Source organism: Xanthomonas axonopodis pv. maculifoliigardeniae, from assembly GCF_041519315.1.
Taxonomy (GTDB): Bacteria; Pseudomonadota; Gammaproteobacteria; order Xanthomonadales; family Xanthomonadaceae; genus Xanthomonas; species Xanthomonas euvesicatoria.
In genome coordinates this window covers 978135-1033809 of record NZ_CP167998.1, presented here as the reverse complement: position 1 = coordinate 1033809, position 55675 = coordinate 978135, and the positions used below count along the sequence as shown (strand labels likewise).

55 protein-coding genes, 1 other RNA gene and 2 pseudogenes (2 of these 58 only partly in view) are annotated in these 55675 nt (G+C 65.9%); 36 read left to right on the top strand and 22 right to left on the bottom strand.

Translation table 11 applies throughout. The annotated features are described in order from the left end of the window. Both wrbA and ACDH77_RS04490 read left to right on the top strand, forming a co-directional pair. A protein-coding gene (wrbA, locus tag ACDH77_RS04495; protein WP_014089477.1) for an NAD(P)H:quinone oxidoreductase crosses the window boundary here: on the top strand, positions 1-69 show its 3' portion. 528 nt of this gene lie to the left of the window's left edge; only the last 69 of its 597 coding nucleotides appear in the window; the start codon falls outside the window, past its left edge; its stop codon occupies positions 67-69. Continuing rightward, a complete protein-coding gene (locus tag ACDH77_RS04490) occupies positions 66-410 on the top strand; it encodes a DUF2069 domain-containing protein (protein ID WP_008578146.1) in 345 nt (114 codons plus the stop codon). Before wrbA ends, ACDH77_RS04490 begins: the two co-directional genes overlap by 4 nt. Before the next feature lie 222 nt (positions 411-632). Here ACDH77_RS04490 and ACDH77_RS04485 read toward each other — a convergent pair whose 3' ends face one another. Continuing rightward, entirely contained in the window at positions 633-1853 is a 1221-nt protein-coding gene (locus ACDH77_RS04485) for a glycoside hydrolase family 30 beta sandwich domain-containing protein (protein ID WP_029818754.1), read from the bottom strand. A 510-nt stretch (positions 1854-2363) separates the two neighbouring features. Between ACDH77_RS04485 and ACDH77_RS04480 the strand changes: the two genes are divergently transcribed. Both ACDH77_RS04480 and ybaK read left to right on the top strand, forming a co-directional pair. After that, positions 2364-2849, top strand: coding sequence for an asparaginase domain-containing protein (locus ACDH77_RS04480; RefSeq protein ID WP_008578144.1), 486 nt, complete (start codon positions 2364-2366; stop codon positions 2847-2849). Positions 2850-2853: 4 nt separating this feature from the next. After that, the gene (gene ybaK, locus ACDH77_RS04475) at positions 2854-3327 is read left to right on the top strand and encodes a Cys-tRNA(Pro) deacylase (protein ID WP_014089474.1); all 474 of its coding nucleotides are present in this window, start codon (positions 2854-2856) and stop codon (positions 3325-3327) included. Between the two features lie 198 nt (positions 3328-3525). On the opposite strand, the gene ACDH77_RS04470 is transcribed toward ybaK, so the two are convergent. The 5 genes from ACDH77_RS04470 to sufT form a co-directional block, all read right to left on the bottom strand. After that, a complete protein-coding gene (locus ACDH77_RS04470) occupies positions 3526-5223 on the bottom strand; it encodes a S8 family peptidase (RefSeq protein ID WP_031421240.1) in 1698 nt (565 codons plus the stop codon). 342 nt (positions 5224-5565) lie between these two features. After that, on the bottom strand, positions 5566-6975 hold the full coding sequence (locus ACDH77_RS04465) for a S8 family peptidase (protein ID WP_008578141.1): 1410 nt from the start codon (positions 6973-6975) through the stop codon (positions 5566-5568). Between the two features lie 258 nt (positions 6976-7233). Continuing rightward, the gene (locus ACDH77_RS04460; protein ID WP_055026671.1) at positions 7234-8967 is read right to left on the bottom strand and encodes a S8 family peptidase; all 1734 of its coding nucleotides are present in this window, start codon (positions 8965-8967) and stop codon (positions 7234-7236) included. A gap of 306 nt (positions 8968-9273) precedes the next feature. Further along, the gene (locus ACDH77_RS04455; RefSeq protein ID WP_008578139.1) at positions 9274-10359 is read right to left on the bottom strand and encodes a branched-chain amino acid aminotransferase; all 1086 of its coding nucleotides are present in this window, start codon (positions 10357-10359) and stop codon (positions 9274-9276) included. 64 nt (positions 10360-10423) lie between these two features. Continuing rightward, positions 10424-10978: a putative Fe-S cluster assembly protein SufT gene (gene sufT / locus ACDH77_RS04450; protein ID WP_003488784.1), complete on the bottom strand. Its 555-nt coding sequence runs from the start codon at positions 10976-10978 to the stop codon at positions 10424-10426. 186 nt (positions 10979-11164) lie between these two features. Between sufT and ACDH77_RS04445 the strand changes: the two genes are divergently transcribed. Next, positions 11165-11584 carry a hypothetical protein gene (locus ACDH77_RS04445; protein ID WP_014089469.1) on the top strand — a complete coding sequence of 140 codons (420 nt, stop codon included), beginning with the start codon at positions 11165-11167 and terminating at the stop codon, positions 11582-11584. Between the two features lie 568 nt (positions 11585-12152). Here ACDH77_RS04445 and ACDH77_RS04440 read toward each other — a convergent pair. Together ACDH77_RS04440 and ACDH77_RS04435 are read right to left on the bottom strand one after the other, a co-directional pair. Further along, entirely contained in the window at positions 12153-13610 is a 1458-nt protein-coding gene (locus ACDH77_RS04440) for an NAD(P)(+) transhydrogenase (Re/Si-specific) subunit beta (protein WP_218488781.1), read from the bottom strand. After that, the gene (locus ACDH77_RS04435; protein WP_372353748.1) at positions 13607-13912 is read right to left on the bottom strand and encodes an NAD(P) transhydrogenase subunit alpha; all 306 of its coding nucleotides are present in this window, start codon (positions 13910-13912) and stop codon (positions 13607-13609) included. Before ACDH77_RS04435 ends, ACDH77_RS04440 begins: the two co-directional genes overlap by 4 nt. A 123-nt stretch (positions 13913-14035) precedes the next feature. Between ACDH77_RS04435 and ACDH77_RS04430 the strand changes: the two genes are divergently transcribed. Genes ACDH77_RS04430 through ACDH77_RS04420 form a run of 3 tightly spaced genes read left to right on the top strand, consistent with a single transcriptional unit; the run spans position 14036 to position 15443 of the window. Next, positions 14036-14599: an RNA polymerase sigma factor gene (locus ACDH77_RS04430; protein ID WP_008578133.1), complete on the top strand. Its 564-nt coding sequence runs from the start codon at positions 14036-14038 to the stop codon at positions 14597-14599. Continuing rightward, a complete protein-coding gene (locus ACDH77_RS04425) occupies positions 14596-14946 on the top strand; it encodes a hypothetical protein (RefSeq protein WP_008578132.1) in 351 nt (116 codons plus the stop codon). Before ACDH77_RS04430 ends, ACDH77_RS04425 begins: the two co-directional genes overlap by 4 nt. Before the next feature lie 5 nt (positions 14947-14951). Next, the gene (locus ACDH77_RS04420; RefSeq protein WP_011346513.1) at positions 14952-15443 is read left to right on the top strand and encodes a DUF3106 domain-containing protein; all 492 of its coding nucleotides are present in this window, start codon (positions 14952-14954) and stop codon (positions 15441-15443) included. A 402-nt stretch (positions 15444-15845) separates the two neighbouring features. On the opposite strand, the gene ACDH77_RS04415 is transcribed toward ACDH77_RS04420, so the two are convergent. The 3 genes and pseudogenes from ACDH77_RS04415 to ACDH77_RS04405 all read right to left on the bottom strand — a co-directional run. Beyond that, a complete protein-coding gene (locus ACDH77_RS04415; protein ID WP_031421230.1) occupies positions 15846-16943 on the bottom strand; it encodes an NAD(P) transhydrogenase subunit alpha in 1098 nt (365 codons plus the stop codon). 145 nt (positions 16944-17088) lie between these two features. Next, positions 17089-19446: a DUF1631 domain-containing protein gene (locus tag ACDH77_RS04410; protein ID WP_011346511.1), complete on the bottom strand. Its 2358-nt coding sequence runs from the start codon at positions 19444-19446 to the stop codon at positions 17089-17091. A gap of 222 nt (positions 19447-19668) precedes the next feature. Further along, a pseudogene (locus tag ACDH77_RS04405) lies at positions 19669-19924 on the bottom strand (DUF1631 domain-containing protein); the annotation flags it as partial. A 108-nt stretch (positions 19925-20032) separates the two neighbouring features. Between ACDH77_RS04405 and ACDH77_RS04400 the strand changes: the two are divergent. From ACDH77_RS04400 to ACDH77_RS04385, 4 genes are read left to right on the top strand one after another with little or no spacing between them, the layout of a single operon-like run. Then, on the top strand, positions 20033-20608 hold the full coding sequence (locus ACDH77_RS04400) for a nitroreductase (RefSeq protein ID WP_008578127.1): 576 nt from the start codon (positions 20033-20035) through the stop codon (positions 20606-20608). After that, a complete protein-coding gene (locus tag ACDH77_RS04395) occupies positions 20605-21591 on the top strand; it encodes a 5'-3' exonuclease H3TH domain-containing protein (RefSeq protein ID WP_008578126.1) in 987 nt (328 codons plus the stop codon). The genes ACDH77_RS04400 and ACDH77_RS04395 overlap by 4 nt, the downstream gene beginning before the upstream one ends. After that, positions 21588-22139 (top strand): NUDIX hydrolase, encoded by a 552-nt coding sequence (locus ACDH77_RS04390; protein WP_029818743.1) that lies wholly within the window; start codon positions 21588-21590, stop codon positions 22137-22139. Before ACDH77_RS04395 ends, ACDH77_RS04390 begins: the two co-directional genes overlap by 4 nt. Beyond that, complete coding sequence (locus ACDH77_RS04385) at positions 22132-22917, top strand: N-formylglutamate amidohydrolase (protein WP_011346508.1); 786 nt, start codon at positions 22132-22134, stop codon at positions 22915-22917. Before ACDH77_RS04390 ends, ACDH77_RS04385 begins: the two co-directional genes overlap by 8 nt. A gap of 208 nt (positions 22918-23125) precedes the next feature. Here ACDH77_RS04385 and pip read toward each other — a convergent pair whose 3' ends face one another. After that, positions 23126-24067, bottom strand: a complete 942-nt coding sequence (pip, locus tag ACDH77_RS04380) for a prolyl aminopeptidase (RefSeq protein ID WP_014089460.1) — start codon at positions 24065-24067, stop codon at positions 23126-23128. 234 nt (positions 24068-24301) lie between these two features. Beyond that, the gene (gene prmC / locus ACDH77_RS04375) at positions 24302-25162 is read right to left on the bottom strand and encodes a peptide chain release factor N(5)-glutamine methyltransferase (protein ID WP_109291194.1); all 861 of its coding nucleotides are present in this window, start codon (positions 25160-25162) and stop codon (positions 24302-24304) included. Between the two features lie 201 nt (positions 25163-25363). Here prmC and ahpC point away from each other — a divergent pair, with 201 nt between their 5' ends. From ahpC to ACDH77_RS04345, 6 genes are all read left to right on the top strand, one after another. Next, positions 25364-25927: an alkyl hydroperoxide reductase subunit C gene (ahpC, locus tag ACDH77_RS04370; RefSeq protein ID WP_003488826.1), complete on the top strand. Its 564-nt coding sequence runs from the start codon at positions 25364-25366 to the stop codon at positions 25925-25927. A gap of 186 nt (positions 25928-26113) precedes the next feature. Beyond that, positions 26114-27706 carry an alkyl hydroperoxide reductase subunit F gene (gene ahpF / locus ACDH77_RS04365; protein WP_031421221.1) on the top strand — a complete coding sequence of 531 codons (1593 nt, stop codon included), beginning with the start codon at positions 26114-26116 and terminating at the stop codon, positions 27704-27706. A 91-nt stretch (positions 27707-27797) separates the two neighbouring features. Then, on the top strand, positions 27798-28739 hold the full coding sequence (locus ACDH77_RS04360) for a LysR substrate-binding domain-containing protein (RefSeq protein ID WP_029818740.1): 942 nt from the start codon (positions 27798-27800) through the stop codon (positions 28737-28739). 459 nt (positions 28740-29198) lie between these two features. After that, positions 29199-29639: a nucleoside diphosphate kinase regulator gene (gene rnk / locus ACDH77_RS04355; protein ID WP_011346504.1), complete on the top strand. Its 441-nt coding sequence runs from the start codon at positions 29199-29201 to the stop codon at positions 29637-29639. A gap of 51 nt (positions 29640-29690) precedes the next feature. Then, complete coding sequence (gene tal, locus ACDH77_RS04350) at positions 29691-30659, top strand: transaldolase (RefSeq protein ID WP_031421219.1); 969 nt, start codon at positions 29691-29693, stop codon at positions 30657-30659. Between the two features lie 355 nt (positions 30660-31014). Continuing rightward, positions 31015-31584, top strand: a complete 570-nt coding sequence (locus ACDH77_RS04345; protein ID WP_008576347.1) for a type 1 glutamine amidotransferase family protein — start codon at positions 31015-31017, stop codon at positions 31582-31584. A gap of 417 nt (positions 31585-32001) precedes the next feature. Here ACDH77_RS04345 and msrA read toward each other — a convergent pair whose 3' ends face one another. Continuing rightward, on the bottom strand, positions 32002-32652 hold the full coding sequence (gene msrA / locus ACDH77_RS04340) for a peptide-methionine (S)-S-oxide reductase MsrA (RefSeq protein WP_011346502.1): 651 nt from the start codon (positions 32650-32652) through the stop codon (positions 32002-32004). Between the two features lie 95 nt (positions 32653-32747). Beyond that, positions 32748-33263, bottom strand: a complete 516-nt coding sequence (locus ACDH77_RS04335; RefSeq protein ID WP_372353747.1) for an SgcJ/EcaC family oxidoreductase — start codon at positions 33261-33263, stop codon at positions 32748-32750. 124 nt (positions 33264-33387) lie between these two features. Here ACDH77_RS04335 and ACDH77_RS04330 point away from each other — a divergent pair, with 124 nt between their 5' ends. From ACDH77_RS04330 to ACDH77_RS04320, 3 genes are read left to right on the top strand one after another with little or no spacing between them, the layout of a single operon-like run. After that, on the top strand, positions 33388-34095 hold the full coding sequence (locus tag ACDH77_RS04330; RefSeq protein WP_218488784.1) for a response regulator transcription factor: 708 nt from the start codon (positions 33388-33390) through the stop codon (positions 34093-34095). After that, the gene (locus ACDH77_RS04325) at positions 34092-36002 is read left to right on the top strand and encodes an ATP-binding protein (protein ID WP_057681886.1); all 1911 of its coding nucleotides are present in this window, start codon (positions 34092-34094) and stop codon (positions 36000-36002) included. The genes ACDH77_RS04330 and ACDH77_RS04325 overlap by 4 nt, the downstream gene beginning before the upstream one ends. Further along, positions 35999-36463 (top strand): response regulator, encoded by a 465-nt coding sequence (locus ACDH77_RS04320; protein ID WP_008572608.1) that lies wholly within the window; start codon positions 35999-36001, stop codon positions 36461-36463. The genes ACDH77_RS04325 and ACDH77_RS04320 overlap by 4 nt, the downstream gene beginning before the upstream one ends. Positions 36464-36556: 93 nt before the next feature. Here the strand turns inward: ACDH77_RS04320 and ACDH77_RS04315 are convergent, their stop codons facing one another. Together ACDH77_RS04315 and ACDH77_RS04310 are read right to left on the bottom strand one after the other, a co-directional pair. Continuing rightward, positions 36557-36787 (bottom strand): DUF2007 domain-containing protein, encoded by a 231-nt coding sequence (locus ACDH77_RS04315; RefSeq protein ID WP_014089453.1) that lies wholly within the window; start codon positions 36785-36787, stop codon positions 36557-36559. A 1-nt stretch (position 36788) separates the two neighbouring features. After that, positions 36789-37430: a glutathione S-transferase family protein gene (locus tag ACDH77_RS04310; RefSeq protein ID WP_031421206.1), complete on the bottom strand. Its 642-nt coding sequence runs from the start codon at positions 37428-37430 to the stop codon at positions 36789-36791. A 416-nt stretch (positions 37431-37846) separates the two neighbouring features. Between ACDH77_RS04310 and ACDH77_RS04305 the strand changes: the two genes are divergently transcribed. The 4 genes and pseudogenes from ACDH77_RS04305 (at position 37847) to ACDH77_RS04290 (ending at position 41212) form a co-directional block, all read left to right on the top strand. Then, a complete protein-coding gene (locus tag ACDH77_RS04305; RefSeq protein WP_109291190.1) occupies positions 37847-39586 on the top strand; it encodes a glutamine--tRNA ligase/YqeY domain fusion protein in 1740 nt (579 codons plus the stop codon). Positions 39587-39709: 123 nt separating this feature from the next. Next, positions 39710-39958, top strand: a pseudogene (locus ACDH77_RS04300) (hypothetical protein). 11 nt (positions 39959-39969) lie between these two features. Continuing rightward, positions 39970-40899 (top strand): DMT family transporter, encoded by a 930-nt coding sequence (locus tag ACDH77_RS04295; RefSeq protein ID WP_065628068.1) that lies wholly within the window; start codon positions 39970-39972, stop codon positions 40897-40899. 103 nt (positions 40900-41002) lie between these two features. After that, a complete protein-coding gene (locus ACDH77_RS04290; protein ID WP_162012997.1) occupies positions 41003-41212 on the top strand; it encodes a hypothetical protein in 210 nt (69 codons plus the stop codon). A gap of 13 nt (positions 41213-41225) precedes the next feature. On the opposite strand, the gene ACDH77_RS04285 is transcribed toward ACDH77_RS04290, so the two are convergent. After that, a non-coding RNA gene (locus ACDH77_RS04285) (sX9 sRNA) lies at positions 41226-41300 on the bottom strand. Between the two features lie 265 nt (positions 41301-41565). Between ACDH77_RS04285 and ACDH77_RS04280 the strand changes: the two genes are divergently transcribed. The 3 genes from ACDH77_RS04280 to rlmM are packed head-to-tail and all read left to right on the top strand — an operon-like array spanning position 41566 to position 43589. After that, the gene (locus ACDH77_RS04280; RefSeq protein ID WP_046932418.1) at positions 41566-41946 is read left to right on the top strand and encodes a hypothetical protein; all 381 of its coding nucleotides are present in this window, start codon (positions 41566-41568) and stop codon (positions 41944-41946) included. After that, positions 41946-42506 (top strand): nucleoside deaminase, encoded by a 561-nt coding sequence (locus ACDH77_RS04275; protein WP_008572602.1) that lies wholly within the window; start codon positions 41946-41948, stop codon positions 42504-42506. Before ACDH77_RS04280 ends, ACDH77_RS04275 begins: the two co-directional genes overlap by 1 nt. A gap of 39 nt (positions 42507-42545) precedes the next feature. Then, positions 42546-43589 (top strand): 23S rRNA (cytidine(2498)-2'-O)-methyltransferase RlmM, encoded by a 1044-nt coding sequence (rlmM, locus tag ACDH77_RS04270; RefSeq protein WP_008572601.1) that lies wholly within the window; start codon positions 42546-42548, stop codon positions 43587-43589. 533 nt (positions 43590-44122) lie between these two features. Here the strand turns inward: rlmM and ACDH77_RS04265 are convergent. Beyond that, positions 44123-45232, bottom strand: a complete 1110-nt coding sequence (locus ACDH77_RS04265) for a Gfo/Idh/MocA family protein (RefSeq protein ID WP_011346492.1) — start codon at positions 45230-45232, stop codon at positions 44123-44125. 123 nt (positions 45233-45355) lie between these two features. Between ACDH77_RS04265 and ACDH77_RS04260 the strand changes: the two genes are divergently transcribed. The 7 genes from ACDH77_RS04260 to ACDH77_RS04230 all read left to right on the top strand — a co-directional run bounded on the left by ACDH77_RS04260 (position 45356) and on the right by ACDH77_RS04230 (position 52389). Then, complete coding sequence (locus ACDH77_RS04260) at positions 45356-46261, top strand: SMP-30/gluconolactonase/LRE family protein (protein WP_031421201.1); 906 nt, start codon at positions 45356-45358, stop codon at positions 46259-46261. 81 nt (positions 46262-46342) lie between these two features. Continuing rightward, the gene (locus tag ACDH77_RS04255) at positions 46343-47065 is read left to right on the top strand and encodes a hypothetical protein (RefSeq protein WP_014089445.1); all 723 of its coding nucleotides are present in this window, start codon (positions 46343-46345) and stop codon (positions 47063-47065) included. A 200-nt stretch (positions 47066-47265) separates the two neighbouring features. Next, positions 47266-47667: a hypothetical protein gene (locus tag ACDH77_RS04250; RefSeq protein ID WP_031421198.1), complete on the top strand. Its 402-nt coding sequence runs from the start codon at positions 47266-47268 to the stop codon at positions 47665-47667. 137 nt (positions 47668-47804) lie between these two features. Further along, entirely contained in the window at positions 47805-48278 is a 474-nt protein-coding gene (locus ACDH77_RS04245) for a MarR family winged helix-turn-helix transcriptional regulator (RefSeq protein ID WP_008572595.1), read from the top strand. Positions 48279-48323: 45 nt separating this feature from the next. Beyond that, positions 48324-49151 carry a p-hydroxycinnamoyl CoA hydratase/lyase gene (locus tag ACDH77_RS04240; protein WP_008572593.1) on the top strand — a complete coding sequence of 276 codons (828 nt, stop codon included), beginning with the start codon at positions 48324-48326 and terminating at the stop codon, positions 49149-49151. An 83-nt stretch (positions 49152-49234) separates the two neighbouring features. Next, the gene (locus ACDH77_RS04235; protein ID WP_008572592.1) at positions 49235-50704 is read left to right on the top strand and encodes an aldehyde dehydrogenase; all 1470 of its coding nucleotides are present in this window, start codon (positions 49235-49237) and stop codon (positions 50702-50704) included. A gap of 206 nt (positions 50705-50910) precedes the next feature. After that, positions 50911-52389, top strand: coding sequence for an AMP-binding protein (locus tag ACDH77_RS04230; protein ID WP_218489147.1), 1479 nt, complete (start codon positions 50911-50913; stop codon positions 52387-52389). A gap of 176 nt (positions 52390-52565) precedes the next feature. Here the strand turns inward: ACDH77_RS04230 and ACDH77_RS04225 are convergent, their stop codons facing one another. The 3 genes from ACDH77_RS04225 to ACDH77_RS04215 form a co-directional block, all read right to left on the bottom strand. Then, positions 52566-53567, bottom strand: coding sequence for a LysR substrate-binding domain-containing protein (locus ACDH77_RS04225; RefSeq protein ID WP_008572588.1), 1002 nt, complete (start codon positions 53565-53567; stop codon positions 52566-52568). 66 nt (positions 53568-53633) lie between these two features. Then, complete coding sequence (locus ACDH77_RS04220) at positions 53634-53993, bottom strand: protocatechuate 3,4-dioxygenase subunit alpha (protein WP_011346487.1); 360 nt, start codon at positions 53991-53993, stop codon at positions 53634-53636. Positions 53994-54003: 10 nt separating this feature from the next. After that, positions 54004-54900 (bottom strand): gallate dioxygenase, encoded by an 897-nt coding sequence (locus tag ACDH77_RS04215; RefSeq protein WP_011346486.1) that lies wholly within the window; start codon positions 54898-54900, stop codon positions 54004-54006. A 233-nt stretch (positions 54901-55133) separates the two neighbouring features. On the opposite strand from ACDH77_RS04215, the gene ACDH77_RS04210 reads away from it, so the two are divergent. After that, on the top strand, positions 55134-55675 hold the 5' portion of the coding sequence (locus ACDH77_RS04210) for a GntR family transcriptional regulator (RefSeq protein ID WP_005917283.1). It continues 133 nt past the right edge of the window; the window shows 542 of its 675 coding nt (coding positions 1-542); the start codon lies at positions 55134-55136; its stop codon lies beyond the right edge, outside the window.

Below are 55675 nucleotides of genomic sequence, written 5' to 3'. Positions count from 1 at the left end.
GAAGCGCTGCTGGCGCGTGCGCTGGGCCGCCGGGTGGCCGATGTCGCACAGCGGCTGGCAACCCCGTGAGCGTGCGCGCCACGCACTGGCTGCTGAGCGCTGCGCTGCTGGCGCTGGCGGCGTTGTTTGCGGTGTGGTTCCACGACGACCCGCGCCCACTGGCCGCGCTCATCGTGTTCGTGCTGCCGGCCGCGCTGACCGGTGTACTGGCAGTGCGCAGCGCGCGTGCGCGCTTCTGGGCCGGTGTGTTTGCGCTGGGCTGGTTCAGCCACGGCGTCATGGCCGCCTGGAGCCAGCCGCAGGCACGTGGAATGGCGTGGATGGAACTACTGCTCGCCCTGGCCGTGGTGGGCCTGGTAGGTGGTCCCGGCATGGCGGCGCGCTTGGGCAGGAAGCGCCCGCCACGATGATCGGCGAGCCGATCAAACCGTAGGCGCAGCTGCGCGATGCAGCTGCGCATGCAGCTAGCCGAGGTGGTCAGCCGCGACTACCCCAAGGCAACCACGACACCAACTTCGATCATCGTCAGGCGAACGCGGCCGGCGATCAGGTGGCATGCACAGCCTGCACTCTGGCCCGAGCGCGCCGTCCACGCCACCTGACGAGGACGTGCGGCGTTTCGGCGGCCGCTGTCAGTTTCCGACCAGCGTGGCCACGCTCTGCGGGTCGACATACAGCGAGGTCTTGCCGTTGACCACGCTGTAGTTGCCGCCGAACCCGACATTGAGCGTGCTCGAGGTGCTGTATTTGGCGAACTGCGTGGCAGTGCCGGAGGGCAGCGTCAGGTCCAGCCGCTGGTGGCCGGTGCCGGTGTTGACCGCCACCACCACCAGCTTGTTGTCCGGCGTGCGGTAGGCGGTCACCGAGACATCGCTATACGGGTGTTCGGTGGCGCCCACGCGCACCGACCCTGGCCGCACGAAGCGTGCGAACTGCGACATCGCATAGCCGCGTTTGCTCACTGCGCCGTTTTCGCTGATGAGCCCGTAGCTGCGCCGGATGTACCACCAGATGTAGGCGTTGAAATTGGCCGCCATGCTGGCGTGCAGTTCGCTGGCCACTCCCAGTGCCGACGGCCATGCGTTGCCATCGGTGTTGTCGGTGTAATGCTCGGTCATCCACACCTGCTTGCCCTTGCTACGCGCCAAGGCATAGTCGCGCGGCTTTGCGCCATACAGATGGCCGGCCACGATGGAGGTGGCCTGATTGGCAGTGGCGTTGTTGAGGACCGGGTCGGTGATGGAGAAGTTGAACCCCACCGACTCGCCGACGATGACCTTCAGGCTGCCGAACCTGCTGCCTTGGCTCACGAGATAATTGACGAAGTCGCTGCTGCTCCAGTCGGCCGATTCGTAATCCGGGTGCCAATCCGGCTCGTTTTGCAGGGAAATCGCATACAGCGGCGCACCCTTGCCCGACATGTAATTGGCGAAATCCAGCAGGTGCTGGGTGTAGGCACCGTAATAGTTCGTCAGCAGCTTGCCGCCATTGGTCAGGCTGTTGTTGGACTTCATGTAGGCCGGTGGCGTCCAGGGGGTTGCGAACACCAGCCCGCCCAGCGCATGCACGCGCGTTGCCGTCGGCACCTGGGTGGCCCAGCCTGAGCTGGAGGGGTCGATGCGCATGCGCAGGATCGACAACCCGATCTGCCCGGTGCCGCTGCCATAAGCCAGATCCACCTGCGCCGGTGTCAGGTCGTTGATCCAGCCGGCGCCATTCATGCCGCCGAACCCGCGCACCGTCTGGTAGGTCTGCGTGGGCGTGATCGTCACCGTCTGCGCAGCGGCATGACCCGCCAGCAGCACAGCCATCGCGCAGGTAAGTGCGCGTAACATCGACAAGGACTTGTTCATGAGGCTCTCCGGGAAGGGAATGCCGACGACATGCGTACCGACGGCTCGCCGACTATCGACCGCACAAATGTCAAGTCAATTTCCGTAATGTCTCTTTATTGAGTTCGTGACGTAGCACACGCACCCGGCGCAGCGGAGCGGTGCGTGGATCACACTGCGTTTTGCGCTGCGGCATGTGGAGGCTGGGCACGGGCAACGCTGAAGCAACGCGTTCAGTGGCAACTCCAGTTGCACGCTGACTTGGCGCAAGCACGCCAGGGGCAGGGCTACGCCAGCCTGCACGACACCCGCTGCGCCTCGAACATGCAGGCACCCTTGGGCATGTCGGCGTGCGCCTGCGCCAGGCCATCTCAATCGGATGCAGCGCCGCCACATAGTCGGCAGCCAGGCGCCGGTCTCGCCCCCGCTGGTCTATCGCGATGGCTACCGTACTGCCAGCCCCCTGGCCGGGCGGTATCATGGCGGCCCGCGCGCGGCCTGCGCCGCGTTAGCCCTACAGGATCCGCAGCAATGGAAGACCTCCTGATCGTCACCACCGGTGGCACGATCGACAAGATCTACTTCGACGACAAATCGGACTACCAGATCGGCGACCCGCAGATCGGACAGATTCTGAAAGAACTGGGCGTGACGTTTCGTTTTTCGGTGATTCCGATCATCCGCAAGGATTCGCTGCACATCACCGATGCCGACCGCGAACTGATCCGCGCCACCATCGCCGCCCAGCCCACCCGCCACGTGTTGATCACCCACGGCACCGATTCGATGGTGGAAACCGGCAAGGTGCTGCAGACGATCGCCGACAAGACCATCGTGATGACCGGCGCCTTGAATCCGGCGCGCTTTCGCGGCTCGGATGCCGAATTCAATATCGGTTGCGCCGTGGGCGCAGTGCAATCGCTGCCGTCGGGTGTTTATATCGCCATGAACGGCCGCATCTGGAATCCGCAAAAAGTGCGCAAGAACGTGGCCGCCAACCGCTTCGAATCGGTCTGAGTGCATGAGCAAGGCCACCCGCGCCACCAAGGCACTGGACGCGGCCGGCGTGGGTTATGTGCTGCATCCTTACGACTACCAGGCCGATGCCGATGCGAAGGGATTGCAGGCCGCACATGCGTTGGGCCTGCCGCCGCATACCGTGTTGAAGACATTGATGGCATGGGTCGACGACAAGGCGGTGTGCGTGGTGATTCCATGCGACCGCCGGGTGTCGTTGAAAAAACTGGCCAGCGCCTACGGTGGCAAGTCGGCACGCATGATGGACGTGGCCGATGCCGAACGGCGCACCGGCTACAAGGTCGGCGGTATCAGCCCGCTCGGCCAGCAACGGCAGGCGCCGGTGCTGGTCGAAATCACCGCGCTGGACGCACCGGCGTTGTGGATCAACGCCGGCCAGCGCGGACTGCTGCTGGAATTGCCCGGCACCCAACTGGTGCATGCACTCGCCGCACGCGCTTGCGCGCTGTGCGAGTGAACGCGTAGACGCAATGCGCGCATGCCGCTTGGCATGCGCGTGACGCGTTTGGGACTTAACTCACGCGATGCCTCTCGACGGACCGCTTGCGTATTTCGATCTTCCGCCAGTGTCTTCGCACTTCAACCATGCACCACTGCCGCACCACAACACCATGTCGCGTGTTTCGGCACGGCAACGACGCCGCGCCGGCACCACTCAATACGCTGCCGTGACACTGACGCCGGAAAAGCCCAGCGTTGCCTTCAAGCGCACGTAATAGACGCCCGCGGCCGGCGCGGCCAGCGTGCAGCTGTCGCCATTGCCCGGCAACATGCTGCGGCAGTTGTACGCCGCGTCGGTCGGTAACGCACCGGCCCGTACCGAAAGGTCGGCATTGCCGCTGCCACCGGCAAGCGCGACCTTGAGCGAACGAGCGCCGGCCGGCACATTGACCTGGTAATACAGCGAGTCGGAAAGCGCTGCGCTCAGCCCGGTGCGTGCCACATTCCTGGCCAAGGTGGTCGACTCGATCACCGCCGCCACCGCGCCATCGGCATTCACCAGCCCTGCCCCGCAGCCCTGCGTGCAGGCGACCGGCATGGGCCGCGCGCTGGACTTGAGCAGGGCTTTCACCGTTGCCGGCGGCAGCGGATTCAGGGCCACCGACTGCATCAACGCCACCACGCCAGCCACATGCGGCGCCGCCATCGAGGTGCCGCTGTACACCGCATATGCCGCATTGCCCGGTGCCGTGGTGCCGGTATTGAGCGTGGACACGATGGATTGCCCGGGCGCGGCGATATCCACGCCCTTGCCGAAGTTGGAGAAGCCGGCCTTGGCGCCGGCCGAGGTGGTGGCCGCCACGGCGATCACGTTGGCGCAATTGGCCGGCACGCTGGTGGAGACGTCCATATTGCTGTTGCCGGCGGCCACGACCACCGCGCTGCCGCGCGTGACCGCTGCGGCGATGGCGTTATTCAACGTCGCCGAGCAGGTCCCCGTACCGCCCAAGGACAGATTGATCACCGTGGCCGGATTGGGGTTGGTCGGCACGCCGGAGACCTTGCCGCCGGACGCCCACACGATCGCATCGGCGATATCGGACATGTAGCCGCCGCAGCGGCCCAGCACCCGCAACGGCAGGATCCTGGCGTTGAACGCGGTACCGACCACGCCCACCGCGTTGTTGCCCACCGCCGCCACGATGCCGGCCACATGCGTGCCATGCCAACTGGAATTGGACGCCGACGCTCCGGGCCCGCATTCGTTGGCCGCGGCCCAGTCGCCCTGGTCGGCCGCGTTCGCATCGCGCGCCGTGCCATCGCGCGCCGTGGCCGGATCAACGATGAAGTCATAGCCGGGCAGCACATTGGCTGCCAGGTCCGGATGATTGGTGATGCCGGTGTCGATCACCGCCACCACGATGCCCTTGCCGGTGGAACGGTCCCAGGCCGGACGGATGTTGAGGCTGGCGGCGGTCGCGCCCATCGCCCACTGCTGCGGCACGCCGGGGTCGTTGGGAACCAGCAGTGGCCGCATCAGGATGTCCACTTCCACGCGTTTGACCGCCGGGTCGGCGGCCAGGCGCCGCATCAGGCTTTCCGAATCCACGCGGTCCAGCTTGCGGTCGGCCACCAGCAACATCGGCCCGCCACTGAGCCGGCGCGTAGCCGACAGGCCCAGCGCCTTCCCGCGCGCTTGCGGCACGGCACGCGCGATGTCGCCCCATGGCGCAGACAACCCGGTCGCCCGGCCGCTGCCGACGCTGTTCTTGTAGCTGACGATGAAGCGCTGATGGGTGCTGCTGGAATTCAATCCTTGCAGACTGACCTCGCCAGCGGCGGCATGAAACGTGCATGACAACGCACAGACGAATGCAACGCGGCGCAGTGCGCCCACTGAGTGATACGGCATGACTTCATCCCTCCCCAAGGATCTTGCAACCCGGTTGGCAACGCATTGAAGCCACTGCGCTGCGCCGTTCCCGTTGCGCGTGCATGCAGATGTTGCATGCCTCACGTGGGCTGGCTATCGGCGTGCTACCGGGCGCACTGAAGGCAGCCATGCCGTGCTGGCACGCGCTTCATTCAGCCAGCGCTGGCGGCCCTGGCCGGCGGTGCGGCCATTACCGCTTCCCGAACGCACACTGCCCCGCGTAGAGCGGGGCAGTGCAGGTTTCAAAGCACCGACACCGGCGTCGGAAAAGACCCGACGCATTGCCGGCATCGCGCCGGCATCGCGGTCGTCGGCGCAGGTTTACGGGGTCTGGCTGACCGCGCCGGCCGCGTTGACGATGCCCGCGCCGCAGCCGCCCGAGCAGGCGCCCGGCAGCGGACGTGCAGTGTTCTTCAGCAGCGTTTCCACCGCCGCAGGCGTCAGCGGACGGCTGGCGACCGACTGCACCAGCGCCACCACGCCGGCCACGTGCGGGGCCGCCATCGAGGTGCCGTTGTAGCTGGCGTAGCTGGCCGAACCCGGCGTGGTGGTGCCGCTGTTCAAGGTCGACAGGATCGCCGAACCCGGCGCGGAGATATCGATGCCGGTGCCGTAGTTGGAGAAGCTCGAACGCGCGCCGGCCGAGGTGATCGATGCCACCGAAATCACGTTGGCGCAGCTGGCCGGGGTGAAGTTGGCCACGTTGGCATTGCTGTTGCCGGCCGCCACCACCACGGTGGTGCCGCGCGACACCGCGCTGTTGATGGCGTTCTGGTAACTGCTCGAGCAGCTGCCGCTGCCGCCCAGCGACATGTTGATCACTTCGGCCGGGTTGGCATTGGCCGGCACGCCGGACACGGTGCCACCCGAGGCCCACACGATCGCATCGACGATATCGGAGGTCGCGCCGCCGCAGGCGCCCAGCGCACGAATCGGCACGATGCGCGCGTTGAACGCGGTACCGGCCACGCCGGTGCTGTTGTTGGTGACCGCCGCGATGGTACCGGCCACATGGGTGCCGTGCCAGCTGGAATTGGCGGCCGACGTACCGCTGCCGCACTGGCCGGCCGTGGTCCAGTCACCCTGGTCGGCCGGATTGCTGTCACGCCCGTTGTTGTCGCGTGCACGCGTGGCATCGCTGATGAAGTCGTAACCCGGCAGCACGTTGGCGTTGAGGTCCGGATGGCTGGTGATGCCGGTGTCGATCACGGCCACCACCACGCCGGTGCCGGTGGCGGTATCCCAGGCCGGGCGCACGTTGATGCTGGAGGAAGAGGTACCGAAGCCCCACTGCTCGGACAGGCGCGTGTCGTTCGGAGTCAGCACCGGGTACATGATCTGGTCCACTTCCACGTAGTCCACGCTGGGGTCGGCGGCGATGCGGCGCATCAGGGTTTCGGCGTCGGCGCGGTCCAGGCCACGATCGGTCTTGAGCACTTCCGAACCCAGCGCCGTGCGGCGCACGTGGTTCAGGCCCAGCGCACGGCCGGCGCGTGCCGGCATCGCACCGGCAACCGAATTGAGCGATGCGCGCATCGAGGTCGGGCTGACCGCCGCACTGGAACCGTCTTTGTATTTGACGATGAAGCGGTCCAGGGTGGGCTGCGAGTCCAACCCGGACAGATTGACCTGACCGGCAAACGCCGGCACGGCCAGCAGCGAGGTCAGCGCGGAAACACCCAGGACTACCAGCGCGCGCGTGGGCGCACGACGTTGCGACACATTGGACATCGATCGTTCCTTATTGGAGAGGTACCGCAGCTGCGGCGAGAGGGCCGGCTCGTTGCCGCACGCTGCGGTTCGGAGCCGGAACTGCACGGGCGCCAGGCCCGTCGGGGCGACTGGCCGGTGTCCATTCCGGCCAAGCGGCAACACGTCGCCTGCGCCTGCCGAAACGGCAGACCTGGGCGAGGTATCGCAGATGGGGTTGAAGCGAGGAAGGCGCGTTCCCTGGCGGTCATGCCAGGGAACGCGTGCAGCGATCCAGCGTCAGTAGCTGGCGGTCAGGGTCACGCCGGAGAACGTGCTGTAAGCCTTGATCCGCACGTAATAGGTTCCCGACGGCGAGGTGATGTTGCAGGTTTCGGCATTGCCATCGAGATACGGACGGCAGGCATAGACGGTGTCGGTGGGCGCGCTACCGGCCCGCACGTACAGGTCTGCATCGCCGCTGCCGCCGCTGGTGGTCACCGTCAGCGTGCCGCTGCCGGCCGGCACCGTGATGGTGTAGTTCAACTCCGCGCCCGTGGCTGCACCCAGGCCGGTCACCGGCGTGCCGTTGGTCAAGGTGTTGCCGGTTCCGCCACCACCACCGCCACTGCTGCCGGCGATGGCCGCCGTCACCGCCGCATCGGCATCGACGATGCCCGCACCGCAACCGCCCGAACAGGCGCCCGGCAAGGCGCGTGCGGTGTTCTTCAGCAGTGTTTCCACTGCGGCAGGCGTCAACGTGGTGGGCGCCACCGACTGCACCAGCGCAACAACGCCGGCCACATGCGGCGCCGCCATCGAGGTGCCGTTGTACGAAGCGTAGCTGGCGTTGCCCGGCGTGGTGGTACCGCTGTTGAGCGTGGACAGGATCCCCGACCCTGGCGCGGAGACGTCGATCCCGCTGCCGTAGTTGGAATAGCTGGCCTTGGCACCGGCCGAGGTCGTGGCCGCCACTGCGATCACGTTGGCGCAGTTGGCCGGCAACGAACCGGACACGTTGGCGGCACTGTTGCCGGCTGCCACCACCACCGTGGTACCGCGCGAGACGGCGCCGTTGATTGCGCTCTGCATCGTGGACGAACAGGTGCCACCGCCGCCCAGCGACATGTTGATGACTTCGGCCGCGTTGGGATTGGCCGGCACACCGCTGACGGTGCCGCCGGAAGCCCAAATGATGGCATCGGCGATGTCCGACAGCGAACCGCCGCAACGGCCCAGCACGCGGACCGGCACCACCTTGGCGTTGAACGCGGTACCGGCCACGCCGGTGGTGTTGTTGGTCACCGCCGCCACCGTGCCGGCGACATGGGTGCCGTGCCAGCTGGAATTGGACGTGGCGCACCCGCTGGTCGAGTTCCAGTCGCCTTCGTCGGCAGGATTGTTGTCGCGCCCATTGCCGTCGCGCGCGGCGGTGGCATCGCTGATGAAGTCATAGCCGGGCAGGATGTTGGCGTCCAGGTCGGGGTGGCTGACGATGCCGGTGTCGATCACCGCAACCACGACGTTGGCACCGGTGGCCTTGTCCCAGGCCGGGCGGATGTTGAGCCCGGCGTTGGTGGTGCCGAAGGCCCATTGCTCGGACAGGCGGCTGTCGTTGGGGGTCAGCGTGGGGTACAGCATCTGGTCCACTTCCACGCTTTGCACGTTGGGGTCGGCGGCCAGCTGGCGCATCAGGGTTTCGGCTTCGGCGCGATCCAGCGCGCGGTCGGCCTGAATCAGCTCCGGTCCCACGGCCAGACGACGCACGCTGTTCAGGCCCAGCGGCTTGCCGGCCTTGGCCGGCAACGCACGTGCAGCGGTGCGCAACGAGGTGGTCAACACACTGGGGCTGCTCAGGGCGCTACTGCCGTCCTTGTAGGTCACGATGAACTTCTGGTGGGTCTGCGCGGTGGCCAGGCCACCCAGGTAGACATCGCCGGCAAATGCCGGCGTTGCCAGCGACAGCGAGGTGAGTGCCGAAGCACCCAGGATGCAGAGCGCACGGTGGCGCGGACGAAACGACGCGTTAGACATCGAATTCCCTTCCAGTCAAGAGAACCGCCGAAGCGGTAGTTCCGAAACCGTCGCGATGGCGACTGGCCCAGTGCCCCGGACCGCCCCTGTTATCGATCCGTTCAGCGAACCTATCCCAAAGAAACCGAACTGGACAATACGGAGTTGGTAATTTTCGAAATCAAAATGTCATTGCGTGACTTCAATCACACTTGACTCATGCTGAATTCGACCGGTTCCCAGGCGAAAAAGGGTCTTTTTGCTGTTACGCAAACAAAAGGCCCCCGTGCTGACACACGGAGGCCCTTGTTTGACGAATATGTCTGCTTACGACAAACGCACCAACCACCCGTGGCGGTCCGGCACGCGGCCGTACTGGATATCGGTCAGTTCCTGGCGCAGCGACATGGTCACCTCGCCCGCCGGCGCGGACAGATCGCCCACCGCGAACCCCTCGCCCTTCAGCTCGCCGATGGGGGTCACCACCGCCGCGGTACCGCAGGCAAACACCTCGGTGATCTCGCCCGAGGCCACGCCCTGCTTCCATTCGTCGATGGCGACCTTGCGCTCGATCACCTGCATGCCACGGTCGCGGGCCAGTTGCAGGATGCTGTCGCGGGTGATGCCTTCCAGGATGCTGCCGGACAGTTCCGGGGTCACCAACGTGCCGTCCTTGTAGACCAGGAACACGTTCATGCCACCGAGTTCTTCGATGTACTTGCCTTCCACCGGGTCCAGGAACAACACCTGCGAGCAGCCCTGGGCATAGGCCTTCTGCTGCGGCAACAGCGAGGCGGCGTAGTTGCCGCCGCACTTGGCCGCACCGGTGCCGCCCTTGGCCGCACGTGCGTACTCGGTGGACAACCAGATCGATACCGGTGCCACGCCCTTGGCGAAATACGGGCCGGCGGGGCTGGCGATCACGTAATACGACGCCTTGTGCGCCGCACGCACGCCCAGAAAGGCCTCATCGGCAATCATGAACGGGCGGAAATACAGGCTGGTCTCCGGCGCCGACGGCACCCAACCGCTATCCACGGCGACCAGCTGGCGCAACGATTCGACGAACAGGTCCACCGGCAATTCCGGCAGCGCCAGACGGCGCGCCGACCGCTGCAGGCGCTCGCCATTGGCCTGCGGACGGAAGGTCCAGATCGAGCCGTCGGCGTGCCGGTAGGCCTTGATGCCTTCGAAGATCTCCTGGCCGTAATGCAGCACCGACGCTGCCGGATCCAGCTGCAGCGGGCCGTACGCGCGCACTTGCGCGTCGTGCCAGCCCTGCTCGTTGTTCCAGGAGATGGCGACCATGTGGTCGGTGAAATGCAGCCCGAAACCGGGTGCGGCCAGGATCACGGACAATTCGTCGGCGCTGCGCGGCGACGGAGAACGGGTGGAAGCGAAGGACACGGACACCGGGAGATTCCTGTATGGCGGGCGAAAGGACGCAGCGCCACATCGTGGACATGGCGCGTGACGATCAGAGCATGCCGGTCTCGAGACGGGCCGCTTCGGACATCATATGCCGGCCCCACGGCGGGTCGAACACCAGCTCGACGTCGGCCTCGGCGATGGTCGGGATCATCTCGACCTTGCTGCGCACATCGTCGACCAGGATTTCGCCCATCCCGCAACCGGGCGCGGTCAGGGTCATCTTGACGTCGACCCGGCGCTGGTCGTCTTCCTCGCGATGGCTGACCACCGCCTCGTAGACCAGGCCCAGATCGACGATATTGAAGGGAATTTCCGGGTCGAAACAGGTGCGCAGCTGCTGCCACACCAGCGCTTCCACCTCTTCGTCGCTGGCATTGGCGGGCAGTTCCAGCCCCGGCGGCGGCTCCTTGCCGATCGCATCGCCGTCCTTGCCGGCAATGCGGAACAGATTGCCTTCGACAAAGACGGTATAGCTGCCACCCAGCGCCTGGGTGATATAGCCGTAACTGCCTGCGGGCAGGGTCACCGAATCGCCCTGCGGCACCATGACGGCATCGCAATCGCGTTCGAACTGGACGGGTTCGCTGCTACGGGAATACATGGGCTGGATATGGGGCCGCGCAGGTCGCGCGCAAGTCGGCCATTCTAGCCGACCACGACGCCACCGCCGCCGGCCACCGCGCCAGCCGGGAACGACGCTGCATTCCATCAGCCGCACTGTCGTGGCGTGGCGTGCGTCGCAAAGGCCGGCGCGCGCTCTATCATGTGCGCACTGTCAGGAGCTCCAATGCCGCCCACCACCGCGTCCGCCAGAACGGCCCACTGGCTCTGGCCCCCGCTCCTGTTGCTGGGATGCGTCACCGCCCTCATCGCCTGGCTGCTCATCGCCCTGGCCCTGGGCAACCAGGCCGGCTGGATGGCCGTGGTCGCAGCACTGGAGATCGTCTGGATGCTGCGCCTGGGCACCCTACATGCAGGCCGCCTGCGCATCGGCGTGGCCATGGTGGCGACGGCGCTGATCATCGCGGGCGCCAACTGGGGCATCGCCTCGGCGCAACTGGGCGGACCGCTGGGCCTGGACCCGTGGACCTCGGCACAGAAGATGGGCACCGGCCTGGCCTGGACGCTGCTGCAACTGGCCAACAACGGCTTCGACTTGCTGTGCTACGCCGCCGCACTGTTGGTGGCGTGGTGGGCGGCGCGTTGAGCCAGGCGCGATTGTTTCAGTAGCCAACGTCGCACGTCGTCGAAGCTGATGCGTCAGCTGCACAGATTCGAGCGCCGGTGCTCGTCAAGCGCCATCGCTCCCATCAGAGATGCATGGGAAGCGCTGCGCGTTTGCCGCAGGACCCGTGCCCGCCCGCCATCGCGAGACACGCTGCAAGTACGTCCTTGTAAGCTCCTTGGCGGCATCCATGCCGCCAAGGGTCCCGCGACGGTGGGCGGGCAAGGACCAGTCACGTTGGTCGGGGTGCGTAGCGTTCAAAAGAGCAGCTCGCAAACTGTCCAACCCGGTGCCTTTGTTCTTGAACGAGGCAATCAGCAAACTGTCTGGCGCGGTGCCCTGGCCGATTGCGGGACCGTTGGCGGCATCGATGCCGCCATCGAGCCTCCAGGCACGGATTGACGGTGTGTCCCGCAAGCGGTGAGGGCGCCGCGCCTTCGACTAACCCTGGCGTTGATCCGCGCGTGTAAGCGTCACCTGTAACGCAACAAGACACGACCGACCGTGCGTTGCCTCAAGCATCCGAGCGCGCCTGACGACACACCAGCACTCAATGCCCGCCGCCATCCAGCGCTTTCAATTCACTCACCAGCGCACCAGCGGCTTCTGCTCCATCGCCGTACAACATGCGCGTGTTGTCGGCGTAGAACAGCGCATTCTCGATGCCTGCAAAGCCCGTCCCCTTGCCGCGCTTGATCACCACCGTGTTGCGCGAATTGACCACGTCCAGAATCGGCATGCCGTAGATCGGGCTGGCCGGATCGGTTTTGGCAACCGGATTGACCACGTCGTTGGCACCGATCACCAACGACACGTCGGTGCTGGCAAATTCCGGATTGATGTCGTCCATGTCGGCGATCAGATCGTAGGACACACCTGCCTCGGCCAGCAGCACGTTCATGTGCCCGGGCATGCGCCCGGCGACCGGATGGATCGCAAACTTCACCTTGACCCCGCGCGCCATCAAGCGCTGCGCCAGCTCCCAGATCTTGTGCTGTGCCTGCGCCACTGCCATGCCATAGCCGGGCACGATCACCACCCGCTCGGCAAAGGCCATCATCGCCGCCACATCGCCGGCCTCGATCGGCTTCTGCACACCGCTGATTTCCTGCGCCTGCCCGCCACCGCCGAAGTTGGAAAACAGCACGCCGCCGATCGGCCGATTCATCGCCTTGGCCATCAACCGCGTCAGCAAGATGCCGGCGGCGCCGACCATCATGCCGGCGATGATCAATGCCTCATTGCCGAGCACATAGCCCTCGAACGCCACCGCCAGCCCGGTAAACGCGTTGTAGAGCGAAATCACCACCGGCATGTCGGCACCGCCGATCGGTAGCGTCATCAGCACGCCCAAGGCCAACGCCACCACGAAGAACGCAATGATCGCCAACGGCTGCAGACTGCTCGCCGCCCAGACGGCCAGGGCCAGCACCGCCACGGCCACCACCAGATTGAACACCTGTTGACCGGGGAAGGTCACCCGCCGGTCCAGCCGGCCGTCGAGCTTGGCCCACGCGATGACCGACCCCGACAGCGACACCGCCCCGATCGCCGAACCGATCACCGCCAGCACCACCGTGGTGGTGTCCGGCTGCCGCGCCGCCAGCTGCGCAATCGCCTGCGCGCTCCAGTGCGCCGTGTCGCGATTGGCGAAGAACGAAAACCGCAGCAGCTCCACTGCACCGATCGCCGCCGCCGAGCCGCCGCCCATGCCGTTGTACAGCGCCACCATCTGCGGCATGTCGGTGATGGCGACCTTCCTGGCCGACCCCCACGCCACGCCGGTGCCGATCGCCAATGCCGCCAGGATCAGCGGCACGTTGTGCAGCTCGGGCAGGAAGAACGTGGCCACGGTGGCGATCAACATGCCCAGCCCGGCCCAGCGGATGCCGCTGCGCGCGCTCAATGGAGACGCCATGCGCTGCAGGCCGAGCAGGAACAAGGTCGCTGCCACCAGATAGCTCGACTTCACCAGCCACGACAGCAATTGGGCAATAGACACGTTCATGGCGCATCCCCGCCCGACGGCTTCTTGCTGGACTTGAACATCTCCAGCATTCGCTCGGTCACCACATAACCGCCCGCTGCGTTGCCCGCGCCCAGCGCCACCGCGACAAATCCCAGCGCTTTTTCCAGTGTGGTGTCGGCATGCCCCAGCACCACCATCGCCCCGATCAACACGATGCCGTGGATGAAGTTGGAACCGGACATCAGCGGCGTATGCAGGATCACCGGCACCCGCGAGATGATCACATGGCCGGCGATGGCCGCCAGCATGAAGATGTACAGCGCTACGAATCCGTCGCTCATCGTCTCTGGCTCCACTGGCCGGTGCGGCCCGCCGATCATACCCACGCCACGCCCGTGCGGGCGCCTGTCAACCGAATCCGCGCTCGCCCGTTGACGTCGTATCGTCTCCGCGGAAGCTACGCTGTGCTGGTGGGAACTCCTTTCGATCCGCAAGCTACCGCACCGGCCGCCACCACACCGGTGTCGCTGGATGCATTTCTGGCCGGCATCGGGCCGCGTGCCTTCCGTTTTGCCGAGGCCGGCTTGCGGCACCGCGAAGATGCGCTGGACGCCGTGCAGGACGCCATGGTGAAGCTGCTGGGCTATCGAGAGCGGCCAGCGGAGGAATGGACGCCGCTGTTCTGGAGCATCCTGCGCAGCCGCATCATCGACCTGCAGCGGCGACGCAGCTTTCGCCTGAAGTTCTGGGCACCGGCCGAGCGCGCCGACGACGAAGGTCCGATCGACTGGGCCGACCCCGGCACCGGACCGGTCGACGAACAACAGCATCAACAGGCCTACCAACGGCTGGTCGATGCATTGCGCACACTGCCGGCGCGCCAGCGCGAAGCCTTCACGCTGCGCGTGCTCGAAGACCTGGACGTGGCCACCACTGCCAAGGCGATGGGCTGCTCCGAAGGCTCGGTCAAAACCCACCTGTCGCGCGCGCGCGACGCGTTGCAAAAACAGTTCGAGGATTTCCTGTGAACCGCTCCCACGACCCCGCCCGGCTGGATGCGCAGCTGCGCCAGCTGCACGCCACCGCGCTGACCAGCCTACCGCCGCAAACCCTGGCGCGCCTGCGCCAGGCCCGCCACGCCGCGGCCCCGACGCGCAGCCGACGTGGCTACTGGTTGCTGGCCACCGCGTGCTCGGGCCTGCTGGCGATCGGCATCGGCCTGCAGCTGCATCCGAGCCAAAGCGTCTCCTCTGGCACCGCGCCGACCTCGCCGGTTGCCAGCACCAGCGCCACCACCGAGACAGACGACCTGCTGGCCCAGAACCCGGACCTGTATGTCTGGCTCGGCTCCGACACCGCCCTGGCCATGGAATAAGCACGATGACCCACACCACCCGCCTGCTGTTGACCCTGTTGCTGTGCACCGGGCCATGCGCCTCCACGCTGGCTCAGGACGGCCCACCCGGACCTCCTCCCCCGGGTCCGCCCATGGACGCGCCTGGCCCACGCGGCCAAGGTCCGCGTGACGAGACGCCCATGCCCGAGTGGGACCAACTGACCAAGCAGCAGCGCCAGGTCATGATCGATGCGCTGCGCGAGCGCTGGAACGACGTGCCCGAAGAACGTCCCAGGATGTACCGGCACGCCCGCCGCTGGCTGGACATGACGCCCGAGCAGCGCAAGCAGGCCAAGGCCGGCATGGACCGCTTCCGCAACATGAGTCCGGAGCAACGCCGCGAGGCCAAGGCCTTGTTCGACCGCATGCGCACGCTCAACCCGCAACAGCGCAACGAACTGCAGCAACGCTGGCAGAAGATGAGCCCGGCCGAGCGCAGCGCTTGGTTGCGCGAGCATCCGCCGGTCGAGGACTGACGTTTCCCAGCACTGCGCAGCGGTCGCAGCAGCGGATTGCGTTTGCTCAGGCGCCGCGCAGGGTTGCGATGGGCGCTGGATATGATCCAGCCGTCGCGCTTGGCATCTTGCAGCATGCCAGGGCCAGTCGCTGCAGCGACGCGCACCCTGCGCACCCCGCGCGCGCGGCCGCGTAAGTGTGTGTAGCGCACGCAGCTGCATGACGTCGCGGCAACCAGATGCATGCCAGCACCCGTGCTGGCATCGGTGGCGTCGCTGGTCGCAAGGACAACCACGAAATCCCTGACCGCGCCAAACCTCAACCTGCCCCAAAGAGCGCTCTTCAGCGCCGGACCGACGACGGCTCGCGATGCGCAGCGTGCTGCCCTTGCCGCATTGCACGCACCGAACTTTCTGCGATGCCTACGCGTTGGTCGGCGCCGGCGCCGACCAACGCGTCTTCGCCAGCAACTCATCGTCCCAGTCGAGCGTCAACGCACCGTCCTTGATCAACAAGGCGGCGAAGGCGTACACGTTGCGCGCGAACATCTCGCTGGCTTGCACTGCGCCCTGGCTGGCCAGATTGAGCGGGCCAGCGATGACCACGCCGTCGAGGTCATACGTTTCGCCCGGGCGGGTGGCCGCGCAATTGCCGCCGGTTTCCGCCGCCAGATCTACGATCACGCTGCCGGCGCGCATGCCACGCGCCATCTCGGTGGTCACGATCTTCGGCGCCGGCCGGCCCGGAACCGCTGCGGTGCACACCACCACATCCACACCTGTGAGATGTTCGGCCAAACGGCGCTGCTGTTCGGCGCGTTCGTCGTCGCTGAGCTGGCGCGCGTAGCCGCCTTCGCCGGCAGCGCTCACGCCCAGGTCCAGAAATCGCGCACCCAGCGAGGCGATCTGCTCACGCGTTTCCGGCCGCACATCGAAGCCTTCCACCTGCGCGCCCAGCCGTTTGGCCGTTGCGATCGCCTGCAGGCCGGCCACGCCCGCACCGATCACCAACACCTTGCACGGGCGCATGGTGCCGGCCGCGGTGGTCAGCATCGGAAAAAAGCGCGGCGCCAGTTGCGCGGCAATCAGCACCGCCTTGTAGCCGGCCATGCCGGCCTGCGAGCTCAACACATCCATCGATTGCGCGCGCGTGGTGCGCGGCAGGCGCTCCAGGGCAAACGCGATCAATTGCCGCGCGGCAAATGCCTGCGCGCGCGCCGGATCCGTGTCCGGCGCCAGCATGCCGATCACCACCGTGTGCGGTTTGCAGCCGAGCAAGGTCCCGGTAGAGGGCGCCTGCACGCACAGCACCATCTCGGCCTGTGCCACGGCGTCGGCGCCGGCAAGCTGCGCACCGGCCTGCAGATACGCGGCATCGTCCATGCTACTGGCCCGGCCGGCCCCCGGCTCGATCCACACGCCGGCACCGAGCGCGACCAGTTTCTTGACCGTTTCCGGCGTCGCGGCCACGCGGCGTTCGCCAGCGGCCCGTTCTTTCAGCACCAGCACCTGCACAGCCATGCGTTGCTCCGGTCTTGCGCCCAGTCGCGGCGATGCTAGCAGAGCGCGGCGCCACTGCCGGCGGTACCGGCAACGACGCCAGTGCAGCGCGCGCGTGCCACATGTCTACGGGAAGCCGCAGCGGCTACCCATGCGCGTGGACCGCTCAGTGCACCGTGCTGTTGTTCTGCAACGGATCCAGACGATCGATCACACCCTGCATGGCGCTGTCGAAAGCGCCATCGTTGATGTGCTCGCGCAGGCGGCCCAGGCGCACCATTACCGCCAGTTCTTCCGGCGAGGCGACGCAGAAACGCACGCCACGTCGATTGACGAACAGCAGGCGCTGCGAAATCGGGCTCACCCACGACAGCTTGCCGGCCTGCACCTTGCCGTCCTTGTCGACAAAATCCAGCCACGTGCCGATATCCATCGCGCGGAAACGTTCGGCGTCGGCACTGTCGATGCTCTGCGCGACCGCTTCGGCACCCAGCACCACGCTGACGCTTTCGGCAGCCGGTGGCGGCAGATTGACCTGCGGCAGTTCCGGCAGGGCTTTTTCCAGTTCCGGGCGCGCTTCGGCGATCGCCTGCAGGGTGTCGTGCAAGGCGGTGATCGCCACCACCACCGCATCCCCGTGCAGGCCTACGCTGGCGAACACGCGGTGCAGCGCCGGCTGCCACACCTGCAGCCATGGCTTGCCGACGATATGGCGGCGCGCTTCGGCCAGTTCTTCCAGCACGCCGTCGGCCAGCGCCAGGGCCTCGATGGTGCCGGGACCTTCCTCGCCGTCGCGCAGGATCGCCATGGTCAGGTGATGCAGCCATGGCTGGCGCAGGAAGTCGTCCACTGCCTTGGGCAGGCCCGCGTCTTCGGGGGCACGCTGCTCCAGTTCCGACAGCGCGCGGCTGCGTGCCAGTTCGAGCTTTTCCTGCCCGCGCTGGGTCTCGGTAGCACGACGCTCGGCAATTTCCACCCGGCGCCGGTGCTGCGACAGGAAGTCGCGGAATTCTTCCTCCAGGGTGAGAAAGATCGCCAGGTTCTCGTTGAATTCGGCCACCAGGCGGTCGACGATCTCTTCGACCTTGCCCATCAGCACGCGCTCGGCAGCGCTGTCGCCGTTGTTGCCTTCGCAGGCCTCGGCCAGCGAGTTGAGCAGGCGCCGCGCGGGGTGGGTCTTCTGCACGAACATCTTGCGGTCCAGCAGCGCGACCTTGACGAACGGCACCACCAGGCGGCCGATCATTTCGCGCGAGCGATTTTCCAGATCGCGCTCGTCCAGCATCACGTCGAACAGCATGCCGACCAGGTCGATGGCGTCTTCGTCCATCGGGTCGAGCTTTGCAGTGGCCGGGTCCACGCCCAGCCGCGTGGCGCTGGAAAGCACCTCGTTCTTCAATCGCTGCGCAAGCGATTCGGTGTCGTCGCCGATGGCCGCCTGCAGCGTCGCGCTGGGTGTGGCCTGCAACAGCGACAGCACCGACATCATTTCGCGCTGGCTCAACGGGCGTTGCTGCCCCACCGCGACGGTGGCGGCAGAAGCGGCGGTGTCGCGCACGCTGCGGGTCTGTTGCAGCAACTCGTGCAGCGCCTCGAGCAGCATGCCCTGGCTACCGCCGGGATGGTCGGCCTCACCGTCCATGCCGCCAGCCCCGCCACCATCGGCATGCCCGCGCTGCGTCGCAGCCTGCATGCGGCCGCGGCTATGCGCCCAACGGTCAAGGAAACGGTTGGCCCAGGCCGGTGCGTACTGATCACCCTGATCGTCGCCACCTACCTCGGCGTGACCGCCCTGCGCCTCGACCTGGGCGCGCTCTTCCGGCGTTTCGCCACGCGGCTGCATGCGCGGCGGCGCGCGCTTGGCCTGTGAAATTTCCGGCATCACCCCGGCCTTGGCCAGGGTTTCGTCCAGGCGTGCGTACAACTTGCCGATCGGCTCGGCCAGATCGCGCTCGCACAGCTTGATCAGCACCAGTCGCACTTCCGGCGCCAGATCGCAAGTGGCGAAGGCTTCGTGGATCGCCACACCCAGATGTTCGGGGCCAATCGGGTTGGTGTCGGCCATCAGCTCCAGCCCGCCGGCGATCCAGCCCAGGCGGCGGTCCACCCGTGCCAGCACCTGTTTGAAATCGCGCAACAGCACCGTGGCCAGATTGCGCACAGCCAGCCGCGATTCGAGCACGTGCTCGGGCACCAGGCTCAGCGGGCCGCTGCCCATGTCGCCGGCCAGCACCACTTCGGCCGACAACGGCGTGCCGAGCACCAACGCCTGCCAGCCGTCTTCCAGCTGCTGGCGGAACTGGCGGGCGACCTCTTCGCGCTTGCGGCGCAATTCGCGCATGCCATCGAGAAACAGCAACTGCGACGCGCCAGCGGATTCGGCACGGTCGAACAGCACATCGTCGAAATGCGCAACTGCAGCAGCAAAAACCTGCGCGAGCGCCGGCACGAACACGTCGTGGGCCTGCTCGAGCAAGCGTTGGTCACGGCCCGGGTGTCCCGACGGACTGGGCTGAAAAGTCATGCGCAAAGGCTCCCCGCCTCTGCAGGCGTGAAAATTTTCGAACGAGAAAAAACAGACGCGGCCCCAAATTCCGCCCGTGCATGGTAGGCGGTTCGCGCATCCGTTAAGTGTGACATGTTACTCACTTTACTCGTGACCGCCCAGGGTTTGCGTGTCAAGCGGCCATCCTAGCTCGCCACGTCGCGGTGGAGCTTGCCGGCAGTCATTCTGCGCCTGCGGGTGTTAAGCCTTCAGCTTCGCGGGCGCTTCCGGACCATCAGCCACGCCTTGCATCGCGCCGCAGCGGCAGCGGCAGCGGCATCGCAGTGCAGGCGCAGGCCGTCCAGCAACGCCGTCATCGCCAGCTCCTCCGGTGAAGCGAGGCACAGCTGCCACCACGCCGGTTGGCGAACATCAGGCGCCCGGAGATCGGGCTGATCCACGACAGCGTGCCTACTTGTCCGAGAACGTCGCGGCCAATGAAATCCAGGTGGGTGCCATTACATGAGGTCGATCGCGGCGGCCACGGCCCCCACCGGCCATGCTGCGGCGAGCGTTGGGAAGCGGCCGTCTATAATTCAATGCCTCGTTGCCCCGACCCGGATTTATGCACGCACCGTATTCGCTCCAGGCGCTGGACGCGCGCCGTTCGGTTCCCTCCAAACAACTCGGCGCGCCCGGGCCGGATGAAGACACCTTGCTGCGCATGCTCACCTCGGCGGTGCGCGTGCCCGACCACGGCAAGCTGGTGCCGTTCCGTTTTCTGCGCATCAGCGGCGCCGCGCGCGCTGCGCTGGGGGATTTCCTCGCCGAGCGCACCCTGGCCGCCGACCCGCTGGCATCGCCGGCCACCCTTGCCAAGGAACGTGGACGCTTCAGCGACGCACCGGTGGTGATCGTGGTGATCGCCTCGCTGCGCCCCGAGCACAAGGTGCCCGTGCAGGAGCAACTGCTCACCGCCGGCTGCGTCTGTTTCGCGCTGCTGCAGGCCGCGCAGGCGCACGGCTTCGGCGCGCAGTGGTTGAGCGCGTGGATGGCCTACGACCCGGCGGTGACGGGCTACCTGGGCCTGGAAGACAACGAACGCATCGCCGGCTTCATCCACATCGGCACGCCGCGCATGCAGGTGCCCGAACGCGAGCGCCCGGACCCGCGTGCCTTGCTGCGCGACTGGACCCCGTGACCACACCGACCGACCCGCTCGACGCTGCGCCGCTGGCCATCCGGCGCCCGACCCCGCTGTATCTGGTGGATGCCAGCCTGTACGTGTTCCGCGCCTGGCATTCCATCCCGGACGAATTTCAGGATGCGCAGGGCTGGCCGACCAATGCGGTGCACGGGTTTGCGCGGTTTCTGCTGGACCTGCTCGAACGCGAGGATCCGCAGCACATCACCATTGCCTTTGACGAAGCCCTGGACAGCTGCTTCCGGCATGCGATCTATCCGGCCTACAAAGGCAACCGCACGCCTGCGCCGGATGCGTTGCGCCGCCAGTTCGCGCATTGCAAGGCGCTGTGCGCAGCGCTCGGGCTGAGCGTGCTGGCCCACCGCGATTACGAGGCCGACGACCTGATCGGCAGCGCGCTGCACAGCGCGCGGGCGCACGGCTTGCGCGGAGTGATCGTGTCGGCCGACAAGGACCTGTCGCAGTTATTGCTCGAGCATGACGAGCAGTGGGACTACGCGCGCAACCAGCGCTGGGGCATCGACGGGGTGAAGGCGCGCCATGGCGTGCATGCGCACCAGATCGCCGACTACCTGGCGTTGTGCGGCGATGCCATCGACAACATCCCCGGCGTGACCGGCATCGGCGCCAAATCGGCAGCGGTGCTGCTGGCGCACTTCGGCAGCCTGGATGCGCTGCTGGAGCGCATCGACGAGATTCCCTTCCTGCGCCTGCGCGGCGCGGCGCAGATGGCGGTGCGGCTGCGCGAACAGCGCGAACACGCATTGCTGTGGCGTCAGCTCACCACCATCGCGCTCGACGCGCCGCTGGCGCTGACCGAAGCCGGCTTCACGCGTGCCCACGCCGATGCGGACATGCTCACCGGGTTGTGCGAGAGCCTGCGCTTCGGCCCGCTCACCCGGCGCCGTCTGTTGGCCGCCAGCACCGGCGCCGCCGCACCGTTTCCTCCCGTTTCCCTGGCACAAGGTCCCCGCCCATGAACCGACACGACACCCCGCCCACCGTGGTCTACGAAGGCAAGTACCAGCGCATGGTCGTGCGTGGCACCTGGGAGTATTCCGAGCGTGTGCATGCCGGCGGCCTGGCCGCGATCATCGTGGCGGTGACGCCGGACGATGCGATGTTGTTCGTCGAACAGTTCCGCGTGCCGCTGCAGGCGCGCACCATCGAAATGCCGGCCGGACTGGTAGGCGATGTGCATGCCGATGAGTCGATCGAACTGTCGGCCATTCGCGAACTGGAAGAAGAAACCGGCTGGACCGCCGAGCATGCCGAAGTGTTGATGATCGGCCCCACTTCGGCCGGCGCCAGCAGCGAGAAGATCGCCTTCGTGCGCGCCACCGGTCTGCGCAAGGTCGGCGACGGCGGCGGCGATGCTAGCGAAGACATCACCGTGCACGAAATTCCACGCGCGCAGGTCGGCGCCTGGCTGGTGCAGAAGATGGCCGAGGGCTATCAGATGGACCCCAAACTGTGGGCCGGCCTGTATCTGGCCGATCACGCATTGGACGGCACCCCGCGTGGCTGACGCAGCCATCGAACCCTTGCTCGGCGCCGACGATCCGGCGCCGTTCACCGTGCACAACGCGCAGGCCGCATCGCCGTGGCTGTTGATCGCCGACCACGCCGGCCAGCGCGTGCCGGCGCGGCTGGCCGACCTGGGCCTGCCGCAGGTTGAGCTGGATCGCCATATCGGCTGGGATATCGGCATTGCGCAGGTCACGCAGCGGCTGGCCGAGGCGCTGGATGCGTTGGCCATCGCGCAGACCTATTCGCGCCTGGTGATCGACTGCAACCGCCCGCACGACGCACCCAGCCTGATGCCGGCGGTCAGCGACGGCACCCTGGTTCCGGGCAACCAGCACCTGACCGACAGCGACCGGCAGCAGCGCATCGCTGCGATCTTCGCGCCGTATCACGCACGCATCGCCGCCGAACTGGATGCGCGTGCACAGCGCAATCAGCCGACAATATTGGTGTCGATGCACAGCTTCACCCCGGTCATGGCCGGCAACGCGCGGCCCTGGCATGCCGGCGTGCTCTACCACCGCGATACGCGGCTGGCGCATCGCCTGTTGCAGGCGCTGCGTGCCGAACCCGACCTGGTGGTGGGCGACAACCAGCCGTATGCGGTCAGCGATGCCACCGATTACGCCATCCCGGTGTATGGCGAGGGCCGCGGCCTGCTGCATGTGGAACTGGAAATCCGCCAGGACCTGATTGCCGACGCGGCCGGGCAACAGGCCTGGGCAGCGCGCTTGGCGCGCATCCTGCCGCCGTTGGCAGATGCCTTGCTGGCGCGTTGAGCAGCAGCGTTTGGCGCCTGCATGCAGGCACGTTGAATATCTGCAATCTGTAGGAGCGCTTGCGCGCGATGGAGCGTTACCGGTAACGCCGCAGTGTGCGCACGCGCGCTCCTACACGTCATGCGTATGTCATCGCACCTCAGCGCGTGCCGCGGAGTGATCATGCACATCGACCAAAGCGAACTCTGATCGATGTGCATGCATTCGCTCACGCAAACCCGTCGGTGGCACGCACCAAGGCATCGACGTTTTCCGGCTCGAACGCCGAATGCCCGGAAGCCGGGCTGATCTGCAACTGCGCCTTCGGCCACACCTTGTGCAGGTCCCACGCGCTTTGCAGCGGGCAGACCACATCGTAGCGGCCGTGCACGATCACGCCGGGAATGTCGGCAATGCGATGCGCGTCGCGCAGCAACTGGTCTTCGACCTCGAAGAAACCGCCGTTGACGAAGTAATGGTTTTCGATGCGTGCGAAGGCCAGGGCAAAGTGCGCGTCTTCGTGCCCGGTGACGAAGTCCTCGTCCACATGCAGGAAGCTGGTGGCGCCTTCCCACACGCTCCAGGCCTTGGCCGCGGCCAGGCGCGTGGCCTCGTCATCGCTGGTGAGGCGGCGATGGAAGGCAGCGATCAGGTCGCCGCGCTCGTCCTGCGCAATCGCGTTGATGTAGTGCTCCCAGGCATCCGGGAACAGCCGGCTGGCGCCTTCCTGGTAGAACCATTCCAGCTCGAAGCGGCGCAGCAGAAAGATGCCGCGCAGCACCAGCTCGGTGACCTGCTGCGGGTGGGTCTGCGCATAGGCCAGCGCCAGCGTGGAGCCCCAGCTGCCCCCGAACACCTGCCAGCGGTCGATGCCCAGATGCGTGCGCAGCCGTTCGATATCGGCCACCAGATCCCAGGTGGTGTTGTCCACCAGATCGGCATGCGGCGTGGACCGGCCGGAACCGCGCTGATCGAACAACACGATGCGGTACTTGGCCGGGTCGTGGAAGCGCCGCATCTTGTCGTTGCATCCGCCGCCAGGGCCGCCATGCAACATCACCACCGGCTTGCCCTGCGGATTGCCGCACTGCTCGAAATACAGCGTGTGGCGGTCGTCGACCTTCAGGCTGCCCTGCTGGTAGGGCGTGATCTCGGGATAGAGCGTGCGCATGCGTCGGTCCTGCGGGAAACCGCTAGTGTATCGGCTGCTGCGGGCGCACACGGGCAACGCCATGTGATCGAAAAGACCGGTGCGCGGTGATGGGCGAGGCGCTGAAGAGCACATCGACCTTCCGCGCTTGCCGGCAGGCGGGCGCACTCGGTGCGCGCAACCGCTCGATCGAACGCGCGTGCTCCGCTCCGGAACGTGCGGCCAGTCTGCCGACAATGACGCTGCGGCAATTGCTCAGCCGGCCTGGCCCGCAGCTGGCGACCAGCGCCCCAAGGTCACGCGATCACGCCGCTCCAGATCCTGATGCGTGGCCACCGCAGCGAAGCCGCGCGCGGCCAGCAGTTCGGCCACCGCCACTCCCTGGTCCCAGCCATGCTCCAGCAGCAACCAGCCGCCGGGCAGCAGATGCGCAGGCGCATCGGCCACGATCAGGCGAATATCGTCCAGCCCGTCGCTGCCCGAGGCCAGGGCACTGGCCGGTTCGTAGCGCAGATCGCCCTGCTGCAGGTGCGGGTCGTGGGCGGCGATATACGGCGGGTTGCTGGCGATCAGGTCGAAAGCCTCGCCAGCCAGCGGCGCAAACCAGCTCCCCTGCCGGCAGTCGACATTGCGCAGCCCATGGCTGTCTGCATTGCGCCGGGCCATCGCCAGCGCCGCGGCGCTGGCATCGGTGGCGATCACCTGCGCCTGCGGACGTTCACTGGCGATGGCCAGCGCGATCGCGCCGCTGCCGGTCCCCAGATCGGCGACACGACGGCCTGGCACGGTGTCCAGGCGCTCCAGCGCGAGCTCGACCAGCACCTCGGTATCGGCGCGTGGGATCAGCGTGGCCGGCGAGACCGCCAGGTCCAGCGTCCAGAATCCGCGCGAGCCGGTCAGATAGGCCACCGGCTCGCCGGCCTCACGGCGCTGCACCAGGGCATTGAAGGCCTGCGCGACCGATAGAGGCACCGCATCGCGCCCGTGCATGAACAACCAGGCACGATCACGGCCCAGCGCGTGCAGCAGCAGTGCTTCGGCATCGCCGCGCTCGACCCGCCCGGCGGCGCGGCGAAGCAGCTGATCGGCGGGAATGGCGGCGAGATCGTCGGACATACGGGCTGTTCACCTACACGCAACATCGGCTGACCATTATCGACCATGGCGTGCACCGCGATTGCGCTAGATGCCATCTGACGAGTCGATAGCCTAAGACTATCTATGCAATTCCATCAATCGATTTGAGGAATCTATCGATCCTGCCTACCATGGCGCCGTTCCATCCCCCGCCCCCTTTTCACCGCACGAGGAAACTCAATGTCTCTCATCAACACTCAGGTCCAGCCGTTCAAGGCGAATGCGTACCACAACGGCAACTTCATCGAAGTCACCGAAGCCAGCCTGAAGGGCAAGTGGTCGGTGCTGATCTTCATGCCGGCCGCGTTCACCTTCAACTGCCCGACCGAAGTGGAAGACGCCGCCGACAACTATGCCGCCTTCCAGAAGGCTGGCGCCGAGGTCTACATCGTCACCACCGACACGCATTTCTCGCACAAGGTGTGGCACGAAACCTCGCCGGCCGTGGGCAAGGCGCAGTTCCCGTTGATCGGCGACCCGACCCACAAGCTGACCCGCGCGTTCGGCGTGCATATCGAAGAAGAAGGCCTGGCGCTGCGCGGCACCTTCATCATCAATCCGGAAGGCGTGATCAAGACCCTGGAAATCCACGACAACTCCATCGCTCGCGACGTCACCGAGACGCTGCGCAAGCTGACCGCGGCACAGTTCGTGGCCAACAATCCTGGCCAGGTCTGCCCGGCCAAGTGGAAGGAAGGCGCCAAGACCCTGGCTCCGTCGCTGGACCTGGTCGGCAAGATCTAAGCCGGCTGTCACTTCCGGCCCGATAAGGGCCGGGGGTGAACCGGAGCCGGTGCCGGGCTGCCCGCCAGCCGCCGCCAGCACGCATCCCGACCTCGCGCCGGCTGCGGTTCACTCCCTTCCTTCCCGGCGACCTGCCTCAGCGCAGCGACGCCACGCCCTCCCCTTGCCCATTCCCAGGAGTTCTCCATGTTGGATGCCAATCTCAAGACCCAGCTGACCGCCTACCTGGAACGGGTGACGCGGCCGATTCAAATCAACGCCTCGATCGACGACAGTGCCGGCTCGCGCGAAATGCTCGACCTGCTGGAAGAGTTGGTCCTGCTCTCGGACAAGATCAGCCTGGACATCCACCGCGACGACAACCAGCGCAAGCCGTCGTTTGCACTGACCACGCCGGGCCAGGACATTTCGCTGCGCTTTGCCGGGCTGCCGATGGGCCACGAGTTCACCTCGCTGGTGCTGGCGCTGCTGCAGGTGGGCGGCCACCCGTCCAAGGCGGCAGCCGAACTGATCGAGCAGGTGCAGCACCTGGAGGGCGACTACCGGTTCGAAACCTATTTCTCGCTGTCGTGCCAGAACTGCCCGGACGTGGTGCAGGCGCTGAACCTGGCGGCCGTGCTCAACCCGCGCATCAAGCACGTGGCCATCGACGGTGCCTGGTTCCAGGACGAAGTGGAGGCCCGCCAGATCATGTCGGTGCCCACCGTGTACTTGAACGGCGAGCTGTTCGACCAGGGCCGCATGACGCTGGAGCAGATTGTCGCCAAGCTCGACACCAATGCCGCCAAGCGCGACGCAGCGAAAATCGCCGCGAAGGAAGCGTTCGACGTTTTGGTGGTGGGCGGTGGCCCGGCCGGTTCGGCGGCGGCGGTGTATGCCGCACGCAAGGGCATCCGCACCGGCGTGGCGGCCGAGCGTTTCGGTGGCCAGGTGCTGGACACCATGTCGATCGAAAACTTCATCTCCGTGCCGGAAACCGAAGGCCCGAAGATGGCCGCCGCGCTCGAGCAGCACGTGCGCCAATACGACGTTGACATCATGAACCTGCAGCGTGCCGAGCAGCTGATTCCGGCCGGTGCCGACGGCCTGATCGAAATCAAGCTGGCCAATGGTGCCTCGCTCAAGAGCAAGACCGTGATCCTGTCCACCGGCGCGCGCTGGAGGCAGATGAACGTGCCCGGCGAAGACCAGTACAAGAACAAGGGCGTGGCGTACTGCCCGCACTGCGACGGCCCGCTGTTCAAGGGCAAGCGCGTGGCGGTGATCGGCGGAGGCAACTCCGGCGTGGAAGCGGCGATCGATCTGGCCGGCATTGTGGCGCATGTCACGCTGGTGGAATTTGACGACAAGCTGCGCGCCGACGAAGTGTTGCAACGCAAGCTGCGCAGCCTGCACAACGTGCGCATCATCACCAGCGCGCAGACCACTGAGGTGCTGGGCGACGGGCAGAAGGTGACTGGCCTGGTCTACAAGGACCGCACCGGCGGCGATATCCAGCACATCGAGCTGGAAGGTGTGTTCGTGCAGATCGGCCTGCTGCCCAACACCGAGTTCCTGCGCGGCACGGTGGCGCTGTCGCCGCGCGGCGAAATCATCGTCGACGACCGCGGCCAGACCGATGTGCCCGGCGTGTTCGCCGCGGGCGACGCCACCACGGTGCCGTACAAGCAAATCGTGATCGCGATGGGCGAAGGTTCCAAGGCCGCGTTGAGCGCATTCGACCATCTGATCCGCACCAGCGCACCGGCCACTGCCGACAGCGTGGCCCAGGCGGCATAAGCGAGCGCCTGCTTAGCGCCCGGCCGACCCGGGCGCTAGGCTTGCAACACGCGCCAGTCGTTCCCCGTCACCGCAATGAAGGCTGCTGCACATGAATCTGCGTGACCTGAAATATCTGGTAGCCCTGGCCGACCACAAGCATTTCGGCCGCGCTGCGTCGGCCTGCTTTGTCAGCCAGCCGACGCTGTCCACCCAGATCAAGAAACTCGAAGACGAACTCGGCGTGTCGCTGGTGGAGCGTGCGCCGCGCAAGGTCATGCTGACCCCGGCCGGCCGCGAAGCTGCCGTGCGTGCGCGCAGCATCGTGGCCGAGGTGGAACAGATGAAGGAAGCCGCACGCCGCAGCCAGGACCCGGAAGCGGGCACGGTACGTCTGGGCATCTTTCCCACCCTGGCACCGTATTTGTTGCCGCACGTGGTACCGCGCATCCGCGAGCGTTTTCCGCGTCTGGAATTGCTGCTGATCGAAGAAAAGAGCGACCAGCTGATGCACCAGTTGCGCGAAGGCCGGCTGGATGCCGCGCTGCTTGCATTGCCATTGCAGGACGACCAACTGCATGCCGAATTCCTGTTCGAAGAACCCTTCGTGCTGGCAGTGCCGGAAGGCCACCCGCTGTCGCGACACGACAGCATGACCCTGGACGACTTGTCCGAGCAGCGCCTGTTGCTGCTGGAAGATGGCCACTGCTTGCGCGACCAAGCACTGGATGTCTGCCACCTGGCCGGGGCGATGGAAAAATCCGAATTTCAGGCCACCAGTTTGGAAACCCTGCGCCAGATGGTCGCGGCGAATGTCGGCGTGACCTTGCTGCCCCTGCTGGCGGTCAAGCCTCCGGTTGCGCGCTCGGAAAACATCCGCCTGATCCGCTTCCGTGAAGACAAGCAGCCCAGCCGCCGCATTGCGATGGCGTGGCGGCGCAGTTCGGCCATGACCGCGTTTCTGGAGCAGCTGTCGCAACTGTTCAAGGAATTGCCCGAGAGCCTGTTCACCCTGGATCAGCCTACGATGGGACCGAAGGCGGTTGCGGCTTAGGGAATCGGGAATCGGGAATCGTAAAAGCGTATCGCGGTTGCGGTCGCTTTGGCTGCGGTTGGAGGTTTGGAATTGGGCGGCGCGCGAGCGTCGCTTTTTGTTTGTGTGCAGCACTCTTGCCCAAGGTTGGCGGCGCATCAATCCGCCGCTGTCCGCGCGACGCGGCTGGCGGGCGGCACACTGCCCACGCGACCATGCGATTTATTCCCTTGCTTGAGACCGATGGCGCGGCGTTTGCGGCACGCGGTGGGCGCAGGCTCGTTTGCAGCGGCTGTATGCCTTCCCCCTCCGGTTGTCCCAACCGCAGCGCTTGCTCGCTGCACCAGGCCTGCAGCGCCTGCGTGGCGGCCCTTGCCAGGGCCTTGGGTTTGCCATCCATGCATTGCGATCAGCCGCCGGCGCCCTCATCTTGTCAGTGCTGCTTGCCATGTTGGCGAGCCGTTCTATGAGGAGACTGCCATGACTTCGCAACACCACAGCGGCTTGCCGCCATCCATCCTGGTGTCCAGCCACGACCTTGCCCGGCTTGAGGCATTGCTCGATTCGCCAGCCTTCAACAAGCATCCCGCCGCCACTGCGCTGAGCGACGAACTGGGCCGCGCCCGCGTGCTGCCGCCCGACCAGATTCCCGGCGATGTTGTCACCATGCACTCACGCATCGAATGCGAGGACCAACTGCATGGCGAACGGCATACGCTCACCCTTGTGTACCCGCATGAGGCCGATGTGCAGCACGGCCGCATCTCGGTGCTCGCGCCGGTCGGCAGCGCGTTGCTCGGCCTGTCGGTCGGCCAGAGCATCGATTGGCGTACGCCCGACGGACGCGACCTGCGCCTGCGCGTGACTGCCGTGCACGACCAACCCGCAGCGGCGGGCGACTTCCGGCGCGCGGCGCGCTAACGTAACGCGCTGCGCCATCCCCGACCCGTTCCACGATTCGAGAGAACCCGCATGACTGCATCCCCCTCCAAGCTCGCCCAGCTGCGTGAACTGTCCGTTGTCGTTGCCGATACCGGCGATTACGACGCCATCAAGCGCCTGAAGCCGGTCGACTGCACCACCAATCCCACCCTGGTCAAAAAGGCATTGGATCTGCCGGTGTATGCCGACCTGATCGAGCGCGAACTGGCCTGGGGCCGCGAACACGGTGGCGAAGACCGCACCAGCACCGTCAACGAAGTGGCCGACCGCCTCACCGTCGGCGTCGGCGTCAAGCTGGCCGAGCTGGTCCCGGGCCGTGTCTCCACCGAAGTCGATGCCGACCTGGCGTACGACACCCAGGCCACCATCGCCAAGGCGCGCAAGTTCGTTGCGATGTACGCCGAGCGCGGCGTGTCCAAGGACAAGATCCTGATCAAGATTGCAGCGACCTGGGAAGGCATCGAAGCCGCGCGCCAGCTGCAACGCGAAGGCATCGACTGCAATCTGACATTGATCTTCAACCGCGCGCAGGCGCTGGCCTGTGCGGAAGCCGGCGTGTTCCTGATCTCGCCGTTCGTCGGCCGCATCCTGGACTACTACGTCGCCCAGGGGCAGACCCCGGCCAGCATCGACGAAGACCCGGGCGTGGTCTTCGTGCGCACCGTCTACAACGAGTTCAAGCAGCGCGGCTCGTCCACCGTGGTCATGGGCGCCTCGTTCCGCTCCACCGCGCAGATCGAAGCGTTGGCAGGGTGCGACCGCCTGACTATTTCGCCGGACCTGCTGGAAAAGCTCGACGCCGAGCACGGCGAATTGCCGCGCAAGCTCTCGCCGGCCAAGGCCGACAATGCCCAGTTCACCCCGATCGACAGCGACAGCTTCGCTTCGGGCCTGGCCGCCGACCCGATGGCCACCGAGAAGCTGGCCGGCGGTATCGACACGTTCGCCAAGGACTTGCACGCACTGCGCAAGACCATCGCCGACAAGCTCGCTGGCTGATCACCCAGCGAGCCTGTTCTGCATGCAACGCCTGCAGCTGCCTGGCTGCGGGCGTTGTCGTTTTTGAGTCTGGTTTAGAGATGTGCGGCCAAGCCGGTCTGCATCGCGATAACGGGTAAGGATGCGGGCAGCTCGTGGACGTGGGCGTTACCGCTTCCGCAGCCGGCATTGCCGGGGATCGACAGCGGCCGCCTATGAGCGCCTCTGCACGACAGACAGAAGACCGCGTGGCACAGGACAGCCATGCCTGCGCCGTGTACCGCTTGGACCAACCCCCCTGCTCTCCACATATCGCTTACACCCGCTGCACGCGCACTGCCTAGAATTCGGATTCACTCAACTGGCGTAACGGACAATGGCAAACATTGCAGTGGTGATGGTCGATGGCGTGGCCGATTGGGAAATCGGCGTGGTGCTGCCGGCAGCACGCGAATGGTTCGGCGACCAGGTCGCCATTGCCAGTATCGACGGGCAACCGCTGCAGTCCATCGGCGGGGTGCGCATCACGCCGGAATTTGCCCTCTCCGATCTGGCGCCACTGCAGGCCGATCTGTGGATCCTGCCCGGCAGCGAACGCTGGCAAGCCGGCGAAATTCCCGGGCTGAGCGGCTTGCTGGTCGAGCGCGTGCAGCAGCAGCGCCCGGTCGCGGCGATTTGCGGCGCCACCCTCGCCTTCGCCTATGCCGGCCTGCTCGATGAGCGCGCGCACACCAGCAACGCGTTGGCCTTCTTGCAGGAGCACGTGGTGCCGTACGCAGGCGCCGCGCACTATCGCCACGAAAAGGTCGTCAGCGCCGATGGCGTCATCACCGCACCTGGCACCAGCCCGGTGAATTTTGCATTGGCATGCATGCGGCAATTGCATCCGGAGCGCACCGATACGCTTGCCCAGTTGCGCGGCATGTTTGCCGGAGAATTTGTTTAATCCAACGGATTTAAGCCGGTACAGCTGATGCCCGCCCTGGCTCACCGTGCTGATTGCTTGTATCGAGTCTGCATACCGTTCGCGGCCAATCACCAGGAGTATTTGCCCGCGCTGAGCAGCCTCCGATGATGTGCTGCCCGGCCCTCTGCGGCGCTCGCCGCAACAACTCACACCACCGATTCGCTGTACAGCGTCGCCGAGCCGGTTCACCTTACAGACATATCGTCCCATCGCCAGCGTGTGTTGCGATCTCCGTTAAAAAAAATGGCCGCGCCGTCTCCGACGCAGCCATTCAAGTTGCCTAGCACGCACTCCCATGCAGTGCCTGATCGTGATAACGCTGCCGGTCACTGTCGGCCATCGGCACGCTGCCACGATCATGTGGACGACAGCGTTTCAATCCGGCCCGCCTTTCCGTCAGGCATCCAGCCCGATCGGGCAGCTCACTCCCGTGCCGCCAAGCCCGCAATAACCATTGGGGTGCTTGGCCAGATATTGCTGGTGATCGTCTTCGGCGTAATAGAACGTGGGCGCCGGGAAACGGATCTCCGTGGTGATTGCGCCGTACCCAGCTGCAGTCAGTTGTTGCTGATACGCATCGCGGCTGGCAAGCGCGGCGTCGTACTGCGCCTGCGTGGTGCAGTAAATCGCCGAACGGTATTGCGTGCCGACATCGTTACCCTGCTGCATGCCCTGGGTGGGGTCGTGGCTTTCCCAGAAGGTGCGCAGCAATTGTGCGAACGACACCGCTTGTTCGTCGAACACCACCAGCACCGCTTCGGTGTGGCCGGTCTGCCCGGAACACACTTCCGAGTAGGTCGCGTTCGGCGTCTGCCCGCCGGCGTAACCCACCGCTGTGGTGTAGACCCCTGGCACGTTCCAGAACTTGCGTTCCGCGCCCCAGAAACAGCCGAGCCCGAATTGCACCTGGGCCAGACCGATGAACTCTCCGCGCAACGGATGGCCGTTGACCAGGTGCGTGTTATGCAGCGGCAGCGCTTGCTCGCGCCCGGGTAGTGCCTCGCCCGGGCGTGGCATACGTTGTTTGAAGGCGCCGATTCCCAGCATGGGGCAACTCCGCAATCGTGAGGATTGCCTGCTGGATGGCGCCGGCCAGAGCCACTTTCAAGCCTGCCCGGCCAGCGCCTGTCGCCCGCGCCGCATTACTTCGACTTGGCAACCGCCGCGCGCGTGTCCACTTCCGGCATCGCCGAGCTGTGGTGGTTGATGATCAGCCACTTGCCGTCGCGCTTTTCGTACACGAAGGTGTAGCGAGCCTGCACGTTGCTCTTGTTGCCGTGCTTGTCGGTCAGCGTGAAGGTGTACACCCCGGCATCCACGGCGCTGTCGTCATCGAGCACGCGCACGGTGCGGTAATTGACCACGCCCTGCGGCTTCTTGGTCAGGAACATCTCGAAGTAGTTTTCGATCTGCTCGCGCGAGGCGCGCACTTCGTTGGAGACCGTCGGCAGCAGCACGCCGTCCGGTGCGTACAGGTCGGCCACCTTGTGCGGTTTGCCCGTGGCCAACGCCGCGTTCCAGGTGTCGAACAGCGCAGCGACTTCGCGTTCTTCGCCGCCGGCCGGCAGCTTGGCCTTGTCGGTGTAATGCATCACGCCGCCAGCCAGCGCCGGGGTGGCAGCCAGAGCCAGAACCAGAGAGAAGAGGGTGCGACGCATGGGAAATCTCCGTGTGATTGATGGGGGTGCCTCAGCGGGCAGGCTCAGTATCGAAATCAAGCAGCCCCAACAATTCTGCCGGGTGGCATATACTCAAATATGCTGATCGGCCTAGAGCGAGCCTATGGAAACTCCCACCAATGCTGGCGATTGGCGCCTAGCCTTGCGCCGCGAGGCCTCCGATAGCGCGCGTTGGCAGGCGCTGTGGGAAGCTGCCGTTGCACTGCGCCAGGTGCACAGCCCCGAGCAGGCCTGCGATGCGGTCCTTGGCCGGGTGCTGCTGCTGCTGGGCCTGGAACACGGCGCAGTACTGGCGCAGCGCGGCCCGCGCGCGCAAGTGTTGGCCAGCCGCGGCCGTGCATTGCCGCCCGGTGCCAGCGCCGCCGGCGACGGCCAGGAAGCGGCCTGGTTGATGCCACCGCGCCCGTCCGACATCCGCGAAGCCAGGGTGCCGATCCACGCGCTGGGCACCACGCACGGCGTGCTCTGCGTGGCCTGGAGCGAAGGCCGCCCGGCCCCCGGCAATGACGACGTGCAGGCGCTGCAGGCGTTCGCGCTGCTGCTGCCGGCGATGGTGGCGGAGCCGGCCAAACCGATTGCCACGCGGCGGCGCAAACCGCTGCAGGACGACCGTCTGGGCGCGCTGAGCAAGCGCGAAAAACAGGTGTTGTCGTTGCTCCCGCGCGGACTCACCAACGCGACCCTCGCAGCTGAACTGGGGATTTCTCCCGGCACGGTCAAAGTGCACGTGGAGCGAATCCTGCAGAAACTTGAGGTAAAAGATCGCACCCAGGCCGCGGTGTACGCGGTCCAATCCGGACTTGCGCTATGAATGCATTGGCGGTGCGTTGGAACGATTGGCCGATTACCCGCAAAAGCCTGGCGGTGGTCACCCTGCCGCTGCTGTTGCTGGCCGTTGCGTTGATGGCGATCTACAGCGTGGAACGGCAGAACATTGCCGCCGAAAACGACGTGCGGCAGACCCTGGAAGTGCTCAGCGATCTGTATGAAGCGCACGCACTGTTGGCCGAAACCGCGGCCGGCGTGCGCGGATATCGTCTGGTGCGGCGCGATGAATTCCTGACCCCGTATCGCGATGCCGAGCCGCGGCTGCAGCGCGTGGCCGACCGCCTTTCGCAACGCATCACCGATCCCAGCCAAGCGCGGCGCTTTGCGCGCATCAAGCCGCTTTTTGCGGAAAAAATGCAGGGTTGGCGCCGATTGCTGGCACCGGATCTGAGCCGCGAAGAAGAGATCCGGCAACTGTGGGATGGCAAGTACAAACTCGACATCCTGCGTGCGGAACTGCGCGAGTTGCGCAACTACGAAACCGCGCAGTTGCAGGTGCGTACCGCCAAGGCGCAAGGGCTGCGCCAACGCAATCTCATCATCACCTTGAGCGCGGCGATGCTGGGCGGGCTGGGCGCGGTATTTGCGGTGGCATGGTTCGCCTCGGCATTGTCCGGGCGCCTGCGCACCCTGGCCGCCAATGCCGACCGGCTGGGCGAAGGCCTGCCGCTGGCACCGCAACCGCGTGCCGGCGACGAACTGGGCCAGGTCGGCCAGCGTCTGGCGCAAGCCAGCGAATTGTTGGCCGCACGCGCAGCCGAAGCGCAACTGGCGCGGCGCGAGGCCGAAACCGCCAACCGCGCAAAAACCGAATTTCTCTCGCGCAGCAGCCATGAACTGCGGACTCCGCTCAATGCGATCCTGGGCTATGCGCAGGTGCTGGAAATGGATCTGCCCGAGCCGGGTCATCGGCGGCATCTGCAGCACATTCTGGGTGCCGGCAGGCACTTGCTCGGGTTGATCACCGAGCTGCTGGACATCGCGCGTATCGAAGCCGATCAACTTGATCTGAGTCCGGAGCCGGTCTCGGTACGCGCGGCCGTGCACGAAGCCCTGGGACTGATCGCGCCGGATGCCGACAAGCATGGCATTGCACTGCAACCGGCATCCATCGACGGACCGTGGACAGTGCGCGCCGATGCGCAGCGGCTGCGCCAGGTGCTGCTCAATCTGCTGTCGAACGCGGTCAAGTTCAATCGTACTGGCGGGCAGGTGCAGGTGAGCGCGCAGGCCGATGGCGAACAGGTGCGTATCACCGTGGCCGACCAGGGCGCGGGGCTGACCCCGGCGCAGATCGACCGCCTGTTTACGCCGTTCGAGCGGTTGGGCGCCGAGCGCTCTGCGGTGGAAGGAACGGGGCTGGGGTTGGCGCTGAGCAAGCGCTTGATCGAGGCGATGGGTGGACAGATCGGCGTGGACAGCAGCAGCGAGGGCGCGCGGTTCTGGATTTCGCTGCCGCAGGGCGAGCATCAGCACAGTGAACCGGCGCGGCCGCTGGTACCGCCAAGCAGTGCAGGCAGCGGCGTGTGCCGGCTGTTGAGCATTGAGGACAATCCATCCAATCAGGCGTTGATCCGCACGCTCACCGAGCGTCGCCCGCAGTGGCAGCTGCTCGAGGCGGCCAGCCTGGCGCAGGCGCGTGCGCTATTGCAGCACGGCGCGCCGGATCTGATCCTGCTGGACCTGCACCTGAGCGATGGCAACGGCGAAGAGCTGTTGCGCGAATTGCAGGCGCAGCCGGCGCTGGCGGCCATCCCGGTGGTGGTGATCAGTGCCGATGCCACCACCGCCACACTGGCGCGCGTGGGCAATCAAGGCGTGCGCGCCTATCTGACCAAGCCGCTCGACGTGGCCGAATTCTTCACCGTAATCGATGGGTTGCTGGCATGACACGCGACGAAATTCTCGGTTCCCGCATCCTCATCGTCGACGACGAGCCGGCCAACGTGCGGTTGCTCGAAGACTTGCTGCAACGCGAAGGTTTCCAGCAAGTGATCGCCACCACCGATCCGCTACGGGTCATGGGCCTGGTCTCGGCATTTGCCCCGGACCTGATCCTGCTGGATCTGAAGATGCCCGAGTTGGACGGCTACGCGCTGCTGGAACAGCTGGCGCGGCTGTCAGACCCTGGCCGGTTCCTGCCGGTGATCGTGCTCACCGCCGACCCCAGCCGCAGCGCGCGCCACCGCGCTCTGGGCCTGGGCGCCAAGGACTTTTTGACCAAGCCGCTGGATACCTTCGAAGTCGCACTGCGGGTCTGGAACGTGGCCGAAACCACCGTGTTGTTCAAGCGTCTGCGCGCATTGGCCGCGCCGGATGCAGCGCCGCCGGGGTGGCGTCAGCAGGAATGACGCGCATACATCGCAGGAGCGCACCTGGGCGCGACGTGGCGTTTATCGGCAGAGCTCGTCGCGCCCGGGTGCGCTCCTACGACTGGCGCTGCGCTACAGCGCCCGCGTGACCTGCCCGCACAAGCCGATCTCCGCCAGCACCGCCTGGGCCTGAGTCAAATGCATATCTGCCACGCAGACCTGCAGCACGCCGAAGGCGGGCAGCTCGCCGGCACCGCCCAGCAGCGATTCACCGAAGACAAACGCGGTGATGCCGGCATCTTCCAGCGCGTGCTTGGCCAGATGCGCATCGATGAGGTGACTGGCGCGGTAGGCGATCTGCATCTCAGCTGCGCTCTGCACGTTCGCGCTGCGCGCCATTGCGCCAGTCGCGTAGCGCCGGCAATGCATCCAGCGCCGCCACATAATCTCCGGCCGCTTCAAACAGCGGCACGCCGTAGCTGGAAAAACGCAGCGCCACCGGCGCATACATCGCATCGACAATGCCGAACTGCCCGCACAGGAACTGCCCGGCATGGCCGTGCTCGGCGCGCAGGCTGGCCCACAGCGCCTGGATGCGCGTGATGTCGCGCTCGGCCGCGGCATCCCACTGGGCAGGGCCCGGCGCGCGGGCCAGATTCATCGGCAATTGGCTGCGCAAGGCCGCAAAGCCTGAATGCATCTCTGCCGCGGCCGCGCGCGCCTGTGCACGCACGGCCAGGTCGGCCGGCCAGCCGCGGCCGTCCAACCAGCGCTCGTTGATGTATTCGCAGATCGCCAGCGAATCCCACACATGCAGGGCGTCGTCCCACAGCACCGGCACCTGGCGGGTCGGCGAATACCCGGCAATGCGCGCCTGGAATTCGGGCGTCGCCAGCGGCAGCGCGACTTCCTCGAACGGCACCCTGAAGTGTCGCAACAGCAGCCACGGCCGCAACGACCAGGAAGACAAGGTCTTGTCGCCGATCACCAGACGGGGCAGTGGCATGGGCTCGAGCGCTCCAACGGGGTCGGCGCAGCGTACGCGTCGCGGCCGATACCCGCCAGCCATGCCCGGTCGCAGGCACGCCTGGTCCTGCAGCACGCGCGCAAGGCAGCGCGTGCGGGCCAACAACGTGAAAAGGCCAAGCGTGAGGTGAGAGCGGGCCTTGCGCCGTGGTTGCTGCGCAATGGGCACGCCGACCGCGCCTGCTCGCCAGATCCGTCGGCGCCGCCTGGCGTGCCGTGGGTTGCATCGTGAAACCGGCGACGACAGATCCACGCATCGCCGGCACGGCATGCGGGGGCTATCCGGGACCCAACCCCGCGCAAACCAACGCCCGGAAGCCGCCCCGCCGCGCCCCGCGCCTACCCCTAACCGGTGCCACCGCCTAAACTTGCGGTTTACCAATTGCTGATGCGCGCATGTCCGAGACCCTAGCCACCGACGCCACCGCCCCGGCGGAGAAGAAAGACTTCATCCGCCAGATCGTCCGCGAGGATCTGGCCAGCGGCAAGCACACGGTCATCCGCACCCGCTTCCCGCCCGAGCCCAACGGCTACCTGCATATTGGCCATGCCAAGGCGATCTGCCTGGATTTCGGCCTGGCGGCCGAGTTCGGCGGGCTGTGCAACCTGCGCCTGGACGATACCAACCCGGCCAAGGAAGACCCCGAGTTCGTGGTGGCCATCCAGGACGACGTGCGCTGGCTGGGCTATGAGTGGGCGCAACTGCGCCACGCCTCGGATTATTTCCAGGTGTATTACCTGGCCGCGCAGAAGCTGATTCGCGATGGCCATGCGTTCGTGTGCGACTTGTCCGCAGAACAGGTGCGCCAATACCGTGGCACGCTGACCGAGCCCGGCCGCAATTCGCCGTTCCGCGAGCGCAGCGTCGAAGAAAACCTGGAGCTGTTCGCGCGCATGCGTGCCGGCGAATTCCCCGACGGCGCGCGCACGCTGCGCGCCAAGATCGACATGGCCAGCGGCAACATCAACCTGCGCGACCCGGCGCTGTACCGCATCAAGCATGTGGAGCACCAGAACACCGGCACTGCGTGGCCGATCTACCCCATGTACGACTTCGCGCATTCGCTCGGCGATGCAGTCGAAGGCATCACCCATTCGCTGTGCACGCTGGAATTTGAAGACCACCGCCCGCTGTACGACTGGTGCGTGGACAAGGTGGACCTGGCCGGTCACCCGGAACTGCTGCAGCCGCTGCTGGACAAGGGCTTACCGCGCGAAGCGGCCAAGCCGCGTCAGATCGAGTTTTCGCGCCTCAACATCAACTACACGGTGATGAGCAAGCGCAAGCTCACCGCGCTGGTGGAAGAGCAGCTGGTGGACGGTTGGGACGACCCGCGCATGTACACGCTGCAGGGCCTGCGCCGGCGTGGCTATACGCCGGCGGCGATGCGGTTGTTCGTGGACCGCGTGGGCATCAGCAAGCAGAACTCGCTGATCGATTTCTCGGTGCTGGAAGGTTGCCTGCGCGAGGATCTGGACGCCGCGGCGCCGCGCCGCATGGCAGTGATCGACCCGCTCAAGCTGGTGCTGACCAACCTGCCGGAAGGCCATACCGAAACGCTGCAGTTTTCCAACCACCCCAAGCACGAGAGCTTCGGCACACGCGAAGTACCGTTTGCGCGCGAGCTGTGGATCGAGCGCGAGGATTTTGCCGAGGTGCCGCCCAAGGGCTGGAAGCGCCTGGTGCCGGGCGGCGAAATCCGCTTGCGCGGCGCAGGCATTGCGCGCGTGGACGAGGTGATCAAGAACGCTGACGGCGAGATCGTCGAACTGCGCGGCTGGCTCGATCCGGAATCGCGTCCGGGCATGGAAGGCGCCAACCGCAAGGTCAAGGGCACCATCCACTGGGTCAGCGCCGTACACGCGGTGGAAGCGGAAATCCGCCTGTACGACCGCCTGTTTTCGGTGGAAAAGCCCGACGACGAATCCGAAGGCAAGACCTACCGCGATTATCTGAACCCCGAGTCCAAGCGCAACGTGCGCGGCTACGTGGAGCCGAGCGCTGCGATGGCTGCGCCGGAGCAGGCGTTCCAGTTCGAACGCAGCGGTTACTTCGTTGCCGACCGTCGCGACCATAGCGCGGCCACGCCGGTCTTCAATCGCAGCGTGACCTTGCGCGATACCTGGGCCAAGTAACAACGCAGGACAGACAGCGGCGCTCTTGCAAGGCGGGCGTCGCTGCTCCCTAGGTTGGGCGGCGGCTGCACGGCTGCAGAGGCCGCACCTGCGTCGTCACGCACCCTTTCGGCCGCAACGCCGATGCGCAGCAAGCGGCTGCCACGCCGTGGACCGCTTCAGGCCATCACGATCGTGGCGGTGGCGCATGCGCTGCGATGGCATCCCATTGATTTGCGCAGCGCCATCGCACGCACGCGGCGCCATGCGTGTGACCGACGACATCACAGAAGCTGGAACAGCGCACTGATGCAGCGTGCGGCGTTGCATCCGTCTGCAGGGCCCGCCTTGATCAACGCCCTGCCGCACGGCACGCTGCAATGCATGCCCTGAGGAACAGCACGATGCGTGAACGCTTGATGGTGGGTGTCGCCTGCGGAATCGGTGCGGGCGCGCTGTGGGGTCTGGTGTTTCTGGCGCCGCAATTGCTGGGCGCTTTTACGCCGCTGCAATTGGCGGTGGCGCGGTATCTCTCGTATGGCGCCGTGGCGACCTTGCTGCTGGCGCCACGCGCGCGGCAGACCGCTGCCCGGCTGGGCGCTGCCGAATGGTGGGCGTTGGTGCGCTTGAGCCTGATGGGAAACCTGATGTATTACGTGCTGCTTGGCAGCGCCGTGCAGTGGGCAGGCAGCGCGGCAACGGCGTTGATCATCGGGCTGTTGCCGGTGGTGGTCACCGTGATCGGGACGCGTGCCGCCGGTGCGGTGCAATTGCGACGTCTGGCCGCGCCCTGCGTCTTGTGCGTGATCGGCGTGACATTGGTGGCAGTGGATACCGTGCAGGACGACTCCGGCCAGCAGGCAAGCGATCGCCTGACCCGGATCGCCGGCCTGCTGTGCGCGGCGGGTGCGCTGGTGTCGTGGTCGGCCTATTCGATCGCCAATGCACGCTGGTTGCGGCGGCGCCCGGATCTGTCCGGCGGCGACTGGTCGCTGCTGATCGGCGTGGTCACCGGCGCACTGGCATTGTTGCTGGCGCCGGCGGCCCTGATTGGCAGTGCCGCGCATGCACCGCTCGAGTGGGCCAGTTTCTGGGGCGTGTCGCTGTTGCTGGGCATCCTGGCCTCGATCATCGGCAATGCGCTGTGGAATCGTGCCAGCCGCGTGCTGCCGCTGACCCTGGTCGGGCAGATGATCGTGTTCGAGACGGTGTTTGCGCTGCTGTATGGCTTCGCCTGGGAAATGCGCCTGCCCACGCCATTGGAGCTGGCCGCCATCGCCTGCCTGCTGGTCGGCGTGCTGTGGTGCGCAGCACTGCATGCGGAAGCGAAATGACCCCGGTACCTGATGCACGCAGCGGCCTAGATTGCAGGCTGTATCAGCCAGCGATGCCGCCATGTGCCTCCCGCGACCATGCTTACGCCCACCTGCAAATACCTTGCGCGGCGCGGTGTTTTCGCTGTCGATCGGCCTGGCGGCCTGCTCGCCGCAGCCGCCCGTCTCCAACGCGGCCACTCCGGCCGAGGTGTTCTGTACGCTGCTTCCGGGTCGGCCGGATGACGATCTGCCCAGCGATCGCCGCGACGAAAGCATGCAGCAACTGGACCTTGCCACGCGCTGCCACCGGTCACTGCGCAGACGGCGTTGACTTCACCAAGAGCAGCTGACAACACCTAGCGGGCAGTCGTCAGGCGGATACGACGGCGCGGAGCAACCGGAGTGGACGCGTGGTACATGCCGATTCCGGGCAGCGGCCGCGCCCGCCCGGCGGCTGCACAGTCGTTTCGTTAGCTGCTCCAAGGCTGCAGGCGTGTTTCGGTCACACGCGACGCCGTCGCCAGCGTCATCAGCCACAACGCGCGCACGATCTGGCTTGCGGAATTTTCTAGCTGATCCTGCGCGTGCCACATTCCGCGCACCCGGGGCTTACCATGGCCGCTCACCTATCCTGATCGGAGCGGCCGCATGTCCCGTCTTTTGTCCCGGTGTCTGAGCACGCTGTTGCTGCTGGCCTGTCTTGGGTCGATTGGCTGCGTGGCCGCACCACCGACCGATACCGCCACGCCACCTCCGGCGACCGGCTCGACACGCGGCCCGGCAGCCGGCAAAGCGGTGGTCGTCACCACCACTTGCCGCACCGATGCCGATTGCACGGTGAAGAACGTCGGCAACTGTTGCGGTGCGTTTCCGGCCTGCGTCAACGTCAACAGCGCCACCGACCCCAACGGCGTACTGGCGCAATGCCAGGCTGGCGGCATGATGAGCGTGTGCGGCTTCCGCGAGATCAGCGCCTGCCAGTGCGTGGCCGGTCAATGTGCCGCAAAAGACGCGCAGGCCGATACACTGCGCCCCGCCACTCCCCCTACAGAAACGGTCCACTGATGCTTTACGCGCACATCCACCTCACCCTGCCCGACTGGATCCACGCGCATGTCGACGACAGCCGCGCCTATCCCAGCGATGAGGACAAGGTGGCCCTGGCGATCGAGCTGTCGCGGATGAATGTGCGCGAACGCAGCGGCGGCCCGTTCGGCGCGGTGGTGTTCGGCCCGGACCATCGCATCATCGCCGCCGCAGTGAACCGCGTGGTGCCGCAGACCACCTCGCTGGCGCATGCCGAAAACATGGCCTACATGCTGGCGCAACAGCGCCTGCAGACGCCACGCTTGAACGATGTGCTGTCGCCGGTGACGCTGGCCACCTCCGCGCAGCCGTGCTGCCAGTGCTACGGCGCGACCGTATGGGCCGGCATCGACCGCCTGCTGATCGGCGCGCGCGCCGACGACGTGATGGCGCTGACGCAATTCGACGAAGGCCCGTTGCCGGCCGACTGGGTGGGTGAACTGAGCCGCCGCGGCATCGAGGTGGTGCGCGACGTACTGCGCGACCAGGCGTGTGCAGTGCTGCGCAACTATGGCGAGGGCGGCGGTGACCATTACTGATGTCGCCGGCGCAGCGGGCGCCCTCCTGCAGGTGCAGCGATGAGCGGCCTGCTGTGTTATTGCCGGCAGGGTTTCGAACCTGAGCTGGCCGCAGAACTGAGCGCGCGCGCTGCATTCGTCGGCATCGCCGGGTATGCGCGCACCCAACGCAACGACGGCTATGTGCTGTTCGTCTGCGACGAGGCTGCGCAACTTGCAGCAAAACTGCAGTGGCGCGAGTTGATCTTCGCCCGGCAAAAGCTGGTAGTGATTGCCGAGCTGAAAGGTATCGACCCCAAGGACCGCATCACGCCGATCCTGGCCGCGTTGGACGGGCAGCAGCGGTTTGGCGATCTGTGGGTGGAACACCCGGATTCGGACGCTGGCAAGCCGCTTGCAGGCCTGGCGCGCAGCTTCGGCAATGCACTGCGACCGGCCCTGCGCAAGGCCGGCCTGCTCACCGACAAGCCGCAGCCGCGCCAACCGCGGTTGCACGTCTGTTTTCTCGACGGCGACCACGCCTTGCTGGCGGTGGCCGACAACGCCGACAGCGCGCCGTGGCCGCTGGGCATTCCACGCCTGAAATTGCTGCCGGAAGCGCCTTCGCGCTCTGCCCTCAAGCTCGACGAGGCCCTGCTGACGCTGCTCACGCCCGAAGAACGCGACGCACTGGTCAAGCCGGGCATGCGCGCGGCCGATCTGGGCGCTGCGCCCGGCGGCTGGACCTGGGTACTGACGCGGCAGCACGTGCACGTCACCAGCGTGGACAACGGCCCGCTGCGCGAGCATGTGCTGGAGACCGGGCTGGTGGAGCACCTGCGCGCCGACGGCTTCCACTGGAAGCCCGCGCAGCCGCTGGACTGGATGGTCTGCGACATGGTGGAGCAACCGCGCCGCGTGGCCGAACGCATGGCCACCTGGGTGCGCGAAGGCTGGTGCCGCAACACCATCTTCAACCTCAAGCTGCCGATGAAAAAGCGCTGGGACGAGACCCGCCTGTGCCTGGACCTGTTCGAGCAACAGGCAGAAAAATCATTGATCGTGCGCGCCAAGCAGCTGTATCACGATCGCGAGGAGATCACGGTACTGGCGATGCGGGAGTGAGGCTGGGATTCGGGATTTGGGATTCGGGAATCGGGAATCGGGAATCGGGAATCGGGAATCGGGAATCGGGAATCGTAAAAGCGGTTGGCCGGTTCGGCTGTATATGCTGTCGTCGATTCCTTCGACCACCGCGCGACGTTCACGGAGCGTTTTGAATCATTCCTGCACAGCGATGCTCTGAGCGTTTGAAGCGCGCCTGAGGCGTGCAACGGGAATCCTCGTGATGGTTGGTCCCGTGCCTTGTAGTAGAAATTGCTTCCCGACTGGCGCGACTCGCTTTTGCGAAATTGACGCTTGCTCTTCTCACTGAATCAACATTTCTGCGGCCGCTGGTTGCCGCTGGTGTGCTGCTTGCAGCTGTCGGCCATTGATTGCGGGCGTGACGCACCGCGGCCGGTTGGTCGGTTGGCCGCTTGCTCGCTCCATAGTCAGGATGTGTGTTGGCCGCTGTGTGCTGCCATGCCTGGCGGCCCTGGGCCGCTGCTTGCTATTGCGGTGGCCCCGGCGGCACTTGGCCGCCGGAACCAGCTCATTTACAGCACGATGCGCTTGCTGCCCTCGCGCGCCGAGCGGTAGATCGCATCGACGATGCGGATGTCGCGCAGGCCTTCTTCGCCCGGCGCACGTAATGGCGTGCCGTTCATGATGGCCAGCGCGTCTTCGTCCATCTGCAGCGCTTGCTGATGCGGCACCTTGGCGTCGAACACGCGGCCATCGCTGGCCTTGCCGGTCACGCCCTGGTAGCTCTGGAACGGCGACAACTCGTACCAACCGCGCTCGCATTCGGCGCGCAGCACATTCATGTTCTTGCCGAAGCTGGTCTTGCACTCGGCGCGCACCGCATTGGGAAACTCCAGGGTGAAGTCCATGTGCTCGTCGACTTCATCGAACAGATCGGGTCGGTCGGTCCAGCGCTTGGCCGTTACTGCCAGCGGCTCGGTGCCCACGGTGTAACGCGCGGCATTGAGCGGATACACGCCCATGTCGTACATCGCGCCGCCACCGAACTGCGAGCGCAACCGCCACGGGCGGTCGGCCTTGGCGGTGCCTTGATAGCCGTTGTACCCGGCCTCGGCACGCACGCGTTGCATCGCGCCGAACGGTTTTTCGCTGGCCATCGCAATCACGCGCCGCGTGTTGGGCTCATGCTGCATGCGGTAGCCGATCGTCAGCGCCACCTTGTTGCGTTTGCAGGCAGCAATCATGGCCTCGCATTCACCGGCGTGCATCGCCATCGGCTTCTCGCACCACACATGCTTGCCCGCGGCAGCCGCACGCAGGGTCAGTGGCGCATGCAGATGCGTTGGCGTGACGATGTACACCACATCGATGTCGTCGTTGTCGGCGATACGATCGAAGTTCTCGTAGTTGTAGACATTGCGGTCGGCGATGCCGTACTTGGACTGCCACTGCGGAATCTTCGACGGCGTGCCGGTGACGATCCCGGCAAGCTTGCAATGCTTGGTCAGCGCCAGGCCGGGCGCGAGCTGTTCGCTGGCATAACTACCCAACCCGACCAACGCGACATTGAGCGGTTTTCCGGGCTTTTTCTTCGGCACTGCCCACGTCGGTGCAGCCAGCAGGATGCCTGCACCGCCAAAGGCGGCAAGCAAGCGGCGACGTGTGATCGATTCCACGGACATGCAAACCTCCTTCGCGAGTGTGGGCGTACTGCTCGCGCACCTTACTTGATCGGGTGTGATCACCGCCATGGTCGCGCTGCACGTTCTGGCACACTGCTGGCGATCACATCCGGAGCATTGCGCATGACCGTCGTTGCCCATCTTCGCTATCTGCCGCTGGCGCTCCTGTTGTCCAGTTCGCTCGCCAGCGCTGCCGGCACTCCCTTCGTTGCGCGCGATCTGATCGGCGATGGCGCATTCACACACAATGCCGAAGGCCCGGCGACCGGTCCGGATGGCGCGCTGTACGCGGTGAACCTGGGCAAGGACGGCACCATCGCGCGCATCGCGCTGCAGGCCGACGGCGGCGCACGTGCCGAGGTGTTCGTCACCTTGCCCGAGGGAAGCACCGGCAATGGCATCCGCTTTCGCGACGGCACCATGTATGTCGCCGATTACACCGGCCACAAGATCCTGCAGGTCAACATGCAGACGCGTGCGGTCAGCACGTTCGCGGCATTGCCCGAGGCAGATGGCCCCAACGATCTGGCGCTGGCGCCCGATGGCAGCTTCTACGCCAGCGACCCGAACTGGAAGGACAATGGCGGGCGCTTGTGGCACATCGGCCGCGACGGCGCGGTGCGGCTGCTGGAGGCAGGGATGACCACGCCCAACGGCCTGGATGTCAGCCCCGACGGCAAACAGCTGTATGTCAATGAAAGCATGTCGCGCAAGGTGTGGGCCTACGACCGTGGCAGCGACGGCAGCCTGCGCAACAAACGGCTGCTGATCAGCTTCCCCGATTTCGGCATGGACGGCATGCGCTGCGATGCCGACGGCAATCTGTACATCGCCCGCTACGATGCCGGGCAGATTGCAGTGGTGTCGCCACAGGGCAAGCTGCTGCGTACGGTGGCATTGAAGGGGCGCAAGGCCAGCAACGTGGCCTTCGGCGGCGCCGATGGCAAGCAGGTGTTCGTCACCTTGCAGGACCGCGGCGCAGTTGAAACGTTCAGGTCCGATCGTCGCGGGCGCGAAACCGGACACTGAAACTGGCGTGTGCGTCGCATTGGTTCTCAGGCCGCGCAACAGCGTCCTGGCATGCTGCAGGTCACCTGTGGAGGACTCCCCATGCAACCGATCGAATTGAAGGACGCGGCCGCCTTCGGCAGCGAATTTCTGCGCCTGACCCTGTTGCAGGGGTTCCAGTCGCTGACCAAGCGTGACCTGGAATTGTTGATCTTCGTGCTGCTCGAACGCGATGGCGCCATCTCGCGCAACAGCTCCAACGCTGCGGTCGCATTGCAGTTGCGGGTGACTTCGGCCAAGGTCAAGGCGCTGCGGCGCGATGGCTATGCGCGTTGGCGCTCGCTGGTGCCCGAAGAGGGCGACGCCGCGATGCAGCGCATCGTTGCCAACGTGCTCACCGAAGACAATCTGCGCTCGGGTGCAAAACATGTCAGCGAACGCAGCCGCAAGGAAGGCTTTTTGGCGGTGCGCATCGAACATCCCGACGACGCGCAACAGTTCGAGCAAGCCATTCTCGATGTCGGTGCGCTGCCGGTGTACGAACGCAACCGCGAAGTGGTCGCGGTGCGCTTCGACACGCTGCTGAAAATCGCCGAGCGCTGGGGCTACCTGCAACCGGATCCGCACGCCACTGTGCGCGCATTGCAGAAGCTCACGCCCACCGCAGAAGAGGTGTCGGATCTGCTCAAGAAGGACATTGCGCAGTTGCGCTGGGACGACGTGCGCCGCGCACTCAACAGCCTGGGTGCCAAGGCGGTGACAAGCACGGCGGAGGGCGGCCTGAAGGGACTACTGAAGATCGTCTTCCCCTTCATTCCCGGCTGAGTGGCGCCAACCAGAGCACTGCGCGATGCAATGCGCAGTGCTCGCTCAGGGCAACGATGCAGCAGCGCGACAAGACCCGTTCGCCGCCTCTGACACTCCAACAGCGTATCCCCGTCGCCAAGCGGCGCGCCACCGTCACGCACAGCGCAAAAGGCCGCCAGGCTCTATGCTTGTGGGCTGTTCCGCATCAGGGGGATCTGATGACCAACCGCAGTCTTGCCACACTCGTCTCCACGCTGTCGCTATTGCTCTGCACTGCCGCACAGGCGCAGCAGGCGCCCACGCCGGCCAGCAGCATGCCGCTGATCGACGTGCCCAGTGCCATCCGCACCCAGCCGCTGTCCAGTGGCGAGGTCACCCATCAAACCGAACTGGAGCGCCCGCGCGGCGAATCCAGCGTGATCGTGCGTTCGATCCAGCCCAACAGCGTGGTCGGCAGCTACCGCATCGATTTTGAAGCCATGGATACCGATGGCGATGGCCGCATCAGCCGTGCGGAGGCGCAGGCCAACCCTGCCCTGGCCGATGAATTCGACGCGCTCGACACCCGTCACAGCGGTTACCTGACCCGCGAACAGCTCGCTGGCTGGCTGATCCGCTGATCCGCTGATCGTCGTACGGCGGGCGCGGCTGTACTACGCAGCCGCGCACTGTGCTTCGCATCACGCCATCGCCCCCTCTTGCAGGGCCCGCTTCGGTCGGCTAGATTGTATTTAACGGATACAATCTGGACGGACCGATGACTGCTCGCCTTTCACTTGCCGCCGATCTTGGCTACCAGCTGCAACTCGCCGCCCTGGCCTCCAGCCACGCCGCGCGCCAGGAATTGGCCGAGCTACAGCTCACCCCGGCGCGCGTGACCGCGTTGATCCACATCCGCGATCAACCCGGCTGCGACCAGACCGAGCTGGGCAACCGTCTGCTGGTCAACCGCGCCGCCGGCATGAAGATCGCCAATGCGCTGGCCGAGCAAGGCCTGATCGAACGCCTTGCTGGCCGCGATCGTCGCAGCAAGGGCCTGTACCTCACCGACTCGGGCGAGCGCACGCTGCTGGTTGCGCAGGGCTGCCTGGCGCGCGCGGGCGAACGCACCTGCACCGGCCTGCAGGCCAGCGAACAACAGACCCTGCTGCGGCTGCTCTGCAAGTTGAACGCCAGCGCTGCATTGGAGCGCGCCGCCGCGCCAGACACCGCGTTGGCCGAAGCACTCTGAGCCCATCAACACACCAGCACTCTCACGACTCGAAGGAGACGCCGCTTGAACGAGCATGACGTGGTATCGGTTCGCATCGAAAACCGCATCGCCTGGGTGAAGTTCGCGCGCCCCGACAAGCGCAACGCGATGAGCCCGGCGCTCAACCGCCGCATGATGGACGTGCTGGACGAGCTGGAGTTCGACGACAACGTCGGCGTGCTGGTGCTCGGCGGCGAAGGCACCGCCTGGTCGGCGGGCATGGACCTGAAGGAATATTTCCGCGAAACCGAAGCGCAGGGCCTGCGTGGCGTGCGGCGCTCGCAGCGCGAATCGTATGGCTGGTTCCGTCGCCTGCGCTGGTATCAGAAGCCGACCATCGCCATGGTCAACGGCTGGTGTTTCGGCGGCGGCTTCGGCCCGCTGTTTGCCTGCGACCTGGCGATTGCCGCCGATGAGGCGCAGTTTGGCCTGTCGGAAATCAACTGGGGCATCCTGCCCGGCGGTGGCGTCACCAAGGTCGCGGTGGAACTGCTGTCGATGCGCGATGCGATGTGGATGACGCTGACCGGCGAAATGGTGGATGGCAAGAAGGCTGCCGAATGGCGCCTGGTCAACGAAAGCGTGCCGCTGGAACGCCTGGAGGCACGCACCCGCGAAGTGGCCGAACTGTTGCTGCGCAAGAACCCGGTCGCGCTCAAGTACGCCAAGGATGCGGTGCGCCGCGTCGGCACCATGACCTACGACGAAGCCGAAGATTACCTGGTGCGCATGCAGGAAGCGGCCAATTCGTTCGACAACAACGCCCGCAAGGAAGGCATCCGTCAGTTCATCGACGAGAAGAGCTACAAGCCCGGCCTGGGCGAGTACGACCTCAGCAAACACCGAGCGTAAGCGCGTCCTACGGCGTCCGAAGCGGTGCGCGTTGTGCGTGCATCGCTGGCGCTGCCAGTGGTTTTCTGCACCGAGGAGGGAGTATGGAAGCCTTATTCGAAACGCTGCGCGGCATCGCCGCGCGAGGTCCCCTGGGTCTGTTCATCGACGGGCAATGGCGCGCAAGCACCGGCGATCGCTCGGTCGATGTGATCGCGCCGCATACCGAAGAACGGCTGCTGCGCTACACCGAACCCTCGCACGCAGATACCGAAGCGGCCATCGCAGCTGCACGCCGCGCCTTCGACCACGGCCCCTGGCCGCAGCTCTCCCCGCAAGCGCGCAGCGTGGCACTCAAGCGGGTGGCCGACCACTTGCGTGCACGCATGCCGGAATTGGCCGAAGCATGGACGGGCCAGGTCGGCGCGACCCTTGGCTTCAGCAAGCGCGCCTCGCAGCAGGCGCCGGATTTATTCGACTACTACGCCGACCTGATTGCCACCCACGCATTCGTCGAACCACGTGTGCGCCCCAACGGTGGCCGCGTGCATGTGGTGCAGGAGCCGGTCGGCGTGGTCGCCGCGATCACGCCCTGGAACGCGCCGCTGGTATTGCTGTGCTACAAGGTCGCCGCCGCGCTGGCTGCCGGCTGCACGGTGGTGGCCAAGCCCTCGCCGGAAACGCCGATCGATGCCTATATCCTGGCCGAGTGCATCAGCGCCGCCGGCGTGCCCGATGGCGTGTTCAACCTGCTCCCCGCCGGCCGCGAGGTGGGCGAGCAATTGATCCGCCACCCGCACGTGGACAAGGTCAGCTTCACCGGCTCCACCCAGGCCGGCCGCTCGATCGGCATCGCCTGCGCCGAGCGCCTGGCACGGGTTGGGCTGGAGCTGGGCGGCAAATCGGCAGCAATCGTGCTGGAGGACGCCGACATCGCCAAGGTGCTGCCCACCCTGGTGCCCTACTCCATGCCGATCGCCGGACAGGTGTGCTTCTCGTTGACGCGCGTCCTGGTGCCGGCGCAGCGCCGCGAAGAAGTCCTGCAGGCATATTGCGCGGCACTGAGCGCAGTGAAGCTGGGCGACCCGTTTGCGGCAGACACCGGGATGGGCCCGTTGGCCCTGGGCCGCCAGCTCGAGCGTGTGCAGTCCTACATCGCCAAAGGCAAGGCGCAGGGCGCACGCCTGGCCATGGGGGGAGGCCGCCCGGCACACCTGTCGCGCGGCTTCTTCGTCGAACCGACGGTGTTTGCCGAGGTGACGCCGGACATGACCATTGCGCGCGAGGAAATCTTCGGACCGGTGGTGAGCTTCATCGACTACCACGACGAAGCCGACCTCATCGCCAAGGCCAATGCCAGCGACTACGGTCTGCACGGCACCATCTACAGCGAAGACGCCGAACGCGCCTATCGCATCGCGCGCCGCGTGCGCAGCGGCAGTCATGCGATCAACGGCATGTGGGTCGATATCAGCATGCCGTTTGGTGGCTTCAAGCATTCGGGTATCGGCCGCGAAGGCGGTATCGAAGGTCTGCATGCCTTCCTCGAAACCAAAACCCTCTACCTGAGCTAGCGCACAGTCGAAACAACGCGCGCCTGCGTGCGGACTGGCATGCACACATCGCCAACCGATAGCGCATTGCGTGCCTGCCGTGCGCAGGCGCACGCGTGGGCTGCATCCGCCACGTGCGCATCACGTTCTCCGGGACGTCTAAACCTTTCGCACGCAGCACTCGCACTCACACCTAGTCACTTCCCACTCTTCCAGAAGACCGCGCCATGGCCATGCCGACCGACTCGATCGCCTTCCACGCCCGTCTCTCGCCGCAACAGTTTGCCGCACGCGACCTAGTGCTGGGCCTGAAATGGACCTATGCCGAACTGGACGCCTTGGTGGGCCGCCTGGCGGCCTTGTTGCGCCGGCGTGGCTGCGTCGATGGAGAGCGGCTCGCCGTGCTGGCGCGCAATTCGGTGTGGCAGGTGGCCTTGCACTTCGCCTGCGGGCGGGTCGGCGCGATCTATGTACCGCTCAACTGGCGGTTGAGCGCGAGCGAGCTCGATGCGCTGCTGCAACGCGCAGAGCCACGCGTATTGCTGGGCGACGATGTCGCTGCCGGTCGCACGGACATGGAAGCCTTGGCAGGCTTTATCGCGAGCGCCGATGCACTGGAGCCTGCCGACACGCCATCGATTCCGCCGGACCGTGTCAGCCTGATCCTGTTTACCTCCGGCACCTCGGGTCAGCCCAAGGGCGTGATGCTCAGCGAGCAGAACCTGCAGCATGCCGCGCATAACTTCGGCGTCACCACACGCGTGGACGCACGCAGCAGCTTTCTGTGCGAAGCGCCGATGTTCCACATCATCGGCCTGGTCACCAATGTGCGCTCGGCGCTGGCGGTGGGCGGTTCGATCCAGGTCTCCAATGGCTTCGATCCCAAACGCTCGTTGGGCTGGCTTGCCGATCCATCGCTGGGAATCACGCATTACGTCGGCGTGCCGCAGATGATGCAGGCATTTCGCAATCAGCCCGGCTTCGATGCGGCAGCGCTGCGCCACCTCACCGCATTGGTCAGCGGCGGCGCGCCGCACGCCAGCGACGATCTGCTTGGCTGGCTGGACGATGGCATCCCGATGGTCTGCGGCTTCGGCATGAGCGAAGCCGGCACGGTGTTCGGCATGTCGGTGGACTGCGATGTGATCCGCAACAAGCTGGGCGCGGCCGGCATCGCAACGCCATCGGTGCAGACGCGCGTGGTCGATGACCACGGCAACGACTGCCCGGCGGGCGTTCCCGGTGAATTGCTCTTGCGCGGTCCCAACCTCAGCCCCGGTTACTGGCGCGACCCGCACGCGAGCGCCGACGTGCTCGATGGGCAGGGCTGGTTCCGTACCGGCGATATCGTGCAGCGCGATGCCGACGGCTTCTTCTGGGTCGTCGACCGCAAGAAGGACATGTTCATTTCCGGCGGCGAGAACGTGTACCCGGCAGAGATCGAAGCGTTGCTCGCAGACCATCCGGACATCCGCGAGTGCGCAGTGGTCGGCCTGGCCGACCCGCAGTGGGGCGAGGTGGGCTATCTGGCGATCGTGCCGGCCGCTGCGGCGCCGGACCTGGAGGAGATCCGTAGCTATCTGACCGCACGGCTGGCCAAGTACAAGGTGCCCAAGCATCTGCGGTTGGTGGATGCCTTGCCACGCACGGCGACCGGCAAATTACAAAAAGCGCGCCTGAAGGACACCTTGGCCAGTGACACTTGAGGTGCCGTCGCATCGGGCGCGCATGCACACCGCCACAGCAACGGGCAGCCTGGGCTGCCCGTTGCTGTGGCGCGGCGCACGATCCACCGTGTGCAGCCGCGCGCGACAACCCGTTGCGCGCTGATACAGCTCAGCAGAAATCGCGAAGCGCCGCGCGTTGCGCCGGCCTTACGCGATCACGCAGAGGCATCCAGCAACACATCGTCTTCGCCAACACGGTCGTCCACCCACACCGCGCCCTGTTCGGCCATGAGGGCCAGCTGGTGCTCCAGCTCGCGCATCAGCAAGCGCACGCCCGGCTTGTGGATTGCGGCGCCATCGCGATAGATCACCCCGCCCGCGCGCGCCTGCGAGGGCTGCTGCAGCTGGAAGGCACGCAACTCGCCGCGTGCGATGTCGCCGGCCACCATCATGCTCGGCATCACCGCAATGCTGTCGGTGCCGAGCAGGATTTCGCGCGTGAAACTGGCCGAGCTGGAACGCAACTGGTCGCGCGTCGCAAGACCGTGCTCGCGCATGACCTGCGCCACGTCGCGTTCGACATGCTGGCTCAGGGTCGGCAGCACCTGCCGGTACGCGACCGCCTCGGCAACGCGCACCGGCCCGTTGGCGAACAGCGGGTGGTCGCTGCGCGCCACCAGCGCAATCGGGTCCTGGTACAACACCTTGCGAATCAGTGCGTCGTAGCGAGCCAGCGGATACAACCGCCCGACCACCAGATCGATCTCGTTACCGGCCAGCTTGGGCAACAGCTCATCGGTGCGGCCGTGCAGCAGGCGCACCCGCAGCGTGGGCTCGGTGCGATACAGCGCGGCCAGCACCGCCGGCAGCAGACCGCTGGCCGCCACCGGCAAGGCACCCACGGTGATCGTGAGCGCATCGTCCTGCAGCAGCCCTTCGAAGGTGTCCTGGGCGCGTCGCAGCTGCCCAAGTACCACATGCGCCGTCTGCACCAGCACCTCGCCCATCGCGTTGGGGCGAACGCCGCGCGAATGCCGCTCGAACAGCGGCGCACCGACGATCTCTTCGATCTCCTGCAAAGCGCGCGTGAGCGCAGGCTGGGTGACATTCAAGACGCGTGAGGCGCGCAACAGGCTTTTCTGTCGGTCCAGCGCCTCGATGACACGCAGGTGCCGCACCTTGATGCGGTGTTCGAAGAACACGGAGGACATGGTCATTGGGGGAGACCTTGGGTTGGGAAGTCGGGTAACGCGACGATGCGGCGCTGAGCCGATACGCCCGGCTCAGCGCGCATGGGGCACACGCCGCGTCTGCATGAAGTCTTCGAACGATTCGCCGCGCATGATGGCGTAGACCTGCAGATTGGTCATGCGCACCACGCGCGCAAATTTTTCGATGACGAAGAAGTTGGCGCCGTACTGCACTAGGCCCAGCCAGTCGCGTGCACGGATCAGCGCCTTCTCCTGCTCGGTGAGTTCGGCTTCCTGCATCAATGCTTCTGCATCCTGCAAGAAACGATCGCGCCACGGGGCGCGGATCATGTGCCAGAAAAAGCGGTTCAGGCGCAGCGCGCGATTGCTGGTGCGCAGATCGAACAGGTACGTGCCGCCGATCTGCTCCATGCCATGGGTTTGCGGATTCATCAGCACCTCCTCAGGCCGCAGCGGCAGTGCGCGCAAGCAGCTCGGCCGAACGCGGCGCGCCGGCCGCTTCTTCGCCCGGCTCGTACAGCACCACGGTCATCGCCGTGGTGGTCATCAGGTAGTAGTTCTGATGCAGCTTGCGGATCGGCCCATCTAGCGCGCCGCGCATCGCCAGCCACATGATCTGCTCCACGCTCTCCGCACCGCCCAGGCGCACGTAATCGGTGTGGGTGAGATCGGTGAGTGTCTCGGGCGCATGCTGGAACCGGTCCAGAAATTCCATGTCCCATTCGGTGTTGTTGAAGCCCGTGCGCTCGCCATGGATCTGGTGCGATAGCCCACCGGTGCCCACCACCACCACCCGAAGATCTTCCGGATACGATTCGATCGCGCGGCGCACTGCCTGGCCCAGGCGATAGCAGCGCCGCGCCGTCGGCAGCGGGTACTGCAGCACGTTGATGGCGATCGGCACCACCGTGCCCGGCCAGTCCGGCACATGCGGCCACAGCAGCGGCAGCGGCGCTGCGCAGCCGTGGTCGATCGGCTTGTCCTGGAACACGGTCAGGTCGAATTCGTCATTGACCAGGCATTCGGCGATATGCGCCTGCAACTGCACGTCGCCGCGGATCGGCGGCAGCTCGCGCAGCCCCGCGCCTTCGTCGGCAACCGGAAAGCGTTCGCCCACGCCCAGCGCGAAGGTGGGATACAGATCGAAGAAGAACGTCGTGCAGTGGTCGTTGTAGAAGAACACCAGCACGTCGGCCCGTTGCTCGGCCAGCCACGCGGCCACTGGCGTGTAGCCGTCGAACAACGGTTTCCATACCGGGTCCTGCTGCTTGCCCTTGTCGTAGGCCACCCCGATGGTGGGAACGTGCGAGGTCCCGATACCGCCGATGATGCTTGCCATGTTGTGCTCCTGCGACGCGGGCCGGGCCCGGTCGGGGCAGGCGCGCATCAGTGGGTGATTGGGATCTGCAACGCAATGGATCCCAACAAAGGACGACCAACGACTTCGGATCGCCAAAACGGTATCCTTGGGATCCAAATTGCCATCAAGCGATCTCATCCGCAAGGTTTTTATACACGTAAGTGCGAGTTTTCCCTGTCGAAGGAACGTGCGCTGCGGTATGGCGCGAGAGAATGGAGCCAATGGCGAACAACCACCGATTGCAAGCGATCCAGCAGCTACGCGAATTGATCCTGTGCGGCACCTTCGCGCCGGGCGAGCGCCTCACCGAGGCGGCACTGGCCGAGCGCCTGGCGCTTTCGCGCACGCCGATCCGCCAGGCCCTGCCGGCGTTGTGCCAGGAAGGCCTGCTGGTGCAGGCAGGCAACCGTGGTTACGCCGTGCGGCGCTTCAGCCAGCAGGAAAGCCTGGATGCACTGGCGGTGCGCGCAGTGATGGAAGGCATGGCCGCGCGCACCGTCGCCGAACGGGGCGCCCCCGCCGAGTTGCTCGCCACCTTGTACGCCTGCCTGGGCGAAGGCGACCGCATCCTGGCCAGCCGCAATCTCCGTGCCGACGACGAGCAGGCATATGGCGCAATGAATGCCCGTTTCCATCGCGCCATCGTGGAGGCGGCCAACAAGCCGATCCTGACCGAAACGGTGGAGCGCTGCACCTTGGTGCCGTTCGTCAGCCCGGTCAACGTCGTGTTCGGCCAACGCACTGCCGCGCTTGC

Bases quoted from the DNA above. Each gene is read 5' to 3' on its own strand.
- ACDH77_RS04485 (WP_029818754.1), bottom strand. From the start codon at position 1,853: ATGAACAAGTCCTTGTCGATGTTACGCGCACTTACCTGCGCGATGGCT.
- ACDH77_RS04480 (WP_008578144.1), top strand. From the start codon at position 2,364: ATGGAAGACCTCCTGATCGTCACCACCGGTGGCACGATCGACAAGATC.
- ybaK (WP_014089474.1), top strand. From the start codon at position 2,854: ATGAGCAAGGCCACCCGCGCCACCAAGGCACTGGACGCGGCCGGCGTG.
- ACDH77_RS04470 (WP_031421240.1), bottom strand. From the start codon at position 5,223: ATGCCGTATCACTCAGTGGGCGCACTGCGCCGCGTTGCATTCGTCTGT.
- ACDH77_RS04465 (WP_008578141.1), bottom strand. From the start codon at position 6,975: ATGTCCAATGTGTCGCAACGTCGTGCGCCCACGCGCGCGCTGGTAGTC.
- ACDH77_RS04460 (WP_055026671.1), bottom strand. From the start codon at position 8,967: ATGTCTAACGCGTCGTTTCGTCCGCGCCACCGTGCGCTCTGCATCCTG.
- sufT (WP_003488784.1), bottom strand. From the start codon at position 10,978: ATGTATTCCCGTAGCAGCGAACCCGTCCAGTTCGAACGCGATTGCGAT.
- ACDH77_RS04445 (WP_014089469.1), top strand. From the start codon at position 11,165: ATGCCGCCCACCACCGCGTCCGCCAGAACGGCCCACTGGCTCTGGCCC.
- ACDH77_RS04440 (WP_218488781.1), bottom strand. From the start codon at position 13,610: ATGAACGTGTCTATTGCCCAATTGCTGTCGTGGCTGGTGAAGTCGAGC.
- ACDH77_RS04435 (WP_372353748.1), bottom strand. From the start codon at position 13,912: ATGAGCGACGGATTCGTAGCGCTGTACATCTTCATGCTGGCGGCCATC.
- ACDH77_RS04420 (WP_011346513.1), top strand. From the start codon at position 14,952: ATGACCCACACCACCCGCCTGCTGTTGACCCTGTTGCTGTGCACCGGG.
- ACDH77_RS04415 (WP_031421230.1), bottom strand. From the start codon at position 16,943: ATGGCTGTGCAGGTGCTGGTGCTGAAAGAACGGGCCGCTGGCGAACGC.
- ACDH77_RS04410 (WP_011346511.1), bottom strand. From the start codon at position 19,446: ATGACTTTTCAGCCCAGTCCGTCGGGACACCCGGGCCGTGACCAACGC.
- ACDH77_RS04400 (WP_008578127.1), top strand. From the start codon at position 20,033: ATGCACGCACCGTATTCGCTCCAGGCGCTGGACGCGCGCCGTTCGGTT.
- ACDH77_RS04390 (WP_029818743.1), top strand. From the start codon at position 21,588: ATGAACCGACACGACACCCCGCCCACCGTGGTCTACGAAGGCAAGTAC.
- pip (WP_014089460.1), bottom strand. From the start codon at position 24,067: ATGCGCACGCTCTATCCCGAGATCACGCCCTACCAGCAGGGCAGCCTG.
- prmC (WP_109291194.1), bottom strand. From the start codon at position 25,162: ATGTCCGACGATCTCGCCGCCATTCCCGCCGATCAGCTGCTTCGCCGC.
- ahpC (WP_003488826.1), top strand. From the start codon at position 25,364: ATGTCTCTCATCAACACTCAGGTCCAGCCGTTCAAGGCGAATGCGTAC.
- ahpF (WP_031421221.1), top strand. From the start codon at position 26,114: ATGTTGGATGCCAATCTCAAGACCCAGCTGACCGCCTACCTGGAACGG.
- ACDH77_RS04360 (WP_029818740.1), top strand. From the start codon at position 27,798: ATGAATCTGCGTGACCTGAAATATCTGGTAGCCCTGGCCGACCACAAG.
- rnk (WP_011346504.1), top strand. From the start codon at position 29,199: ATGACTTCGCAACACCACAGCGGCTTGCCGCCATCCATCCTGGTGTCC.
- tal (WP_031421219.1), top strand. From the start codon at position 29,691: ATGACTGCATCCCCCTCCAAGCTCGCCCAGCTGCGTGAACTGTCCGTT.
- ACDH77_RS04345 (WP_008576347.1), top strand. From the start codon at position 31,015: ATGGCAAACATTGCAGTGGTGATGGTCGATGGCGTGGCCGATTGGGAA.
- msrA (WP_011346502.1), bottom strand. From the start codon at position 32,652: ATGCTGGGAATCGGCGCCTTCAAACAACGTATGCCACGCCCGGGCGAG.
- ACDH77_RS04335 (WP_372353747.1), bottom strand. From the start codon at position 33,263: ATGCGTCGCACCCTCTTCTCTCTGGTTCTGGCTCTGGCTGCCACCCCG.
- ACDH77_RS04330 (WP_218488784.1), top strand. From the start codon at position 33,388: ATGGAAACTCCCACCAATGCTGGCGATTGGCGCCTAGCCTTGCGCCGC.
- ACDH77_RS04325 (WP_057681886.1), top strand. From the start codon at position 34,092: ATGAATGCATTGGCGGTGCGTTGGAACGATTGGCCGATTACCCGCAAA.
- ACDH77_RS04320 (WP_008572608.1), top strand. From the start codon at position 35,999: ATGACACGCGACGAAATTCTCGGTTCCCGCATCCTCATCGTCGACGAC.
- ACDH77_RS04315 (WP_014089453.1), bottom strand. From the start codon at position 36,787: ATGCAGATCGCCTACCGCGCCAGTCACCTCATCGATGCGCATCTGGCC.
- ACDH77_RS04310 (WP_031421206.1), bottom strand. From the start codon at position 37,430: ATGCCACTGCCCCGTCTGGTGATCGGCGACAAGACCTTGTCTTCCTGG.
- ACDH77_RS04305 (WP_109291190.1), top strand. From the start codon at position 37,847: ATGTCCGAGACCCTAGCCACCGACGCCACCGCCCCGGCGGAGAAGAAA.
- ACDH77_RS04295 (WP_065628068.1), top strand. From the start codon at position 39,970: ATGCGTGAACGCTTGATGGTGGGTGTCGCCTGCGGAATCGGTGCGGGC.
- ACDH77_RS04275 (WP_008572602.1), top strand. From the start codon at position 41,946: ATGCTTTACGCGCACATCCACCTCACCCTGCCCGACTGGATCCACGCG.
- rlmM (WP_008572601.1), top strand. From the start codon at position 42,546: ATGAGCGGCCTGCTGTGTTATTGCCGGCAGGGTTTCGAACCTGAGCTG.
- ACDH77_RS04265 (WP_011346492.1), bottom strand. From the start codon at position 45,232: ATGTCCGTGGAATCGATCACACGTCGCCGCTTGCTTGCCGCCTTTGGC.
- ACDH77_RS04260 (WP_031421201.1), top strand. From the start codon at position 45,356: ATGACCGTCGTTGCCCATCTTCGCTATCTGCCGCTGGCGCTCCTGTTG.
- ACDH77_RS04255 (WP_014089445.1), top strand. From the start codon at position 46,343: ATGCAACCGATCGAATTGAAGGACGCGGCCGCCTTCGGCAGCGAATTT.
- ACDH77_RS04250 (WP_031421198.1), top strand. From the start codon at position 47,266: ATGACCAACCGCAGTCTTGCCACACTCGTCTCCACGCTGTCGCTATTG.
- ACDH77_RS04245 (WP_008572595.1), top strand. From the start codon at position 47,805: ATGACTGCTCGCCTTTCACTTGCCGCCGATCTTGGCTACCAGCTGCAA.
- ACDH77_RS04235 (WP_008572592.1), top strand. From the start codon at position 49,235: ATGGAAGCCTTATTCGAAACGCTGCGCGGCATCGCCGCGCGAGGTCCC.
- ACDH77_RS04230 (WP_218489147.1), top strand. From the start codon at position 50,911: ATGGCCATGCCGACCGACTCGATCGCCTTCCACGCCCGTCTCTCGCCG.
- ACDH77_RS04225 (WP_008572588.1), bottom strand. From the start codon at position 53,567: ATGACCATGTCCTCCGTGTTCTTCGAACACCGCATCAAGGTGCGGCAC.
- ACDH77_RS04220 (WP_011346487.1), bottom strand. From the start codon at position 53,993: ATGAATCCGCAAACCCATGGCATGGAGCAGATCGGCGGCACGTACCTG.
- ACDH77_RS04215 (WP_011346486.1), bottom strand. From the start codon at position 54,900: ATGGCAAGCATCATCGGCGGTATCGGGACCTCGCACGTTCCCACCATC.